The sequence below is a fragment of the uncultured Sunxiuqinia sp. genome, assembly GCF_947495665.1.
In the GTDB taxonomy this organism is placed as follows: domain Bacteria; phylum Bacteroidota; class Bacteroidia; order Bacteroidales; family Prolixibacteraceae; genus Sunxiuqinia; species Sunxiuqinia rutila.
This window is the reverse complement of sequence record NZ_CANLZV010000018.1, coordinates 1-57,671: the sequence shown is the minus strand read 5'-3', so window position 1 is coordinate 57,671 and position 57,671 is coordinate 1. Positions and strand designations below refer to the sequence as shown.

43 protein-coding genes and 1 riboswitch (1 of these 44 running past the window's edge) are annotated in these 57,671 nt (G+C 44.8%); of the genes, 22 read left to right on the top strand and 21 right to left on the bottom strand.

Annotation, left to right across the window (positions count from 1 at the left end):
* Positions 1-528 carry the 5' end (the start) of a biosynthetic-type acetolactate synthase large subunit gene (ilvB, locus tag Q1A18_RS17005; RefSeq protein ID WP_299583469.1) on the bottom strand. The gene continues 1,170 nt to the left of window position 1, outside the view, so the window shows 528 of its 1,698 coding nt (coding positions 1-528); its start codon is at positions 526-528; the stop codon falls past the left edge of the window.
* 22 nt (positions 529-550) lie between these two features.
* Positions 551-2,380, bottom strand: a complete 1,830-nt coding sequence (ilvD, locus tag Q1A18_RS17000) for a dihydroxy-acid dehydratase (protein ID WP_299583465.1) — start codon at positions 2,378-2,380, stop codon at positions 551-553.
* An 877-nt stretch (positions 2,381-3,257) separates the two neighbouring features.
* Between ilvD and Q1A18_RS16995 the strand changes: the two genes are divergently transcribed.
* From Q1A18_RS16995 to Q1A18_RS16980, 4 genes are all read left to right on the top strand, one after another.
* Positions 3,258-5,030, top strand: coding sequence for an Ig-like domain-containing protein (locus tag Q1A18_RS16995; RefSeq protein ID WP_299583462.1), 1,773 nt, complete (start codon positions 3,258-3,260; stop codon positions 5,028-5,030).
* Positions 5,031-5,338: 308 nt separating this feature from the next.
* Positions 5,339-7,669 carry a LamG-like jellyroll fold domain-containing protein gene (locus Q1A18_RS16990; RefSeq protein WP_299583459.1) on the top strand — a complete coding sequence of 777 codons (2,331 nt, stop codon included), beginning with the start codon at positions 5,339-5,341 and terminating at the stop codon, positions 7,667-7,669.
* Positions 7,670-7,776: 107 nt separating this feature from the next.
* Positions 7,777-9,114, top strand: coding sequence for a Gfo/Idh/MocA family oxidoreductase (locus Q1A18_RS16985; protein WP_299583456.1), 1,338 nt, complete (start codon positions 7,777-7,779; stop codon positions 9,112-9,114).
* Positions 9,115-9,216: 102 nt separating this feature from the next.
* Positions 9,217-10,815 (top strand): beta-N-acetylhexosaminidase, encoded by a 1,599-nt coding sequence (locus Q1A18_RS16980; RefSeq protein WP_299583453.1) that lies wholly within the window; start codon positions 9,217-9,219, stop codon positions 10,813-10,815.
* A 135-nt stretch (positions 10,816-10,950) separates the two neighbouring features.
* Here the strand turns inward: Q1A18_RS16980 and Q1A18_RS16975 are convergent, their stop codons facing one another.
* Both Q1A18_RS16975 and Q1A18_RS16970 read right to left on the bottom strand, forming a co-directional pair.
* Positions 10,951-12,255 carry a voltage-gated chloride channel family protein gene (locus Q1A18_RS16975; RefSeq protein ID WP_299583450.1) on the bottom strand — a complete coding sequence of 435 codons (1,305 nt, stop codon included), beginning with the start codon at positions 12,253-12,255 and terminating at the stop codon, positions 10,951-10,953.
* A 38-nt stretch (positions 12,256-12,293) separates the two neighbouring features.
* A riboswitch (Fluoride riboswitch) is annotated at positions 12,294-12,359 on the bottom strand.
* Between the two features lie 89 nt (positions 12,360-12,448).
* A complete protein-coding gene (locus Q1A18_RS16970) occupies positions 12,449-12,586 on the bottom strand; it encodes a hypothetical protein (RefSeq protein WP_299583448.1) in 138 nt (45 codons plus the stop codon).
* Between the two features lie 221 nt (positions 12,587-12,807).
* On the opposite strand from Q1A18_RS16970, the gene Q1A18_RS16965 reads away from it, so the two are divergent.
* Both Q1A18_RS16965 and Q1A18_RS16960 read left to right on the top strand, forming a co-directional pair.
* Positions 12,808-14,037: a prephenate dehydratase domain-containing protein gene (locus tag Q1A18_RS16965; protein ID WP_299583446.1), complete on the top strand. Its 1,230-nt coding sequence runs from the start codon at positions 12,808-12,810 to the stop codon at positions 14,035-14,037.
* A gap of 186 nt (positions 14,038-14,223) precedes the next feature.
* Positions 14,224-15,957: a Na/Pi cotransporter family protein gene (locus Q1A18_RS16960; protein WP_299583443.1), complete on the top strand. Its 1,734-nt coding sequence runs from the start codon at positions 14,224-14,226 to the stop codon at positions 15,955-15,957.
* 120 nt (positions 15,958-16,077) lie between these two features.
* Here Q1A18_RS16960 and lpdA read toward each other — a convergent pair whose 3' ends face one another.
* The 4 genes from lpdA to Q1A18_RS16940 all read right to left on the bottom strand — a co-directional run bounded on the left by lpdA (position 16,078) and on the right by Q1A18_RS16940 (position 21,045).
* Positions 16,078-17,469, bottom strand: coding sequence for a dihydrolipoyl dehydrogenase (lpdA, locus tag Q1A18_RS16955; RefSeq protein ID WP_299583440.1), 1,392 nt, complete (start codon positions 17,467-17,469; stop codon positions 16,078-16,080).
* Positions 17,470-17,631: 162 nt separating this feature from the next.
* Positions 17,632-18,729: a TlpA disulfide reductase family protein gene (locus Q1A18_RS16950; protein ID WP_299583437.1), complete on the bottom strand. Its 1,098-nt coding sequence runs from the start codon at positions 18,727-18,729 to the stop codon at positions 17,632-17,634.
* A 3-nt stretch (positions 18,730-18,732) separates the two neighbouring features.
* Entirely contained in the window at positions 18,733-19,857 is a 1,125-nt protein-coding gene (gene meaB, locus Q1A18_RS16945; protein WP_299583434.1) for a methylmalonyl Co-A mutase-associated GTPase MeaB, read from the bottom strand.
* Positions 19,858-19,953: 96 nt separating this feature from the next.
* Positions 19,954-21,045 (bottom strand): DUF1573 domain-containing protein, encoded by a 1,092-nt coding sequence (locus Q1A18_RS16940; protein WP_299583431.1) that lies wholly within the window; start codon positions 21,043-21,045, stop codon positions 19,954-19,956.
* Positions 21,046-21,243: 198 nt separating this feature from the next.
* On the opposite strand from Q1A18_RS16940, the gene Q1A18_RS16935 reads away from it, so the two are divergent.
* Entirely contained in the window at positions 21,244-22,617 is a 1,374-nt protein-coding gene (locus Q1A18_RS16935; protein ID WP_299583428.1) for a HAMP domain-containing sensor histidine kinase, read from the top strand.
* 73 nt (positions 22,618-22,690) lie between these two features.
* Positions 22,691-23,401, top strand: coding sequence for a response regulator transcription factor (locus Q1A18_RS16930; RefSeq protein WP_299583425.1), 711 nt, complete (start codon positions 22,691-22,693; stop codon positions 23,399-23,401).
* A gap of 87 nt (positions 23,402-23,488) precedes the next feature.
* Here the strand turns inward: Q1A18_RS16930 and Q1A18_RS16925 are convergent, their stop codons facing one another.
* The gene (locus Q1A18_RS16925) at positions 23,489-24,532 is read right to left on the bottom strand and encodes an ATP-dependent 6-phosphofructokinase (protein WP_299583422.1); all 1,044 of its coding nucleotides are present in this window, start codon (positions 24,530-24,532) and stop codon (positions 23,489-23,491) included.
* A gap of 363 nt (positions 24,533-24,895) precedes the next feature.
* On the opposite strand from Q1A18_RS16925, the gene Q1A18_RS16920 reads away from it, so the two are divergent.
* The 3 genes from Q1A18_RS16920 (at position 24,896) to yiaK (ending at position 27,538) form a co-directional block, all read left to right on the top strand.
* Positions 24,896-25,690 (top strand): DUF1080 domain-containing protein, encoded by a 795-nt coding sequence (locus Q1A18_RS16920; RefSeq protein ID WP_299583418.1) that lies wholly within the window; start codon positions 24,896-24,898, stop codon positions 25,688-25,690.
* A gap of 129 nt (positions 25,691-25,819) precedes the next feature.
* On the top strand, positions 25,820-26,506 hold the full coding sequence (locus Q1A18_RS16915) for an amino acid racemase (RefSeq protein WP_299583415.1): 687 nt from the start codon (positions 25,820-25,822) through the stop codon (positions 26,504-26,506).
* A gap of 12 nt (positions 26,507-26,518) precedes the next feature.
* Entirely contained in the window at positions 26,519-27,538 is a 1,020-nt protein-coding gene (gene yiaK / locus Q1A18_RS16910; protein WP_299583412.1) for a 3-dehydro-L-gulonate 2-dehydrogenase, read from the top strand.
* Positions 27,539-27,626: 88 nt separating this feature from the next.
* On the opposite strand, the gene Q1A18_RS16905 is transcribed toward yiaK, so the two are convergent.
* From Q1A18_RS16905 to Q1A18_RS16895, 3 genes are read right to left on the bottom strand one after another with little or no spacing between them, the layout of a single operon-like run.
* Complete coding sequence (locus tag Q1A18_RS16905; RefSeq protein WP_299583409.1) at positions 27,627-28,916, bottom strand: TolC family protein; 1,290 nt, start codon at positions 28,914-28,916, stop codon at positions 27,627-27,629.
* 39 nt (positions 28,917-28,955) lie between these two features.
* Complete coding sequence (locus Q1A18_RS16900) at positions 28,956-32,153, bottom strand: efflux RND transporter permease subunit (RefSeq protein ID WP_299583406.1); 3,198 nt, start codon at positions 32,151-32,153, stop codon at positions 28,956-28,958.
* Positions 32,137-33,315 (bottom strand): HlyD family efflux transporter periplasmic adaptor subunit, encoded by a 1,179-nt coding sequence (locus Q1A18_RS16895; protein WP_299583403.1) that lies wholly within the window; start codon positions 33,313-33,315, stop codon positions 32,137-32,139. Before Q1A18_RS16895 ends, Q1A18_RS16900 begins: the two co-directional genes overlap by 17 nt.
* 725 nt (positions 33,316-34,040) lie before the next feature.
* On the opposite strand from Q1A18_RS16895, the gene Q1A18_RS16890 reads away from it, so the two are divergent.
* Positions 34,041-34,319: a hypothetical protein gene (locus tag Q1A18_RS16890; RefSeq protein WP_299583401.1), complete on the top strand. Its 279-nt coding sequence runs from the start codon at positions 34,041-34,043 to the stop codon at positions 34,317-34,319.
* Positions 34,320-34,354: 35 nt separating this feature from the next.
* Here Q1A18_RS16890 and Q1A18_RS16885 read toward each other — a convergent pair whose 3' ends face one another.
* The 3 genes from Q1A18_RS16885 to Q1A18_RS16875 form a co-directional block, all read right to left on the bottom strand.
* Positions 34,355-34,762: a hypothetical protein gene (locus Q1A18_RS16885; protein WP_299583398.1), complete on the bottom strand. Its 408-nt coding sequence runs from the start codon at positions 34,760-34,762 to the stop codon at positions 34,355-34,357.
* On the bottom strand, positions 34,749-35,108 hold the full coding sequence (locus Q1A18_RS16880; RefSeq protein WP_299583395.1) for a hypothetical protein: 360 nt from the start codon (positions 35,106-35,108) through the stop codon (positions 34,749-34,751). Before Q1A18_RS16880 ends, Q1A18_RS16885 begins: the two co-directional genes overlap by 14 nt.
* A 534-nt stretch (positions 35,109-35,642) precedes the next feature.
* Positions 35,643-36,341 (bottom strand): DNA-binding domain-containing protein, encoded by a 699-nt coding sequence (locus Q1A18_RS16875; RefSeq protein WP_299583392.1) that lies wholly within the window; start codon positions 36,339-36,341, stop codon positions 35,643-35,645.
* A gap of 480 nt (positions 36,342-36,821) precedes the next feature.
* On the opposite strand from Q1A18_RS16875, the gene nadB reads away from it, so the two are divergent.
* The 8 genes from nadB to Q1A18_RS16835 all read left to right on the top strand — a co-directional run bounded on the left by nadB (position 36,822) and on the right by Q1A18_RS16835 (position 46,956).
* Positions 36,822-38,393: an L-aspartate oxidase gene (gene nadB / locus Q1A18_RS16870; RefSeq protein WP_299583389.1), complete on the top strand. Its 1,572-nt coding sequence runs from the start codon at positions 36,822-36,824 to the stop codon at positions 38,391-38,393.
* The gene (nadC, locus tag Q1A18_RS16865) at positions 38,390-39,235 is read left to right on the top strand and encodes a carboxylating nicotinate-nucleotide diphosphorylase (RefSeq protein WP_299583386.1); all 846 of its coding nucleotides are present in this window, start codon (positions 38,390-38,392) and stop codon (positions 39,233-39,235) included. Before nadB ends, nadC begins: the two co-directional genes overlap by 4 nt.
* Positions 39,232-39,966 carry a type III pantothenate kinase gene (locus Q1A18_RS16860; RefSeq protein ID WP_299583383.1) on the top strand — a complete coding sequence of 245 codons (735 nt, stop codon included), beginning with the start codon at positions 39,232-39,234 and terminating at the stop codon, positions 39,964-39,966. Before nadC ends, Q1A18_RS16860 begins: the two co-directional genes overlap by 4 nt.
* Positions 39,950-41,230 carry a hypothetical protein gene (locus Q1A18_RS16855; RefSeq protein ID WP_299583380.1) on the top strand — a complete coding sequence of 427 codons (1,281 nt, stop codon included), beginning with the start codon at positions 39,950-39,952 and terminating at the stop codon, positions 41,228-41,230. The genes Q1A18_RS16860 and Q1A18_RS16855 overlap by 17 nt, the downstream gene beginning before the upstream one ends.
* Before the next feature lie 34 nt (positions 41,231-41,264).
* A complete protein-coding gene (locus tag Q1A18_RS16850) occupies positions 41,265-42,899 on the top strand; it encodes a hypothetical protein (protein WP_299583377.1) in 1,635 nt (544 codons plus the stop codon).
* Positions 42,871-43,467 carry an LPS export ABC transporter periplasmic protein LptC gene (gene lptC, locus Q1A18_RS16845; RefSeq protein ID WP_299583374.1) on the top strand — a complete coding sequence of 199 codons (597 nt, stop codon included), beginning with the start codon at positions 42,871-42,873 and terminating at the stop codon, positions 43,465-43,467. The genes Q1A18_RS16850 and lptC overlap by 29 nt, the downstream gene beginning before the upstream one ends.
* Positions 43,468-43,473: 6 nt before the next feature.
* The gene (locus tag Q1A18_RS16840) at positions 43,474-44,745 is read left to right on the top strand and encodes a hemolysin family protein (RefSeq protein WP_299583371.1); all 1,272 of its coding nucleotides are present in this window, start codon (positions 43,474-43,476) and stop codon (positions 44,743-44,745) included.
* A gap of 96 nt (positions 44,746-44,841) precedes the next feature.
* Positions 44,842-46,956: a SurA N-terminal domain-containing protein gene (locus Q1A18_RS16835; protein WP_299583368.1), complete on the top strand. Its 2,115-nt coding sequence runs from the start codon at positions 44,842-44,844 to the stop codon at positions 46,954-46,956.
* Positions 46,957-47,347: 391 nt separating this feature from the next.
* Here Q1A18_RS16835 and Q1A18_RS16830 read toward each other — a convergent pair whose 3' ends face one another.
* Positions 47,348-48,067 (bottom strand): DUF1080 domain-containing protein, encoded by a 720-nt coding sequence (locus Q1A18_RS16830; protein WP_299583365.1) that lies wholly within the window; start codon positions 48,065-48,067, stop codon positions 47,348-47,350.
* 219 nt (positions 48,068-48,286) lie between these two features.
* Between Q1A18_RS16830 and Q1A18_RS16825 the strand changes: the two genes are divergently transcribed.
* Positions 48,287-49,291 (top strand): aldo/keto reductase, encoded by a 1,005-nt coding sequence (locus Q1A18_RS16825; protein ID WP_299583362.1) that lies wholly within the window; start codon positions 48,287-48,289, stop codon positions 49,289-49,291.
* 38 nt (positions 49,292-49,329) lie between these two features.
* Positions 49,330-49,809: a putative molybdenum carrier protein gene (locus Q1A18_RS16820; RefSeq protein WP_299583359.1), complete on the top strand. Its 480-nt coding sequence runs from the start codon at positions 49,330-49,332 to the stop codon at positions 49,807-49,809.
* A 69-nt stretch (positions 49,810-49,878) separates the two neighbouring features.
* Here the strand turns inward: Q1A18_RS16820 and Q1A18_RS16815 are convergent, their stop codons facing one another.
* The 5 genes from Q1A18_RS16815 to Q1A18_RS16795 form a co-directional block, all read right to left on the bottom strand.
* Positions 49,879-51,291, bottom strand: a complete 1,413-nt coding sequence (locus tag Q1A18_RS16815) for a putative oxidoreductase C-terminal domain-containing protein (protein WP_299583356.1) — start codon at positions 51,289-51,291, stop codon at positions 49,879-49,881.
* An 82-nt stretch (positions 51,292-51,373) separates the two neighbouring features.
* Entirely contained in the window at positions 51,374-53,428 is a 2,055-nt protein-coding gene (locus Q1A18_RS16810) for a DUF2264 domain-containing protein (RefSeq protein WP_299583353.1), read from the bottom strand.
* 212 nt (positions 53,429-53,640) lie between these two features.
* A complete protein-coding gene (locus Q1A18_RS16805; RefSeq protein WP_299583350.1) occupies positions 53,641-55,014 on the bottom strand; it encodes a Gfo/Idh/MocA family oxidoreductase in 1,374 nt (457 codons plus the stop codon).
* A 32-nt stretch (positions 55,015-55,046) separates the two neighbouring features.
* Complete coding sequence (locus tag Q1A18_RS16800) at positions 55,047-55,964, bottom strand: ThuA domain-containing protein (RefSeq protein ID WP_299583347.1); 918 nt, start codon at positions 55,962-55,964, stop codon at positions 55,047-55,049.
* 43 nt (positions 55,965-56,007) lie between these two features.
* On the bottom strand, positions 56,008-57,285 hold the full coding sequence (locus tag Q1A18_RS16795; RefSeq protein ID WP_299583344.1) for a PmoA family protein: 1,278 nt from the start codon (positions 57,283-57,285) through the stop codon (positions 56,008-56,010).
* Positions 57,286-57,671 lie beyond the last annotated feature (386 nt).

Here is a 57,671-nt window from a genome sequence, read left to right as displayed (position 1 = left end):
GCTAAAATCAATTTCCTGGAATTGAGCATCCTTGGCAATATCCAACAACACAGGACCAGGTCTTCCGGACTGGGCAATGAAGAAGGCCCGGGCAATGGCTTCCGGAATTTCCTCGGCCTTCGTGACCTGGTAGTTCCACTTGGTAATTGGCATGGAAATACCGACCACATCCGACTCCTGGAAAGCATCGGTTCCCAACAAAGGAGAAGCCACCTGGCCGGTAATGCAAACCAGCGGAATGGAATCAATCATGGCATCAGCAATCCCGGTAATCAAATTCGTTGCACCAGGACCTGAAGTGGCAAAGCAAACGCCTGCTTTTCCGGTCACTTTAGCATAACCTTCAGCCGCATGTACTGCCCCCTGCTCATGGCGGGTCAGGATATGAGAAACTTGTTTGTCAAAATCATACAAAGCATCATAAATGGGCATGATAGCCCCGCCCGGATAGCCAAAAATGGTATCAACGCCTTCTTCCAAAAGTGACAGAATAACGGCTTGCGAACCTGTAATTCTCTTTGTAGCCATATGAATGAGTTTTTATTAGTTACTAATCAATTAATCGAATTGCACCTTTATCGGCTGATGAAACAAGGCTGGCATATGCTTTCAGCGCTTTGCTCACCACCCGGTTACGTCCTACTGGTGTGTAAGCGTCTTTGCCTTTGGCTTCTTCGGCTGCTTTTCGTTTCGCCATTTCTTCATCCGAAATCAGCAGATTGATTTTTCGTTCGGGAATGCTGATTTCAATCAAATCACCATCCTCAATCAGCGCAATTTCCCCACCTGCAGCCGCCTCGGGCGATACGTGTCCGATAGACAAGCCCGAAGTACCGCCTGAAAAACGTCCATCGGTGATCAAGGCGCAAGCCTTATCCAGTTTCATGGATTTGATATAAGACGTGGGGTAAAGCATTTCCTGCATGCCTGGCCCGCCTTTCGGTCCTTCGTAGCGGATAACCACCACATCGCCGGCCTGTACAGCATCGCCTAAAATTCCATTGACTGCTGTGTCCTGCGAGTGAAACACCCGGGCAGTTCCTTTAAAGGTGTACACCGAAGGGTCAACCCCGGCTGTTTTGATGATACATCCGTTGCGGGCAATGTTTCCGAACAATACCGCCAGCCCGCCATCTTTACTGTAAGCGTGCTCCATATCCCGGATACATCCTTCGGCACGATCCGCATCCAGCTCTTTGTAATAACTTTCCTGCGAGCCCATCACATTATTGCGCACACCCGCCGGTGCCGATTTGTATTTTTGAACAGCCACTTCCGATACCCCTTCCTTCGTGATATCAAACTGCTCAATGGCTTCGGCCAGGGTATACCCGTCCACCCGCGAAACGGAGGTGTCCAGCAAGCCACCCCGGTTCATTTCGGCCAAAATGCCCAGAATTCCTCCTGCGCGGTTCACATCTTCAATATGATAGTCCGAATTGGGTGCCACCTTACACAGGTTAGGCGTATTGCGCGAAAGCTGGTCAATATCTTCCATCGTAAAATCAACCCCGGCCTCCTGCGCGATGGCCAAAATGTGCAGCACCGTGTTGGTTGATCCGCCCATGGCAATATCCAGTTTCATGGCATTTTCAAACACAGCCCGGGTGGCAATTCCACGCGGCGTTACTTTTTCATTGCCATTCTGATAATGATCGTAAGTAATGTCAACAATGCGGTCGGCCGCCTCAGCAAACAGTTTTTTACGGTTGGCATGCGTAGCCACAATGGTTCCGTTACCGGGCAAAGCCAGTCCCAGTGCTTCCGCCAGGCAGTTCATCGAATTGGCCGTAAACATGCCCGAGCACGAGCCACAGGTAGGACATGCTTCCTGCTCCACGCGCAATATGGTTTCATCAGAAACCGAGTCGTCGGCAGCCATCACCATGGCATCCACCAGGTCATAAGCTTTATCGTCAATTTTACCGGCTTCCATCGGCCCCCCGGAAACAAAAATGGCCGGGATGTTCAAACGCATCGCAGCCATCATCATACCAGGAGTAATCTTATCGCAGTTTGAAATGCAAACCATCGCATCTACCTTGTGCCCGTTGCACATGTATTCCACACTATCGGCAATCACATCGCGCGAGGGTAAGGAGTAAAGCATGCCATCGTGCCCCATCGCAATGCCATCGTCAATGGCAATGGTGTTGAATTCGGCGGCAAAACATCCTCGTTTTTCAATCAGTGCTTTTATTTCCTGACCGATGTGATGCAAATGCACATGCCCCGGCACAAACTGGGTGAAGGAATTGACAATGGCAATCATCGGTTTGCCAAATTGTTCCTCTTTCACTCCATTGGCCCTCCAAAGACTTCGGGCCCCGGCCATTTTCCGTCCTTCGGTAGTTGTGGCTGATCTTAACTTTTTCTGCATTTCAATCCTCTTTTATATTTTTAAAAAAGCCCTTCTCCTATAGAGAAAGGCTTTCGAATTTTATTTGTTCAACAATCCCAGGCCTTTCTTAGTGAAATACTAGAATGACGAGTAGAATGACCAGGTAAATTGCTGTAAAATGTCTCATAACTATAAGTCCTAATAAATGAAAAAAGCCATTCCCCCTATTGAGAATGGCTATCGGTTATACCAACGTACGACATCCTCACTTCGCTTGCGAAATGACCACGAGAAGAATAATGACGTTAAGTATGATAGCCGGAATTTTCATTTTTTTAATTGTTGATGGAGCAAATGTAAAAATTAATCCCCAACACACAAAATTAATTTGTAAGCAAAAAGCAGTTTTTTTCTAGAATTTCGCAGTTTAAACACATTCGCACAAATAAACTAGAAGAAGCCCGAGAAGGAAAACCAAGAATAAAGAGCCAAAAAACGTGAGCGAAGGGCAGAGGGCCTGGAGGGAAGCGCAAAGGGCATGGGGCGAAGAGCAGAGTGCCTTTGCCTTTGCCTTTGCCTTTGCCTTACCAGAAAACGAACAAATGATCTTTCTTTTTTCTTAATTTGAAATATTTATTTATTTTTATCTCATTCTCATCCTGCTCGTACAGAGCCCTTTGAAAAGAGCGACGCGATAAGCGCCACGAATCTCCAATGCTTATCACAGGTTATATTCTCTGGTCGTTCCAGCACCACCCCCAGGCAATAGCTGTCAGCAGAATGAATAAGCGAAAAGGAGCAGACATGCTTCAGCCCATGATCATGTGAGTCAGTCCGAACCATTCCGCAAAGGCTTGATCAGACTGACAGAACAGTCACGAAAATAAATAACCATAACAAACCAAAAACGTCACCTATGTTAATTCAAAACCGAAGCCTTAAACTTTTAGTTCTTCTCCTGCTGGCCGGCTTCCTATGGACCTGCAAAGAAGATGAGAAGAAACCCGAAAAAGAACCGACTCCTCCTGAAGTTACCATCACTTCTCCCGTTGACCAGTCCGAGAAAGCTCTTGGCGAGGTCATTACCATCAGCGCTACGGCCACAGATGACGAAGGCGTTCGCTTTGTCCGTTTCTACATTAACAACTTAGAAGTAGCCTATCTGGAAAATCCGCCCTATTCCTACCAATGGGATACTTCGGAAGAAGCTTTGGGTGAACACATCATCCGGGCCGAAGCTGTGGACCAGGACAACCAAACAGCCTTGGAGCAGGTGCGGGTGAAACTGGCCGAGCCCAAGCTAAATGTATCGGTTAGCGGTACCTTAAAGAACCGGCTCACCCAGGAAGCCTTGAGCAACATGACTATCGCTTTAGAGAACACCACTGTTCAAACCAACGAGCAAGGAGCCTATCAATTCAGCAATTACCAAACACTGGGGCCCGTATGCACCATCACCAGCGAAGTGGGTTCAGGCTACATCCCTTTTAGCTATGGATTCGACCTGATGGACGATGCCGAACTCACGATTCCCCTTTATGCCTATCCAACGCCTCAAAACGTAAACCCCAAACCGGACGATTTTATCAAAGGAATCAGCTTGTTTGACGCGGGTCCTTGGATGGGAGAAGACCTCTACCCCGATGCCTTTGAAAGCACCTTTGCCCGCTTGAACAGCATGAAGGTCAATGCGGCAACCGTTTTCGATCCGGTATTTGTAACCGTTGTTGGTACCGACTCCGTGAAAATGAGTACGCAGGCTGCCACCACACATTCCTGGGACATGCTTAGCTACTCCCAATATACCAACCTCACCGAAAAAGCCAACGCGCAAGGTCTGGACTTAATTTATTGGTTTGGGGTATGGCCGCAGGACGAAGAACAGCTGGACGGGAAGTCATTTAATGAGCTGGTTTTCTCAGGGACGACACTAAGCGATGAATTCTGGAACGACTGGTTCTCCGAATACACCCGGGTGTTAACCGATTATGCTGCCGTAGCACAAACCAACAACGTTCCTTACATTTCCTTAGGGCACGGCCTAAATTATGCCACATCGCCCGCACTTTTCTCTTCCGAAGCCCGCTATCACGAATTGTGGACCAAGCTAATTGCTGACCTGCGCGCAGTTTTTTCTGGCGAAATCCTCTACTTTGGTACTGCCCGGCCATTTGAAGCCCCCAACTACCATGGAGGCCGCGAGGTGGCATACTTTGAAGATTCCGGATACACCAAAACCTTCATAAACCTATTTGATGCCTTTGGCCTGGTTATTTCAAACAATACGGAGACGGTCAACCCAACTCCCAGCCAAGTCAAAGAGGCCGTTGCCACCACACTGAATCGCTATGCCGATTTTGACAAGCCGATAATCTTATGGATCTGGGCACCATCGGCTGATGGAGCAGCCAATCACTACGGTCATCTGGAGCCGGTTTTGGCGGTAGGCCGCGAAGCCGACAATTTTGAGAAGGATTATTATGAGCAGGCCGATATCTATCAGGGAATCATGGAAGCTGTCAATGAAACAAGCACTAATGTAAAAGGAATACTGTCGCACGGCTACATGTATTATGACCAACTGGAGAAATATGCACCACGTGACATGGAAACCGCCTTTCAAAAATCAGCTTCAGTCAGAAACAAGCCGGCTGAAAAGCTATTGCAATACTGGTTTACCAACTGGTAGCCCTCCATCTTTCTAAAAAGCAAAAGTCCGTTGGCTCATAGATTTATTCCCCTCAGAGCCAGCGGACTTCTTTTCATCCATACCGTCCGGATAAACATCCGATAGATATTACATAGAACAAAGAGCTAAGCATATGGGTGGTGCCTTTGCCTTTGCCTCTCCCGGCTCCACCAATGAAATTAGATGTCAGGCAGTGTTGTCCGGCTTGCTTACAAGCCTGTTCATAAACTCTGGCAGCAAATCGTCAAATTCGCTCCATTCGCTCCGACTTTATTTTATCTTTGTGTCTTGCCAAAAAGGGAAATAACGTGAACAAACCACTTTTTTTGTCTTTCATTGCCTGTCTGTTTTTTGTGCTATCGGTAAAAGCGCAAAGAATGCCGCTATTGGTTGATGATTTTGCATTCCCTTGTACGTCCTACAACCATGCAGACCAAGCCAGAATCGGCAACAGCTCACAGGCTTTTCTTTTTGAACTGAAGCAAACACAACTACCGGCCGACATTGAGCAATTTTTAAAAACACTTCCTGGAAAAACGAAGCATGATCAAGTTATCTGCCTGGCATTTTCAGGCACCTACAACCAAAGCGAGCTTCAAACAGCCCTGCAAACAATTCTGGGCAAGCAGCTCTTCATGCCCAACAACTGCGACAACTGGCCTGCCATCGACTCGTTGCGTCAAACCAACAAAAACATCATTGCACTATTCAACGAAGACCTGAGCTTTACCACGCCGGCGCAAATTCAGGAGAATATTGCTTACGCTGATCGGTTCTCCAACGATCCCTTAAATCGAATAGTTGTCTTTCAAACTGAGGCAACCGACAGTTTATACAACGAATGCCTGCGCGTGTGGCAACTCACCGGAAAGGTTCCTAACCTAATCGTGGCACCGGCCGAAAAACAGGAAGCTGTCGCCCAGGTTAGTAGCAAGCTCAATAAGAAGCGACGTTTTAAGGCCATCTTCCGACACGAAGACCAATACCTAAGCGAGATATTCTGGAAAAACCGACCGGGCATGATCACCCCTGCCAGGTTTTCATCTCCCCTGTTGAAAACTCAGGAAATTTTTTCACCCTATAAAAACGGATTTAAGATTACACCCGGCGAAGTTATTCATCACAGCGGGCTAAGTGACAGCCCCCGGGAATTCATCGCTTACAATAGTTCCATCGAAGATCAACTGAGCATGCACTTCCCCTTTGACAAGGAAGTGAAGAATAAGATTGATCCGGACTGGGATCGAATTATTTCGCACAATGCGACCATTGAGAAAGATGCCGAGAGAGGTCGCGTCCTGCATCTAACAAAAAACAATTCCTTCGTGGATTATGCCAAAGCCAATGAACTGAATTTTGACACGCCCATAAGCATCTCCACCTGGATAAAGCCCGACAGTTTGCGCCCATTCATGGGGATTATCGGACTGGGAACCTCTCTCTCCTTAAAGCTCAACAGAGGGTTTCCTGATTTTACTACGCCCACCATCAAAGACCACCTGCTGGATGAACCGCTGGACTTAAACCGGTGGTACCACATTGCAGTTGTTTTCAACCCCAGTACCAACGTGGAGTTTTACATTAACGGTGAAAAGAAATCAACCATGAATGCTTCGGAAATAGTCGCTTCGGAGCAGTCTGTTATTATTGGCAACAACATTTGGGGCGAACAATTTTATGGTTCGATTGATGAATTGAAAATATGGGATCGCGGGCTTTCGGATGATGAAATCATGAGCATTTACCGAACTCAAAGGGAAGTCTCCTCCTCTTCATCGATTGGCTATTTCCTCTTGTTGGGGCTCCTTGTGCTGGCACTGGTTCTTTTCTGGCTCAGACAGGAGAAAAAGCAAAAAATACGGGTAAAGTCTACTCCGGAACCCAAGGCAAAAGCAACGGCACTGCCAGCTTTCCAAATCCAGCTTTTCGGAAGCTTTCAGTTTTGCACCCAGCCCACCGGAGACATTACCGAGCGTTTCTCCCCCTTGCTCAGGCAGCTGCTGGCATTTTGCATTCTGAATATGCCGGAGTCACCCGAAGGCATCAGTGTTAAAAAGATCACAGACACCTTTTGGCCCGGCATGAATAAAGATAAAGCCAAAGAAAACCGGGGAGCAAACATTAAGAAACTGCGCAAGCTGCTGGAACCGGTTGACGGCATTGAAATTTTATACAAAAACAAACGCTGGCACCTTCAGGTCGATGATAAACTTAAAGTGGATTACTTCCATTTTAAGCAAATCACCGAACAGCTGCAAGAGCAACTACAGCAAAAGACCTTCGATACCGGCTTGCTTCAGCAGCTGCTCTACATTCTCCGGAATGGAAATATTCTTCCGAACATTGAACAGGAGTGGCTGGACTCGCACAAAAGCAAACTGGCTGATGAGACGATAAAAATCATTCAGGAAATACTGCCCTTAATTGAAGAGCAACCCGATTTGACTGTTCAGGCGGCCAAAACCATTTTTCAGTTTGACCCGCTTCATGAGGACGCCTTAAAGTATATTTTGCAAGCCTTATCTGCCCAGGGAAACCACGGACAAGCTCAACAGATTTATGAAGAATTCTGCAAAAAATACAGCGCACTTTACGATGAAGAATATCCCGCCGGCTATGCGGAAACCTTAAAAAAATAGCCTGTTTCCGCATTTTTTTTCGTTGTTCCCCCTTTTATTCCTCCCCTTGTTCCCCTGTAGTAGCGTACATTGCAGCACTTTAAAACAATTTTTAAAACCTGACATAGATGACAACGGACAGAAGGAATTTTCTCCGCACAGTAGGTGCTGCCGGAGCAGGCATGTTTATCGCTCCTCATATTTCAAAAGGAAGTACGCTCTCCAGAAAAAAACAAGGTGAAGTTAATATTGCTTTCATTGGTTGTGGAGGCCGTGGACGCGGACACGTAAAACGCGCAGCCATGACTGAGGGTGTAAAAGTAACCGCTTTTTGCGACATCGATCCGGAAGCAGTGACACGCACTCAAAAGCTCCTTCGCGATGTTGGCGTTCCTGAAGCGGATGTTTATTCCGATGGCGAATACGCTTACCTTGAAATGTTGAAACGTGACGACATTGATGGCGTGATTATTTCAACGCCTTGGCTATGGCACACACGAATGGCTGTGGCAACCATGAAAGCAGGGAAGTATGCCGGTCTTGAAGTTTCTGCTGCCAATACCATCGAAGAATGCTGGGACCTTGTCAACACTTCGGAGGAAACCGGAATGCCATGTATGATTCTTGAAAATGTGAACTACCGCCGCGATGCCATGGCCGTATTGAACATGGTGAAACAAGGCGTATTTGGTGAAGTGGTACACGCTCGTTGCGGCTATCGTCACAGCTTATTGAATGTGAAATTCAACAACGGCCTTCAATTTGGCGAAGAAGCCAAAGGTGAAGCACGCTGGAGAACGCAACACTCCTTAATGCGCAATGCCGATGTTTACCCCACACATGGTCTCGGCCCTATTGCTGCCATGCTGGACATCAACCGCGGAAACCGCTTCCTGTATCTGACCTCCACAGCATCAAAAGCAGTTGGTTTGAAAGATTACATTGAAGAAAAAGGTGGAAAAGATCACCCCAATGCCCAACTTCCCTGGAAACAAGGCGATATTATTACCTCAACTATTAAAACTACCAATGGGGAAACCATCATTGTTACCCACGACTGTAACCTGCCTCGCCCCTACTCCCTGAACTTTCATGTAGCCGGCACCGATGGTGTAACCGACTTTGACTACGGCCACCGCCGCATTCACATTGAGGGGCAGAGCAAAGACCACGCATGGGACGAGTTTCAGGCATGGCAAGACAAGTATGATCACCCACTTTGGAAAAAATATGGTGAAATAGCCAATGGTTCTGGTCATGGCGGCATTGACTATTTTGTTACCCGCGAATTTATTAATGCCGTTAAAGAACAGCGCCAGCCGGTTATGGATGTGTATGATGCTGCAGCCTGGAGTGCCGTAACACCGCTTTCAGAAGCATCAATTGCACAAAACAGTGCTCCACAATACTTCCCCGACTTTACACGCGGACAGTGGATCAAACGCAAACCGGTAGAATTTGTATAACCGATCGTTTTTTTCATAGATTTACATGAGACTGTTTCTTTTCGCAAAGAGACAGTCTCCTAATTAAAAACAAAGCGTCTTACAAACACAAAACACGAACGAATGAAACGATCAACCATCTTATTGGCCTTGTGCCTCATTACGGGCATTACGCTGGCACAACCCCTGAATATTATTCCTCGCCCTCAGGAAATCAAGCAGCAGAATGGGCATTTTGCCATCAACCCGCAAACCAAAATTATCACTGGTGTAGCTGGCTATGAGTCGGCTAAAACCTTACAGCAACAGCTTCAAACAGCTTTCGGACTGGAAAACCAGTTGGAAGAAAACAATAAGCAGAAAGAAAACTACATCCTGTTTAAGCAAAACGGCAAACTCAGCAAAGAAGCTTACGAACTAAATATTTCACCCAAGTCTATTGAAATAAGTGCATCCACTGCAACCGGATGGTTTTATGGCGTGCAAACCTTGCTTCAGCTTATGGATGAAAACCCAAGTGAAATTCCGGCAGTAGCCATCAGCGATTCTCCCCGCTTTCCCTGGCGGGCTTTCATGCTCGACGAATCACGCTATTTCAAAGGAGCAGAACAGGTAAAACTGTTGCTGGATGAGATGGCTCGTTTGAAAATGAATGTTTTCCATTGGCACCTGGTAGACGATCAGGGCTGGCGAATTGAAATCAAAAAATACCCGCTTCTGACACAAATTGGCTCCAAGCGAAGCAGCACCCAGGTTGGTCCGCTAAAATGGGATAGCCCAATCCAGTCGGCCGAGCCTCACGAAGGGTTCTACACCCAGGAACAAATCAAAGAAATTATTGCCTACGCCAAGGCAAGGCACATTACCATTGTTCCGGAAATTGAAATGCCGGGGCACTCCAGTGCTGCCATTGCCGCTTACCCCTGGTTGGGCACGGCCAAAAAAGAAATTGAAGTCCCAACAAAATTTGGAGTTGGTACCGATGTCTATGATGTAAGCGATCCGAAAGTTTACCAGTTCCTGACCGATGTGCTGGACGAAGTGATGGAACTGTTCCCTTCAGAAGTAATCCATATTGGTGGAGACGAGGTGAAATACGACCACTGGAAATCGTCAGAAACCGTTCAGGCATACATGAAAAAGAATGGTATTGCTTCACCGGCAGGCTTACAGGTTTTCTTCACCAACCGAATTTCAAATTACCTGGAATCGAAAGGAAGAAGGATGATGGGCTGGAACGAAATTATGGGGCATAACCTGCATCATTTTCAGGATGACTCGGACACCAAGGTTGATCAGCAACTGGCCCAGCAAACGTTGATTCATTTTTGGAAAGGTGATTTAAACCTGGCCACAACCGCTGCCAGCAATGGTTACGAGATTGTCAACTCACTTCATTCTCTAACCTACCTGGATTACGATTACCAATCCATCCCCTTGTCCAAAGCTTACCATTTCGATCCGATTCCGGAAGGACTGGCCAAAGAATACCACAGCAAGGTGATTGGAACCGGTTCGCAAATGTGGGGAGAGTGGATTCCGACCAACGGGCACATGCATTTTATGGTTTTTCCACGATTGGCAGCCTATGCCGAGGTCGGCTGGACTGAGCTGGCGAACAAAGATTTCGACTCATTCAAAACAGCGCTGAAAAAGCTACAAGCCATCTGGCAAGAAAAAGGCATTTACTATGCCCCCGATGACTTTGTAGAGAAAAAATAAAACACTACACTCAATTACTACTACTTACTAATGAAACTCCTTCCGGACGAAAGTCTTGAGGGAGTTTTCTTTTCAAGGAAACAGAGAAGCTTCAAGCAGGGCAAAGTGATCGCGTAAGCGGAAAGCATCAACAGCCTATTTCTTCTTTCTTTTCTTCTTAATTTCAGAAAGCTGCAAACCTTTTTCGCGAATGAAAAAGTTGTGTTTGGGGCTTCCGATAATCTGCGACGAATACACGCCCGAATGTCCGGAAAATAAATACGAAGTGCTGCAGGCAAGCGCAATGAACATTCCTGCTTCAATTCCAAACAGCTCAATTCCCATCACCGTACAGGCAATGGGCGTGTTGGTAGCGCCGGCAAAAACAGCAACAAAACCCATTCCGGCCAACAGCCCCATAGGCAAGGGAATGAACCACACCAAAGCATTTCCCAAGGCCGCTCCAATGTAAAACAGTGGCGTTACTTCTCCCCCCTTAAAACCAGCCCCCAGAGTAAAGGATGTAAACAGTATTTTCAGCAGAAAATCATACGAGTTCAACTTAATTTCAAACGCATCAACAATGGTTGGAATACCCAACCCGATGTACTTGGTGGTACCAATCAAGTAGATAGCGACAGCCAAAACAACTCCGCCAATCACGGGGCGCAAAGGCGAATACCTGATGGTGCGGTTAAACAGGTCGCTCCAGAAATGAGTTGACTTTGAAAACAGCATGGCCACAAGGCCAAAAATAATTCCGGCCAATAAGGCCCATAGCAAGTTAACCGGATTCATTTCAGCCACCGAAGCAATGTGATAGTGGGTGTGAGACACATTCCAGATCTCGCAAAAGTAATTGGCAAAAACTGCCGCCAAAAAACTGGGGATAATGGCATCGAGCCGTATTCGACCCAAGATCAAAACTTCAAGGGCAAAAATACCTCCGGCCAAAGGAGTTCCAAATACCGAGGCAAACCCGGCGCTAATTCCGGCAATCAGCATAATTTTCCGATCGCGTTTCGACAAGTTGAAAACCTTGGTAAACCGGTCGGCAATGGCTCCTCCAATTTGAACAGCTGTTCCCTCTCGCCCGGCTGACCCACCAAAAAAGTGCGTTAAAATGGTTCCAAACAACACCAATGGAGCCATCCGGAAGGGAATGATTTTCTCCGGCGTATGAAATTCTTCAAGCAACAGGTTGTTTCCTTTCACCACGCTGTTGCCGTACAAATGGTAGGACAAGCCAATAATAAATCCGCCAACAGGAAGCAAGGCGATAATCCACAGGTGCGACTCCCGCCAATTGGTTACCCACTCCAGACTCAACAGAAAAAAGGCCGAAATGCTCCCCACAATCACGCCCAGGACAAGACAAATAAAAATCCATTTCAAAAGATAAATAAGGGAAGGGATTTGCTCGAAAGTGAATAGGAAGTCTCGGATTCTTTTTATGTTCATAGTACCTTAAATAGATGATTCTACATTGGCTTCAGCCATTACACGTAGAAGTCATTAGTTCCGAAACGAAACGGTTTAAGGCAGACCTCATTGCCAATGTCCTGCAAATTTAAGTTAAAAACTTAAATTCACTCTCCGATTCCTGAAAAACGTTTTAAAACAGCAACAGGAATTTACCAATTCGGAGGTAATGCTATGTGACCAAGTCAATGGGGTCCAGGTTTGTAAACGCATGACTGCGCAACTCGGTTAAGATAAATCCGAGCCTGGAGCTCCACGGCTTACTTACCAACAACACCCCACCGGCAAAAGCCAGCTGAAGATCAATCAATCAATCAATCAATCAATCAATCAATCAATCAATCAATCAATCAATCAATCAATCAATCAATCAATCAATCACAAAAAGGATTCAGGAATGATCCGCTTTCAAACTAATTTTTTACTACTTTGCATAAAAAACGAACGAAGAGCAGCCAGCTAACCCTAAACTGAATTTACTCCCTTTTTGATACTGACTGCCATTAATTGAATTTATAAACTAGTTGAACCATGATTAAGATTGGCTACCAAGGAATGGCTGGCAGTAACTCTGAAAGAGCAGCTAAAAAAATTGCCGAAAAACTAAACCTAACCGATGTCGAACTCATTCCGCTCATCTCGTCAAAAAGTGTTATTGGCATGCTTAAACGCAATGAAATTACCTATGGCGTTGTAGCTGTAAAGAACAGCATTGGCGGAATTGTTGAAGAAACCTACAATGCAATTAAAACCGAATTTATTGATTTAGTGGCCACTGAATTGCTGGACATCCATCACTGCTTATTCACTAAAAGCAGTGACATTCCGTTAACACAAATCAACCAGATTGCTTCGCACCCGCAAGCTCTCAAACAATGCAAAAACAACATCCAGGAAAAATTTGGCGATATTAAACTGAAAGAAGTTGAAGACACAGCCATTTCAGCCAAATACCTGGAAAAAGGAAAACTAGGCCTGGAAACAGCTATCCTATGCAGTAAAGAAGCCGGTGAAAATCACCACCTGTACTTGGTTGCCGAAAACTTTGAAGACAACCGTGACAATGTAACGGAATTCAGGATGTTTAAAAACTCCGAAGACCCTGAAAAAGAAGACATCTCCCTGATTGATCAAATGCTTCACTACTCCTTCACCGATAAAGGCCTTGGAACCTTAAGCAAAGCATTAATGATGGGCGCCATCTTTATCACCCTGTATTTTCAGAAAGACTTTGGCATGTCGAATTTTGAAACGGCCAGTACCATCGGCGGCTTGCTTTCCGGGGTATTCTTGTTCTTAACTTCCTCAAAACTAAAAAACAAGGTTCGGTATCGCTCCATCATCGGACATTGGAAATACAATTCCATTCCGCAAAACAAATCCATCAATGATCTGGATCAAAAATATGAAGTTCCGAGAATTGTCAAAATTGAAGAGATTGACGGCGAATTACTATTCAGTGGCTGGATGTGCGACAATGAAAATGCCCAGCTGTTCTCGAGCCAACGGGTACTAATCTCCGAGTTAGGCAAACGAAACGGGAAATTGATTTACTGGTACAACACCCCATCTGTTATGAGTCGGGAATATGATTTGAACGGCATTGTCACCCTGGGATGGAACATCAACAACCCGGCGTCAAAAATCAATAAGATGTCGGGGTGGTATTTGGGGAAATCAACCAATGAAATCGGATCATTGCACTACACCCGAATTTCAAAAGAAGACTTCAACATTATGAAGAAAAGTGATTACCTCTAAACCGAAACATTCAGCATTAAATACAACACATTTCAGCCTGTGGATAGAGCTAAAAAGGAAGAACGATTCAGGATACTTTACCGATCCCCCGAATGATTCTTTTCAGCTTTTCCGTTTTCTGTGGTCGAATATTTTGTCCGGAGGTTCGATAAGTAATATATTTAGCGCAAAATTTTTCAACGCATTATGAACTACTCCATATTTGACCTCCTCAAACTGCTGGGGTCACTGGGATTCTTCCTGTTTGGCATGAAACTGATGAGCGAATCCCTACAAAAAGTTGCCGGCGATCGCTTGCGAGGAATCCTGTCGGCAATGACTTCGAACCGATTTAAAGGCATATTTACCGGTTTCCTGGTTACGGCCATCATCCAATCATCGTCGGCCACAACGGTGATGCTCGTCAGCTTTGTTAATGCCGGGCTGGTCACTTTTGCCGAATCCATCGGGGTAATCATGGGGTCCAACATTGGAACCACAGTAACCGCCTGGCTCATATCTATTCTAGGCTTTAAAGTTGAAATCAGCATGTTGGTGTTACCGCTAATCGGCATAACCTTCCCACTGCTTTTTTCTAAAAACACCAACCGCAACAACTGGGGAAGCGTCATCATTGGCTTTGCCATTATTTTCATTGGTCTTGATTTTTTAAATCACTCCACACCAGATATCAATAGCAATCCGGAAATACTGCGCTTTTTAACCAACTTCTCCAATTATGGTTATGGCTCTGTTCTAATCTTCCTGTTTATTGGTGTCATCCTGACCATGTTAATCCAGTCATCCAGTGCGGTAATGGCCTTAACCCTGGTGATGTGCTTTAACGGATGGATTGCTTTTGACATGGCAGCAGCTATGGTGCTTGGACAAAACATAGGTACGACCATTACCGCTAACCTGGCCGCTTTGGTAGCCAACACCTCTGCCAAACGAACCGCCACAGCGCACTTATTTTTCAACATGCTTGGTGTATTGTTGCTCTTGCCGGTATTTTTCCCGTTTCTCGACCTGATTAGTTCCATTACCGTGCACAATGGGTTCGATTCCCCTCTGGCAACGGCAGGGCAAACAACCCAGCAAACAGCAGCAGCCATCCCGATCGCCCTTTCCATCTTTCACACCATATTCAACCTGCTGAATACCTTTATTCTTATTTGGTTTGTTAAGCCGCTGGAAAAACTGATTGTGAAAATTGTCAAACAAAAAGAGGACGATGAAGAGTTCCGCCTCCAGTTTATCAGCACCGGGCTTCTGTCTACCATTGATTTATCGATTTTGCAAGCCCGAAAGGAACTGATGGTGTACACCGAGCGAGTTGAAAAAATGTTTTTCCACACCCGGGAACTGCTGCAGACCCATTCGGACAAAAAAATTACGCACTACCAACACAAGATCAAAAAGTACGAAGAAATATCGGATCAGCTTGAAGTTGAAATTGCTGCCTATTTAGCGGAAGTCTCCAAGCAAGAGCTCAGCCACCAGGCCGCAGAAAACATCAACAAAATGCTGCAAATAACCACCCATATTGAAAGTATTGCCGACTCATGTTACTCCATTTCGAAGGCCATCAGCCGTAAAACATCGGGCAAGCTTCAGTTTAACGAAGAAATGTATGGAAACCTGCTCCGCTTTTCCGATCGCATTTCAGAGCTGTTTTGCCTCATGATTGGGGTTGTAAAAGATGCCGAACTCTCCATCGATATTCACGAGGTGAGGACCTTAATGCAGAACATCAAAAAAGATCATGACAAGCTGCAACAGGAGCATTTTAAAAATCTGCGAAAAGGAGGCTACAAAACAAAAGTGGGTGTTATCTACGCCGATATTTACACCGAGCTTTTAAAAATGGGCGTACTGGCCGACGAAGTAGTCAGCCTATTGGTGTATCAGGAAAAACCGGTCGTTGAAAAGATTTACTGATCCGGTAAAGACCCAATCAGTTCTGGAGTCAAACAACAAAATCCAAACTAAAGAGGCAAAGAAAAGCCGTTTCAATGAAACTGAAACGGCTTTTTTTTATAGCATAAATGAAATCTGTTGTTACAAGTGAATGACTTCATCGTAAGCAGCAGCTGCCGCCTCCATAACCGCTTCACTCATGGTTGGGTGCGGATGGATGGTCTTGATGAGTTCATGTCCGGTTATCTCCAGTTTTTTGGCCACAACCAGCTCGGCAATCATCTCGGTAACATTGCCGCCAATCATGTGAGCACCTAACAATTCGCCGTACTTCGCATCAAAAATCAGTTTCACAAAACCATCTTTCTGACCCGCTGCACTGGCTTTTCCACTGGCTGAGTAAGGGAATTTACCAACCTTAATTTCATAACCCGCTTCTTTGGCTTTTTGCTCCGTCATTCCTACCGATGATACTTCGGGGTTGGTGTAGGTACATCCCGGAATGTTTCCGTAATCCACCGGATCCGGATTTTGACCGGCAATCTTTTCTACACAGGTAATTCCCTCGGCTGAGGCTACGTGAGCCAAAGCAGGCCCGTGTACAATATCGCCAATGGCGTAAACACCTTCTACATTGGTGCGGTAATAATCATCAACCTTAATCTTGCCATTTTCGAGCTCAACGCCCAGTTCCTCAAGGCCTATGTTTTCAATATTTGGAGCAATACCCACGGCACTCAAAACGATTTCCGCTTCCAGGCTTTCTTCACCTTTTTTGGTTTTCACCACTACTTTGCAAAGTTTTCCTTTCGTATCAACCGACTCAACCGAAGCATTGGTCATCACCTTCATTTTACTTTTCTTGAAGGAACGCTCTAGAGTTTTGGCAACCTCTTCGTCTTCATTCGGAACCACGGTAGGCATATATTCCACCAAGGTCACTTTGGTACCAATTGTATGGTAGAAATTGGCAAACTCGCTACCAATGGCGCCAGAGCCAACCACAACCATCGACTCGGGTTGCTTCTCTAAAGTCATGGCTTCGCGATAGCCAATAATTTTTTTACCGTCCTGAGTCAGGTTAGGTAACTGACGTGAGCGAGCTCCGGTAGCCAAAATGATGTGCTTGGCCGAAACCGTCGTTTTCGCTCCTTTTTCGTCTTCAACCTCAACCGTGCCTTTTGCTTTCAGGCGGCCGTATCCATTAATTGTTTCAATTTTATTCTTCTTGAAAAGAAACTGAATTCCTTTGCTCATTCCACCAGCCACTTCGCGGCTGCGGTTGACCATAGCTTTAAAATCAGCCTTTACTTCGCCAGAAATACTAACGCCATAATCTGCGGCATGCTTGGCATATTCAAACGCCTGCATACTTTTCAACAAGGATTTAGTAGGGATACATCCCCAGTTGAGGCATACTCCTCCAATATTTTCTTTTTCAACAACACCTACTTTAAAACCTAGCTGGGCAGCCCGGATTGCAGCAACATAACCGCCAGGACCACTTCCTATAACTAATACATCGTAACTCATAATAATTGATTAACTGAATTTGATTGATCGCTAAAAAAAACAGCTCAACGACCAAAAAGTTCTTAAATAAGTGAATACTGTACAACAGTTCCGGCAGTTCCGTCTAATTCGACAGCACGACCATTATTAAAACAAAAAACCGGCACTTGGCCGGTTTCTATTTTAGTTCAGTAATTCATTCAGTTTATCGTGCAGGTCTTTCCCACGCAGGTTCTTGGCAACAATCTTCCCTTCAGGATCAAGCAACACCGAATGAGGAATGGATTGAACGCCATACAGCTGGGCGGCTTCATTTTGCCAGTATTTCAAATCCGAAACATGGGTCCAGCTCAGCTGGTCATCTTCAATCGCTTTCAGCCAAGCCTCTTTTTCACGATCAAGCGAAACGCCCAAAATATCGAATCCTTTATCCTTGAAGTTATTGTAAGCGCTTACCACATTGGGGTTTTCCTGACGACAAGGGCCACACCAGGCAGCCCAAAAATCAATCAAGAGGTATTTTCCACGGAAAGAAGACAAGCTTACCGGATTGCCATCCACATCATTCATCGTAAATTCCGGAGCCTGAACGCCTATGGCCGTCCGGCCTTTTTCTGCCACAAACTCCTTCAGTTGTTTGGTGTAAACCGATGAATCCAGCTCAGCAGGAAATAAATCAACCAACTCCTTTAATTCGGTGTAATCCAGCTGCTGAGCCAGCTGTGTCAACGTAACGAAAGGACCTACAATGGAAGTACTATTCTCTTTAACAAAATTTTTAGCGTAAACCTGCATGTTGTCGTTCGCTGCTTCTGCATCAATTCGGATACGGTCCACCTCGTCTTGGTTACCGGAAGCCATCGCTGCAGAATACTGCTGCTGGTACTCACTCATTTTTTCCTGCATCCGCTGCACTTCATCCAGGTACTCGTTAAACAGATCGGTAATTGGAGAACCGGTAACTTGTGTTCCACGCAAACTATCCGCATTGGCTTCAACAGTAATCGTTTCATTTTCCAGAAAGAACTGAGCAAAATAATCACGCTCTCCTAAACGCAGGTAGTGCAACTCAGGAACGGCAATCGTTCCTTCAAAGGAAAATTTTCCTTCAACAGCGTGGGTGGTATCGGTTGTTACTGGCCGGCCATTTTCGGCCTTAACAAGATAAACAACAGCCGAGTCGAGCCCGGCAACCGTACCATTAACCTGATATTTTGCTGAATTACTTTGACAACCAGCAATAAAAAGCAATAAAAGAACAACTACACCTAAATTTCTCATCCGTTAATATTTTTTTGTTTGATAATATTTATTCAGTAACTCAAAGGCTGCGACAAATGAACTCATTTCCTGCCCCAGCACTTTGTTTTCAAAGCTTGAAGTCAGTTCTTTTAGCTCCTCATTCTGGTAGAAATCAGACTTTAAGTGATCATTAATCGTTTCGTACATCCAAAACTTGGCCTGCTCATTTCTCTTGTGCTGAAAATAGCCATTTTTTTCTACTAAACTGATATATTCCTGAATGGTTTCCCAAATTTTGTCAATTCCGATATGATGAAAGGCGGAACAAGTCAACACTTTAGGCTTCCAACCCGAATCAGTGGGCGGAAACAAATGCAAGGCATTCAAATACTGAATCCGGGCCATTTCGGCTTTATCAACATTATTTCCATCCGCTTTATTAATGGTGATGGCATCGGCCATTTCCATAATTCCCCGCTTGATACCCTGCAATTCATCACCAGCTCCGGCAAGCATCAACAACAAGAAAAAATCGACCATCGAATGCACCATGGTTTCGCTTTGGCCTACGCCCACCGTCTCAATAAAAATGGTATCGAAACCAGCGGCTTCGCACAAAATAATTGTTTCGCGGGTTTTGCGGGCTACGCCCCCCAAAGAGCCTGCCGATGGTGAAGGCCTGATGTAAGCATTGGGATCGGACGACAACTGCTCCATCCGGGTTTTATCGCCCAAAATACTTCCTTTGGAACGCTCACTGCTGGGGTCAATCGCCAACACAGCCAGTTTTCCCCCTTGCTTGGTAATAAATTTCCCCATCGATTCGATAAAGGTACTTTTCCCAACTCCGGGCACGCCGGTAATTCCAATGCGCAAGGACTTTCCGCTATAGGGCAAACATTTGGTGATGATTTCCCGGGCTACTTCCTGGTGTTCTTTTTTGGAACTCTCAACCAAAGTAACCGCCTGACTCAAAGTGGTAATATTTCCGGCTAAAATTCCTTCAACATAATCATCTGCAGTCTTTATTCGTTTGCGTTTATTCTTTAAAAAACGCTGAATAGAATCCTCGTTAAAGGTTTCGGGATGATCAATTCCTTTATTGACTTTCAAGCCTTTATATTCCTTATCGTTTTCAATATGATCGTAATTCTTTTTTATGCTCATGAGAAAAAATTTCTACGAAGGTAAAACTTAGCGTACGAACAAAAAAATAAGCCGCTCCAAAAAATGAAGCGGCTTTCTAATCTTCTTATTTGGCTCTTATCCGGTTACTTTGATGTTGGTGGAAACCCGTAAAATCGTTGTTGGATTTTTCGGGTCATTCGTAATTACGGTTATTGACTTATTCTGCCGTCCCCGTTTTCCTTTCGAACTAAACTTCACCTTCAATGGGACAACTTCATTCTTCGAAATAATTTTTTTCTCAGGAGTAACGGCCGTACAGCCACAAGAGGTTTTCACCCGACGGATGATCAGGTCGCGCTGCCCTTCATTCTTAATATTGAAGGTGTATTCCACTTCATCGCCCTGGTTGATATCGCCAAAATCATGCACTTTTTCGTTGAACGCAACAACTGGAGCATTGGCCAGTTCTTCAGCAGTCAAGGCCGAAAAATCCTCTTCGATAGTCGCCGAAATACCAATAGAATTGCGATAGTTGGACTCCCCGTTGATATTGAGGTAAATGCGGTGCATCATAAAGCCATAAGTATTCAGTTCCTTGGCATCATAAGTAACCACCACTTTCCCTTTGCCTTTGGCCGGAATCGTCTCAGGAACAGCCTTTACTGTCAGGTGTTTTGGAGGAGTTTTAAACGCGAGGCTGACCGGCTCATCGGTATCGTTAATCAGCTCGAGCTCTTCCGTCCTTACTTCATTCTCGGTAATTTTCACAATTGAAATATGGTTGTTTTTGGCACGCAATGGCCCAATTTGACGCGGATACTGCTCTGCCAGCGTTTTCTCACGCTGTTCAACCACTCCTTTAATTCTTAAGATCGTATTGGGTTTTTCGGAATTGGAGGTTACCGATACTGTTTTATTGAAAGGTCCCGGTCTGTTACGAGGGTTATAGCTCACTTTAATAAATCCTTCCTGTCCCGGAGCCACTGGGGCTTTGGTCCACTGGGGCGTGGTGCATCCGCATGCCGCACGGACATTATTTAAAATAAGGGGTGATGCACCATTGTTCACAAATTTAAAATTATAGGTTTGTGAACCATCTTCTTCTTTGAAGGTACCAAAATCATGCTCCAAGGTTTCAAAATCAATTTTAGCCTTTACAGTTTGAGCTTCGCCGGAAGTGCCTGCTACAAATGAGATTAGTACTAAAAAAATGAAAAAATTCTTCATAACCAATTTTTTATATGAGGTGTTTAAATCCAGATCAAAGATAATAATCACGCGCTAACTACGCACAAACAAAGCTATAAAAGCTTCATCCCCAAAGGTGTTAATGCATCACTAACTTTTGTTAATAAGTTGTTAACAGCAAGTTGCTTTTCAAAAGAATAAGTAGTTTCGTAGTAGTCAATTGAGTATGTTACAACCATGGGAAGAAACACCTTAAGATACGTCATCATTTTAGCCACTTTTTCCGTTTTGGGAATTATCCTGATTCAGTTTTTTTTCTTACGAAACACGGTCAACCTGAATGAAAAAAAGTTTCACGAAGCAACCACCAAAGCCTTGAATGTGGTGGCTCAAAAACTGGTTTCCTACAACCAGCAGGTTCATGGATCAACCCAAAAAGTAGACCTCCCCAATGCGGTGGACCAAATTTCCAACAACTATTACGTGGTGAATGTCAACGAAGATATTCATCCGGGATTGCTGGAGCATTTCCTTGTTCAGGAGTTTAAGAACCACAACCTGAATGTGGATTTTGAATATGCCATTTACGATTGCGAAAACGAGAAGATGGTGTATGGCAAGCACCTCACCGAAAATAATGATACGTTGACTCAAATCTACCCGACCAGCAAGCAATCAGACGATTGTCTGGCGGAAGAACGGCTGTTTGAACAACATTATAAAGCGCAGACAGCCAAGCTTGATTGTGGTCTGCCGGTTTGCGAAAAATACACCTACTACTTTGGGGTATACTTTCCCAGCCGGTCAAAATACTACAGCAGCCAGGTACATGCATGGTATGTCGTCAACGGCTTTTTGCTCATCATCATTTTGTTTTTTGGCTACACCTTGTACGTCATTTTTAAGCAGCGGCAGTTAAGCGAAATTCAGAAAAACTTCATCAATAACCTGACGCACGAGTTTCGAACCCCCATTGCTTCGATTGACCTTTCGTCCAAGGTTCTTGCTGATCCTAAAATTATTGAGCACCCCCAACGGCTAAAGGACTACAGCCAGATTATAGCCGAACAAACCCAACGCTTATCAGCACAGGTTGACAAGGTATTGCAAATGGCCAGTATCGAAAAGCAACAGCTTCAGCTGGACCTGGAGTCAGTTGAATTAAACCATTTCATTCAGAAAAGCATTGCTGATTTTAAAACCAGTCAAAACGGGAATCAGTATCGCATTACTTTCCGCAGCGAATTGGAGGAGGCCACGGTAGAAGCCGACCCCTTGCATTTTTCAAATGTTATTTTCAACATTCTGGACAATGCAATTAAGTATTGCGACGAGGATCCCAAAATTGAGGTCCGAATCAGTCAATCCAAAAAAGGGTTTCAAATTGAAATTGCCGATAACGGAATTGGAATCGCCAAGGAATACCGCAAAGAGATCTTCAATCGGTTCTATCGGATTCCAACAGGCGACATCCACAACGTAAAGGGATTTGGGCTGGGACTTGATTATGTCAATAAAATCACCACCCGCCATCACTGGCGCATTGAAGTCTCTGATAATTCACCAAAAGGAAGTATATTTACCATTACGATTCCGAAAAAGAAAGCTTAAAACATGCCTTTTCTCCGGAAATCAGGTATTCAAAATTAAACACAGAACACTAATTATTTCACCGTATTGTACTATGGAACTTACCGGGAAAAAAATTCTGTTGGTTGAAGACGACAAAACCCTCAACTTTATCATACGCGACAACCTGGAAGAAGCGGGTTACGAAGTAACTTCAGCCGAAAATGGCGAAGAAGCCTTTGCAACCTATGCACAAAACTCCTTCGACCTATGTCTGCTGGATGTCATGTTACCCAAACTGGATGGATTCTCGCTGGCGAAAAAAATTCGGGAAAAGGATCAGTCCATTCCCATTTTGTTTTTGACTGCCAAAGCCATGACTGAGGATAAAATTAACGGGTTTAACATTGGTGGCGATGACTACATTACCAAGCCTTTTAGCATGGAAGAACTCTTGCTGCGCATCAAAGTTTTTCTAAAACGAAGCCATACCGACACCCTCGAATCTGAAGAACAAAACAACTACCAGGTCGGCCACTTCAACTTTTTGTTTGATCACCTGACCCTTCAGTACGGCAACGAAAAACGCACCCTGACTTATAAGGAAGCAGAATTGCTGAAGTATTTCTGCGAGCATGCCAACTCGGTCCTAAGCCGATCAGACATTCTCAAAAATGTATGGGGATCGGATGATTACTACCTGGGCCGAAGCCTGGACGTGTTTATTTCGCGCTTACGCAAGTACCTTAAAAGTGATTCCAACATTAAAATCATCAACCTGCACGGCATTGGCTTTCGCTTCAATGCACCGGTTGAAAAGAAATAAGCAGACCTTTACCAAATAAGAATGGGCTGCAAACAAAAAATCCCGGCTAAAAAGCCGGGATTCCTGTTTTATATCAGTCACTTATTTTTACATCAATTCGTATTCATCGCCAAAAGCAACTCCCATTTTCCGGGCTTTCATAATTAGCGGATTATCCGCTTCAACCAGGCTCAGCTTACCCCCAACTTCTTCCAGCGGAACTGTAGTCAGCAAGTTATTGCGCACGGCAACCATCGAACCAAAGTTCCCCTCGGCGATGCACTGGGCCGCAAACGAACCATAGCGGGTAGCCAATATCCGGTCCATCGGGCTGGGGCTTCCTCCGCGCTGCACGTAGCCTAGCACTGTTTCGCGGGTTTCAATCCCAGTAAAAGTATGAATGGCCTCGCCAACATGCGCTGCGGCTGATACTTTTTTGGGATGATCGATCCCTTCAGCAACAACCACAATGGAGTAAGGCTTATTGCTTTGGTAGCGCTGTTCTATTTTTTTACAAATCGAACGGATATTATACTCCACTTCCGGAATCAGAATGATGTCGCCTCCGCCAGCCATTCCGGCATACAAGGCAATCCATCCGGCATGGTGTCCCATCACTTCAATAATCATAACCCGTTGGTGCGAGTTGGCCGTGGTATGCAGTCGGTCGATGGCCTCGGTGGCAATCTGCACAGCCGAGTCAAAACCGAAAGTTACATCTGTCCCCCACACATCGTTGTCAATGGTTTTGGGGATACCTACTACATTCAGACCTTCTTGCTGCAGGCGCGCAGCGGTTTTCATCGTTCCATTGCCCCCAATACAAACAACAGCATCCAAACCCAATTCCTGGTAATGCTGTTTGATTAATTCCGGCTTATCATTTTCACCATCTTTCACCACTTTGTAAGGTTTCTCGCGGGATGTTCCCAAAATGGTTCCTCCCAAAGTAAGAATACCGGAAAGATGCGACTCTTTAAGTTCAACAAAATCCTTTTCAATCAGACCCGAAAATCCAGCGGTAAATCCAATGACCTCCATGCCGTAGTCGACAATTGCTGTTTTCCCAACTCCTCTAATAGCAGCATTTAGTCCCGGGCAATCTCCCCCGGCTGTTAAAATTCCTATTCGCTTTGGCTTTTGAGTACTCATATGCTATCTAATTTTGAATATTACCACAAGGATGTGGCCGGTTTAAATATCAATCTAAATTACTAAAAGAAATTCGCTTTTTTTCAAAAAAATTCACTTTCATTCCTTCGGCTAAGCTGGAAAGCCTGACCGTCAGGAATGAATGCCAACTCCGGGACAGGCTCATTTTTCCATGCCTACCCAACATCAAAACACCGTCACTAAAAATCGGTTCACTCATCCTTTTCCGGTATCCTTTTATTCCGATAAAATCCACGAATCCAGCCTGCAGCCCCCACGGAATTTGCCAAGTTTTTTATTAAATTCGTAGCATCATTTTAATTCTTTATAATTTAAATCGATAACCTAAAATTTAATTTACCTATGAGACGAGTTTATTTGCTACTATTTGCCACTGTACTTGCATTTGCGACCGCTTGCAACACAGGAACTAAAAAAGCAGAAGATGCGAAAGAAGAAAAATCGGTCCAAGTGGAAGAGCCTGCCGCCGATAATACCTTAACAGCTGCTGAAAAAGAAGCCGGCTGGGTGCTTCTTTTTGACGGAAAAACATCCGAAGGCTGGCGTGGAGTCAACAAAGACCACTTCCCTACCGGATGGCAAATTGTTGATGGCACCCTGATGTGCAAAGGTTCAGGAGAAGGTGAAGCTGGAGCTGAGGATGGTGGTGACATCCTTTTCGACAAAAAATTCAAAAACTTTCAACTGAAACTGGACTGGAAAATTTCAGAAGGTGGAAACTCCGGAATTTTCTACCTAGGCGAAGAAGTTGAAGATTGGCCAATTTATAAAACAGCTCCTGAAATGCAGATTCTGGACAACGAACGTCATCCGGACGCCATGCTGGGAAAAGATGGTAACCGCCAGGCAGGTTCATTGTACGACCTGATTCCCGCCAAACCACAGAACGCCAAGCCTGCCGGAGGGTGGAACAGTGTTGAAATCATTTGCTACCAAGGCACAGTTGTTCACAAGCAAAACGGCGAAGTGGTTGTTGAATATCACTTGTGGACCGATGACTGGAAAGCCCTGGTTGCTGACAGTAAATTTCCAGGCCTGAACGAAAACTGGGCGGATGTGCCTAAAGAAGGTTACATTGCTTTGCAAGACCACGGAAACGATGTTTGGTTTAAAAACATCAAAATCAAAGAATTGTAAAATTGCTTCTCGAAGCAGATACCAGAGGGTTGCAGTTGCAACCCTCTTTTGTTTTTCATACATTCATCCACAGCTTTCGCCACGAACGAATGCGTTAATATTATTCAAAACAAATACAGAACAAGCTATATGAAGACCATCGGACTTGTTGGAGGAATCAATTGGGCATCAAGCATGGAATACTACCGCCTGATTAACCTTTTCATGAATGAAAAAAAGGGCGGCTTGCACGCAGCTCGTGTCATTATCTATTCGTTGAACTTTGGAGAAATTGATGCCATGCGCCAAAAAAAAGACCAGCTATCCATCATGCTGACTCTAAAACATGCCGCGCTAAAACTGGAAGCCAGTGGTGCCGACTGCATCCTAATAGCGTCTAACACGATGCACCAATTTGCAGAAGATATTCAGCAAGCCCTTCGGATTCCGCTGCTTCACATCGGCGAGGCAACTGCCACTCAGGCCAGCCAGTCAGCCTATAAAAAAGTTGGCTTGCTGGGCACCAAATCAATCATGGAGCTTCCTTTTTACAAAGAGAAACTCACCGAACAAGCCATTGAGACACTGGTTCCGGAAGAGGACGATCAGAATTTCATCCAGCAGTGCATTAGTTCCGAATTGGTTTTTAATCAAATCAATTCCGAGAGTAAAAACCGTTTTCTACAAATCATTCGGCAACTGCAGGAAAAAGGCGCTGAAGCCATTATTTTAGGGTGTACTGAAATTCCACTTCTTGTTCAACAGGAAGACTGCGACATTCCATTATTGAACACCATTGAAATTCATGCACGCACAGCCGTTGAGTTTGCCCTTTAATCCGACACACCCATGTCTTCTGAACAGTTTACCCGAATTGCTTTTGAAACCATGCAGGCCCGCTTTCTGGAAGTACTGCTCAACTTAGGCTTTCCGGAACAAAAAGCAGCAAACTGTGCTTCCATTTTTGCCAACAACAGCCTTGATGGCATTTACTCCCATGGAGTCAACCGGTTTCCTCGTTTTGTGGAATACACCCGGAAGGGCTACATCAAACCAGAAATGGAAGCCAAATGCAAAAACCGGCTTGGAGCCATTGAACAGTGGGACGGCCAATTGGGGCCGGGACCGAGTAACGCGCTTCAGGCTACCGAACGAGCCATGGAACTAGCCCAGGAGCAAGGCCTGGGGCTCGTAGCTCTGGCCAACACCAACCACTGGATGCGCGGTGGATACTATGGCTGGCAAGCGGCCCGCCAAGGGTTCGCCTTTATGGGCTGGGCCAACACCATCGCCAACCTTCCGGCCTGGGGAGCCCGCGAATGCAAACTGGGCAACAATCCATTGGTCTTTGCCCTTCCCTATCAAGACGAAGCAATCGTGCTGGACATGGCGATGTCGCAATTTTCATACGGCAAATTGGAAAACATGCAACAGTTGGGACATCAGCTCTCTGTTCCCGGCGGATTCAATCGCAACAATGAACTCAGCACCCAGCCGCAGGAGATTATTGAAACGGGCCGGCCATTGCCCATTGGCTATTGGAAAGGCGCGGGCTTATCGCTCATGCTGGACTTATTTGCAAGCATCCTTTCTGCGGGTTTATCAACTTCCGCACTCACCCAACAACACCAGGAAGAATATGGGGTGTCGCAGGTTTTTATCGCCATAAACCTAAAACAGCTGTCTAACTTTCCGGCCATTCAACAAAGCCTGCAAGCGGTGCTGGATGATTTTCATTCCGCCGAAAAAGTGGCCCCGGAAATGACCTTACGCTATCCCGGACAACGGGTCATTCAAACGCGTGCTGAGAACCGCAGGCTGGGCATACCGGTACATGCTGATGTTTGGCAACAAATTCTTGACTTCTAAACCAGTCTCAAGGGCAAGCAAAAAAAAGCCCGGAGCATTCGCTGTCCGGGCCTAAAAATATTATTGATTATTCTGAGGAGCAGCCCAACTATTCATATTGCTGAACAATGGTACCCACCATACGAAGCAAAGCGGTATGCGTATCAATAAAATTGTAAATCGCTTGCAGCTCCTGCAGCGAAGTATTCAGATAAATCAGCTGCACATCGCGAAAATTGAACGAATTAATGGCACCGCTTTCAAACTTCTCCCGGGCAATCTGAAAGTTCAGCTTAGCCGCTTCCATATTTTCACGGGCCACAGAAAGCAACTCCTGCCGAACCAGGTAAAACTCGTACAGATTTGCCAGTTTGTTATCCAGTTCATGCTTCATTTGCTCCAGCTCAACCAAGCCGTTTTCCTCCTCCAGCCGGGCTATCTGAAGAGCCCTTTTCCGGTTGCCTCCGCTAAACAAGTTGTAGCTCAGCGTAAAGTTGCCATACATGTTATTGACATTGTTCCATGAAATTCCACTGTTCTCAAAGTCATTGCCGGTACGGGTATGCGTAGCGCCCCCCGCAAAAGACAGCGTTGGGTAGTATGAACTTTTAGCCGATAAAATAGCATTCTCCAAGAGGTTTTGATTGATGTATTGATTTTTCAAACTTTTATTATTGGCCACCATTTGAGCCTGCAAGTCAGCCAACACATAAGATACCGGCATCGCCTGAAACTCATCATTCAACTCGTACGAAGCCCCACTGTCATCAGCCATTAAAAAAGCCAGATCGCGCAAGGCATTCTTGTAAAATACCTGCTGAGAGAGGTAACTTGTTTTATCCGTCAGGTAGGCATTTTGGGCCTGAAGCACCTCAAAAGTCACTGCCGAACCAAGTTCTTTTCGCTGCTGAATCCGCTGATATCGGTCTTCCGACAACAACATCACTTCGTTCAGCACATTCAGCCGCTCTTTTTCGAGCAAGGCAGCATAGTACGCCAGCACCACCGACTGGATCGTCCCCTCCACCATGATCGCGGTATTCTGCTTCGACAGCTCCTCCAGTTCGGCGAACCGTTGTTTTGTAATCTTCACAGCAAAACCATCAAAAAGCGTCCAGTTCAGGTTCACCCCACCTGAAAACCGATTTTGAATAAAGTCTTCATTGGCATTATCATTCAAGGCATAATCCGCCCCTAACGACACGCCAATATAAGGATAGCGGCCGGCTGCTCCCCAACTGTTATTGATCGATGCAATCTGCTGTTGTTGCTTCACCAAAGTGATATCGTAATTATTTTCAAGCGATCGTTTGATGGCTTCTTCCAGACTCAGGCTTGGTTGAGCCTTTAAACTCAGGCTTGCCAGTATTAGTAAGAAAAAAACTTTTAGTTGTTTCATAAACACATTCCTATCGTTAACGCAACTTACAAAGTGCTTTTAGTTTGATTTTTTGTCATTCACTCCTTGCCCATCTTCCAGTTTTCTTAAACTGTGGAGGTAAGCAATTTCAACTTCTTCGGGTTCAAATTTACGCCCCTGCCATAACTGCCGGACAACACGCCGAACGTCATTCAAGATCATGATCAGCGCCGGGAAGAACAACAGGATGAACAAGGTTCCGAAGGCAACACCATACACCAGCGAAATAGCCATGGGAATCAGAAATTGCGCCTGAAAACTCTTTTCCAGAACCAATGGAAATAATCCGAATGAAGTGGTCAGCGTTGTTAAAATGATGGGACGAAGACGATTTTTACCGGACTCAACAATTGCCTCGCGCACTTTCTTGCCCGATTCAATAAGCGAATTGTACTTGGCCAGAAATACAACGGCATCGTTCACAATCACCCCGGTAAGTGCAACGATTCCCCACAAACTCAAAATTGAAACAGGCTTTCCATGAATACCGTGGCCCCAAATAGATCCGAGTACCGCCAAAGGAATCATAATTAAAATCAACAAGGGTTGTTCAAACGACTTGAAGTTGATCATCAGAATAAAGACAATCATCAAAAAGGCCAAGGGGAAATAAATAACCATGTCCGACATGTTTCGCTGACTTTCTTTTTGCTGCCCCTGATACTCCACCCGAATACCTGAATGCAGGGCCAGCAATTCCGGCATGATGCCCTGCTCAATTTGCGCCAGAATTTCGGTTACGGAGGCATCCGGATCAACCAATTCAGCACTAACCCGGATTTCGCGTTTTCCATTGAAACGTTGAATGTTAACCGGACCACGTTCCAGGTTATAATCAACCAGCTCGGCCAAAGGATAATCGCCCGCAACCGTTTTTATTTTCATGCGTTCCATTTGGCCCAGGGTTGTCCGGTCTTCCCTTGGGTAACGCACCCAAATCCGCAATTCATCGCGCCCTTCCTGAATCCGCTGAGCCTGCCCACCGTAAAACCCTTGGCGCACCTGACTGGCAATGGAAGACTCGGTCAGGCCAAGCATGTAAGCAATCGGCTTCAGTTTTAACCGAACCTCTTGTTTTCCCAAGGCATTGTTATCCACCACATCTTTCAGTTGGGGCATCTCCTCGAGTTTCTCCATCAGGAAATCGCGCCCCGATTCCAACTCTTCAATGTTGCGCGAAAGCAAACTTATGGAAACCGGATCGCCAAACCGTCCGCGAGCACCAATGGTAAATTTCTCTGCCTCCAAGACAGACCCGACCTTCTCGTTCACCCGGTTGATTATTTCATAGGTACTGATACCGGTTTCTTCCGAGTTCCGTGGGAAAACATTGATATTTCCGGCATGTGCCCCCGATTCCTGCCCATCAAAAGCAACTCCCATATTCACAAAGGCATTGTCAATAATATCAACGGTATCGTTGTATTCTTTTTTCAACTCCTCGTTCACTTCCCAAACAGCTTGTTCAAAGCGCGTCAGGTAAGCCATCGTTTGCGCTTCTCCCTGCCCGGGGGTGAAGGCGATATTAATGTTGAATGAATCGAACTCCATGCGTGGGAAGAAGGTGGTTTTAATAATTTGCCCACCAATCAGTCCGGCCGTTATTAAAACCATGGCCAGCGGAACACCAATAACGACATACCGCCACTGCACAATCAGCTTCAATACGCGATCATAGGCATAGTCGCGCAACCAATTAAACATTCTCTCGGTATACTTCCGGAATCCCTTTGTTCGCGAATCCATGCTTCGTTTACTCAAAACATGCTCATTTCCCAAGTGAGCCGGCAGCACCAGAAAAGCTTCAAAAAGCGAAAAGAACAAACTGGCGCACACAATGAAAGCCATTTCATGCATCATTTCCATCCTTCCGGTAATGAAAAACAAAGGAGAAAACGCAATAATGGTTGTGGTAATCGAAGTAAGCACAGCAGGAATCACCTCCACTGTTCCATCAATGGCTGCACGCATGGGGCTTTTCCCCATCTCGAAATGCTGGAAAATATTTTCACCGATCACAATCCCGTCATCCACCAAAATTCCGATTACCAGAATCATTCCAAAAAGCGAGATCATATTGATGGTTACTCCCATCAGGTTGGCCACAATAAACATGGCCAGAAAAGAAGCCGGAATTCCCCAGGCTACCCACAAGGCCAGTCGTGTACTGAGCATAAATGCCAGCGCCAAAACTACCAGAAACAGCCCCTGCAAACCATTGGTGTATAGCAAGTCCAAACGACTATGCAGCAACTCGAGGAACGAAAATGTCACCCCTACTTCGACTCCCGGATGCCTGGCGTTAAATTCTTCCACGTATTGATGGACATACTCATCAATATCTTCCAGGTCTTCTACAATCAATTTTGAGATACTGATGGTCACCACCGGTTTTCCCTTACGCAAACTTTTGGTGGGCACATCGGCAAATTTCTTTTTCACCTCAGCCACATCGCGAATCCGGATGATGCTTCCATCCATATTCGCCCGCAGGACGATGTCTCCAATTTTATTGGGGTCAGCACTTCGGGATCGCAGACGAATGATCAATTCTTCCTGCATGGACCGGATCTCTCCCCCTGAAACATCCCGGTTATTTTGCGAAATGGCATTTTCCAGGTCGGTAAAAGTAATGCCATAACGCAGCAGATCATGTTCGGTCGCTTCCACGGAAATTTCCAACTGCGGAAATCCATAAATATCCACCTGACTCACTCTTCCTGAAGCCAGCAACTCTTCTTCAACCTGTTGCGCGTATTCCTTCAGAGTCATCAGGTCCACCTCGCCACTCATGCGCAGAAACAGGGCCCGCGAGGTAGTTCGTTGTTTGAAAACAATGGGGCGCTCGGCAGCCGAAGGAAATGAAGAAATTCCATCCACCGCATTCTTCACCTCAATTAAGGTTTCATCAATGTCGATGTCACCCGTAATTTCAATTTGCACCCGTGCCGAATTTTCCGAAGAAGTTGAAGTGATTTCATAAATTCCGGGAATTCCTCTTACAGCTTCTTCAATACGCGAAGTAACCCCTTCTTCCATTTCCACCGGAGAAGCCCCCGGATAAAAAACCGATACGTAGATATTTTTAGAAGGCCTTTCCGGGAAGAAAGACTTTTTCATCGTATACATGCTTAACCCGCCAATTACCAGCAAGAAAACCAAAATCAGGTTCGCATAGAACGGAAATCGCACAAACGTTTCAACTGCCTTTCTCATCCTTGTTCTTTTTCGTTGGTGTATTTCCACTTACCTGTGCTTCGAGTATTTCTACCGGCGTGCGCTCTTTAACATTGATCAAGGCCTCCTGAACCACGTAGGTTCCTTCGTCCAGTCCATCAAAAATTAAGGTCGAGGTATTTACTTTAATGATATTAATTTGCTGTTTCTGCAAATAACCGTCAACAACGGTAAACACTGTATTGGTATTGAACACCGCACTGCGGGGAATCTCCATGGCCCCCTCAATTAAATACCCCGGAAACTCAACCGACAAAAACTCGCCGGCAAGCAATTCAACATCGGGTTGGGGAGTAACTTTAACAAACACACTGCGCGACTGCGAATTCTGATCGACAAACGCCGCCTTACGCACAACTGTTCCTTCCAAATTTTTGTGCTGTCCGGTAATCACCTTCACCCGGTCGCCCAGTTTTATCCATTTCGAAAAGCCATTTTCAACAGGAACTTCCAGCTCCAGCATATCGGTGCGAATCATTTTAGCAATTTGCCCCCCAGTGTTCACATACGCTCCTACTTCGTGGTTCACCTGTGTAAATGTGCCGTTAAAAGGAGCATACATGGAGTGACGTTCCAAACGTTTTTCATCCTGACGGATGCTGTAGAAATCATTCAGAATCCCCTGACTCGCCAAAAAAACCTTCAGTTTCTCGTCGTCATAAGCCGGCATGTCCGGTAGCTCCTTATTCAAATCAATCCGATTGAAGAAATCCTGAAAGGCTTGGTAACTGTCCGGAAAGTCAATTTTTAGATCGGGCAAAATATTGGTCAGGCTTTTCAAAAAAACACTTTTTTTACTTTTCAGGGCCAGCTCCATTTCATCTTTGTAAATACTGGCCAAATGCTGCCCTTTTTTAAACGAAGCCCCTTTTTTCAGGCTAACTGCTCCGGCTTCAATTTTCCCGGCTGCTTCAGCTACCAGCAACACCTCATTGCCGGCAATCACCCCACCCAAGGCAGTAACTCCCGAAACGATATCCTCATAAACAACCTGCTTGGCTGAAACATAGCGCTTCACATCAGCTGCGGGCCCTTGTTTGGGTTCGGGTTTCATCGAAATAAATAGTTTTGACAAAGCCGCCGATCCTCCCAGGAGAACAATCAGGGCAATGACAACAAACGTTATTTTTCTCCAATTCATGCGATTTTATTGATAGGTTAATGTTAGTATGATATCCGTAATACAAAGAATCTATTTGGTCCGACAGAAAATTATATGTGCAAAGCCAGCCCAACGAGCGAAAACTCGTCCAAAACAAAACGTCCCGCACAAGGCATCAAGCTATGTACCAGCACAAATCCGCTGCAAAATATAAAATCATGAATTAAAGTCTGTACTTTAAAAAGACTTTATTTTCAGAAAACGGGATCTTTTGTCATATAATAACCTAAGACCTGATTTTTTGTTGATCGTTTAATTGGGTTAACAAAATCGTATTGTTCTCCAAACGAGCTACAATATCCGATGATAATCCCAATGCCTCACCCAATTAAATGTAAATATTTCTAAACAGAAGAAAAAAGTTGATGGCCTTGCACATTCACTTACGAAATTTAAAAACAACGAATATTTCACTCCCGCTCTTCGGGATTTGTGCTAATGTAATACAAAGCAGCTGGATCGGATTTGCAATCCGATCCCTTATAATCCAGGATTTGTAATCCTGTTAACCCAACAGTCCTTCTCATACAAATTCAATTTTGACCACCCCTTCCTCACCTGCATCATCCCTTGCTGAACTGTGCAAATAATCTTCCGGCCTCCCAACAATTATTCCGGGCACGTAAACAAATCAATCCACTCTACAACCGTTAACGTCAGGTAGTAAGTATATCCCAGTGATATTTTATTGTGGATTCCCATGAATGGATGAAAGTACAATTTTTTGGGTTTATATGGATTGCAAATCGATTGTTAAAAAAGGACCGGATTGCAAATCCGGTCCAGCCAATGAGAGCTTCCGATATATCCTGAAGAGCAGGGTTTCTTTAGATTATTTGGCAAGAGCTTCAGAAAAGCAACTAAACAAAGAGATGGTTAAACGGATTGAAGATGTTGATAAAATGAAGCCTGACGACAAAAAAATGATTTACACCTTTCTGGATGCATTCATCACTAAAACTAAATTGCAAACATTATTATAAAGAAAAAGCCCGAGCAATCGGGCTTTAATTTTATACTATCCAAGAAAACTTTTACCTCCCATTATATTTTGCATAATCAACCCATACAATATAGGTATAAGCAACGAAATCACAAGATACAGAACTATTAAAAATCCGTTTTTCCCCCTTTGCTTAAGATTTTCATCTTTCCATATCTTTCTATATTCACGATATTTCTTTGACTTTACATATTTGCTCCAGTTTATTATTGGAATTAAAATGATAATAGGTAAGAACCAATACTTATTGAAATTTTCGGGAATCGGGTATTCCCAAACAATTCTAACTAAAAGGAAAAAATCAAGTATCGTAAAAAATTGAATAAGAGAAACTATTAAAGAACTTGTTACCTCGGCTGCGGAATCTTTTTTTCTCTTATAAAAATCACACACTCTATAGAATATATAATCAAACAACTTCATTATTAATAAATTTACCATGGTTTATAAGAATCATTTGGGTCTGTAAAATTACTTTGAATCGACTCACCAATAGTTCTGCCGCTATGTGCTTGCCAACCAATATTTCCCACAAAATATAATCCAGAGACAGCCCACCAAACCCAGAGATAAAAGCGACTCCCCCCATCACTAGGTCTAAGCTATTACTCACGTTAACTCCATTCACAGCCATATCAACTCCAGACAATGCAACACCCCGCTCTTCGGGATTTGTGCTAATGTAATACAAAGCAGCTGGATTGGATTTGCAATCCGATCTCTTATAATCCAGGATTTGTAATCCTGTTAACCCAACAGTCCTTCTCATACAAATTCAATTTTGACCACCCCTTCCTCACCTGCATCATCCCTTGCTGAACTGTGCAAATAATCTTCCGGCCTCCCAACAATTATTCCGGGCACGTAAACAAATCAATCCACTCTACAACCGTTAACGTCAGGTAGTAAGTATATCCCAGTGATATTTTATTGTGGATTCCCATGAATGGATGAAAGTACAATTTTTTAGGTTTATATGGGTTGTAAATCGATTGTTAAAAAGGACCGGATTTGCAATCCGGTCCAGCCAATAAGAGCTTCCGATATATCCTGAAGGCACGGGTTGAAAAACCGCACCCGAGAGGGCTGTAGTTACCGTTTCTTATTGCTGGTAGCTACTACTCCTTATGGCTGGTAGTTACCGAGTCTTGTTGCTGGTAGTTAGTACTCCTTATGGTTGGTAGTTACTGGTACTTGTTTTGGCTTTGCCAAAATAAAAAGGGCGGTAGCCACTTGAAGCTACCAGCCCTTTTCGAAAACGAACCTCTTCCTGGCATGTATTGCTGAAGAGGATTTCTTCGCGTTAGCTGGCCAGGCTAAGCATGGGTTCAAGCCTTCCGGAAGAGATTTCCTTGTGCCCTTTAAGGATTGTACGAACCTCTACCTGGTACTCGCCAGGCGCAAGTTGAGTTACCAGGAAGTGGAGTTCGCCGGGTTTGTTTAAGGAAACAACCGTAACCCTGGTTTCATTGTTGGTGGCGTCAATAAAGAAGATGCCCTGTGCGGGATCAGCCGGATCGTACTTCAGGTAGCTTCCTCTTAAGCGGGCCAGCCCACCGGAACTGACTTGCTCATTGACACTGTTTAGCGATACATCGACAAACTGTTCAATAACTGGGCGTACTTTTTCTGCTTTAACCTTTTGGGGGCTGATTGACGAGGCTGTTTGCCGTAATTCAAGACCTGGTGCCAGGTTTAGCCGAACCATATGCCGCCCCGGATCGTACGAATCATCCAATCCGTGAAAGACTCCTTTGATGCTTAACCCGATATTAAACAGGGGGGTGGTGATGTGATTCCCCATGGCCGCTTGTTCACAAACCACTTCGCGTTCCATTTTCAGTACGGCCAGAATATCGGTTTCCGTTAGTGTAGAGCCACGTACCAACATCAGTTTTACCAGGTCGTCCTGGTTCAGGCTTGTTCCATTGGTAGTCACCGCCATGTAATCGCCCGGATCACTGGTCAGGTGATTTTCGAATAAGGCATAATTTAAAGCCATAGTATTCTATTTTTTGAGTGTGAAAGGAAAAGGTGCATCAGAATAAGCCGAGCCTGCGAAGTTTCCGGTTGCGTAGCCTCGCTTATAAGTGTGACAGAGAGTCCTGGCATGAATGTGTGGTCGTCAGGAATATGAGCGACAGGGAATATTTTAAATGCCAAAGGACTAAAAGGTAAATCTTGTGATTATTTATTGCTGAAATTCGAAGAAGGTAACCCGAAAGTGCCCATGTTATTGAACATTATTTTTATGAAAAGAAAATAAAAGCGCTTTCAAAACAGGCCGGACAAGGATTCCGCCATAGCTTACAATTATTACAATCCTTCTTTCGTAAAATTGCCAATAACCCTAAACGGACACGATAAAAGAAAAATAGTTTAGCCTGCCCGGCTAAAATTTAAAAACAACGAATATTTCTCCATGCATAAAACAGATTTATATACCTTTGCCTTTCTGACTTATTGAGAACTTTCAAAGTAAATGCAAGTATTAAATTTTGATACCATTGTTATTGGCAGTGGCTTAGCAGGCTTAGCAGCAGCCTATCATGCGTCGAAACACGGAACCGTTGCTATCCTTTCAAAATCACAGTTGGACACCAGCAACTCCTACTATGCACAGGGAGGCATTGCCGGTGCAATAGCCGAGGAAGATTCCCCCGAATTACATTATCACGACACGGTTGTTGCCGGGCGTGGGCTCTGTGAAAAGGAGGCCGTTCAACTGTTGGTAAACGAAGGCCGTGACCGAATTCTGGAGCTGATTGAGCTGGGAATGCAGTTTGACAAAAAAGACGGCGACTACGTTTTAGGACTGGAGGGCGGCCACAGCAAGCGTCGGATTTTGCACGCCGGCGGCGATGCGACCGGAAAAGCGCTGACCTGCTTCCTGCTGCAGGTTGTGCAAGAACAGCCCAACATTACGTCATTCGAATATACGGCAGTAACCAGGCTGCTCATGGAGGACGGACAGTGTACCGGCGTTCAGGCCATTGACTTTATCACAGGCAAAAGCATGCTTGTAACCGCCAAAGCCAGTATTCTGGCCACGGGCGGGCTTTCGCGCCTGTTCAGCCGAACCACCAACCCACATACGGCAACAGGCGACGGAATTGCTTTAGCTTATGAGGCCGGCGCCGAACTGGCTGACATGGAATTCATTCAATTTCACCCGTCAGCCCTTTACCTGAAAGACAAAGACGCCTTTTTAATCAGCGAAGCAGTCCGCGGAGAAGGAGCCTGGCTGCTCAACGCCAATGGTGAACGCTTTATGAAAGAAGTACACCCGTTGGCCGAACTGGCTCCGCGCGACATTGTGGCCTTCTCCATTTACCGGCAGATGCAAAAGCTGAAAAGCCCACACATCTACCTGAGCTTAAAACACCTGAACCCGGAAAAAATAAAAACACGTTTTTCAACCATCTACAATAAACTGAAAGAGTACGGCTACGACATGACCTCCGACCTGCTACCGATTGCTCCGGCAGCACATTACATGGTTGGCGGCATCAGAACCGACCTAAACGGAGAAACCAACATCCCCGGGCTATTTGCCTGCGGCGAGGTTGCTTCAACCGGAGTAATGGGTGCCAACCGGCTTGCCAGCAACTCTTTGCTCGAGTGTCTGGTATTTGGAAAACGGGCTAGTGAGCAAGCCGCAAAACGCAACCCCCTGTCGCCAAAGCAAACAGCACCAGCTGCACTTTCCAACGATCCGAGAAACGAAGAAGCATTCCTTCTTCTCAAAAACAAGGTTGCTGATTTAATGTCGGAGAAAGTTGGTATTGTACGCAACGGGAAACAACTGGAGGAGACGATAATCCAACTGGAGGCCATGCTCAAGCAGCTTCCGGCTGAAATAACCGACTACAATGAATTAAAAGCCAAACAGATTATACAGATCTGCCTGTTGATTAGCCGGTCGGCCTTGCTACGAGAGGAAAGCCGTGGCGGTCATATCCGGGAAGATTTCCAACACGAGTCTCCCGACTTCAGGCTACATATCATTCAACAAAAAAATAAAGAACCACTATTTATCCCCATTCAAAAATGATGAACGCACAAGAACTTGAAGCAGCTAAAACATTAATTCAGCTGGCACTGGACGAAGATGTTGCAACAGGCGACATAACCACCGATAACCTCATTCCGGCAGAAACCCGCCGCAAAGCCTACATGGTAGCCAAAGCCGATGGTGTAATTGCCGGCTTGCCCATTGCCGAAATGGTTTTTCGCCACTTTGATGAAAGCCTTGTTTGGGAACCTCAGGTGGAAGAAGGTGCTCGCGTTACCAACGGAACCGTATTGGTGCGTTTCGAAGCATCCTACCGGGCTTTGCTGACAGCCGAACGTACAGCACTGAACTTTTTCCAACGCCTGTCGGGCATTGCCACCATGTCGGCCAAATATGCCGATGCGGTAAAAGACACGAAAACGGTGATTCTGGACACGCGCAAAACCCTGCCCGGATTCCGCATGCTGGATAAATACGCTGTCAAAACCGGAGGAGCCAGCAATCATCGTATTGGATTGTACGACATGGTGATGATTAAAGATAACCACATTGAAGTGGCTGGCGGAATTACTCCGGCCGTGGAGCAAATCAAAAGTAAAATTCCGGCAGATATCAAAATCGAAGTGGAAACCACTACTCTTGAGCAGGTGCAAGAAGCCGTAGATGCCAAAGCAGACATTATTATGCTCGATAATATGGATAACGAAACCATGACAAAAGCCGTGCAACTGATTGACGGAAGAGCCAAGGTGGAAGCTTCGGGCAACATGACTATCGAACGCTTAAAAGGCGTGGCTGCCACCGGGGTTGACTACATTTCAATTGGAGCCTTGACCCATTCGGTACAAGCCATGGACATCAGTCAGCGATTGGAAGAATGAACTTGGTTATTGACATAGGAAACAGCCGCATCAAGCTGGCTTTATTCAACGAACGCGACCTCATGTTCAACGTTCCTCTCGACGAGCTAAAGCCTGATCACATTCAGGTCTTACTGGATGAACATGATGATTTAAAGCATGCAATCGTTTCCTCGGTGCGCGATTACCCGCAGGAGCTAAACGATTTCCTGAAGCGTTCGTTTGAAACCTTCATTGAGCTGGATGCCAATACGCCTGCGCCAATTACCAACCGGTACCAGACGCCGGAAACATTGGGGAAAGATCGGCTGGCAGCTGCCGTAGGTGCCACCGAGCTTTTTCCACATCAAAATGTGCTCGTCATTGATGCGGGAACAGCAATCACCTATGAAATAATAACCGCCAATCAGGAGTATTTAGGCGGAAATATCTCACCCGGGCTGGAAACCCGTTTCAAATCGCTGCATCAGTTCACCGGTAAGCTCCCACTTCTACATGCCACCGATGACTTCAAAATGCTTGGCACTGACACCGATTCAGCCATCCGCGCTGGCGTGCAAGTCGGCCTCCTGTTTGAAGTTGAACAGTATTTAGACTACTTTAACACTATTTACGAAAATTTACAAGTCATTATTACCGGGGGCGATGCTAAATTCTTTGATAAGAAATTAAAAAATTCCATCTTTGTAAACTTTAATTTAACACTCATCGGTTTAAACAGAATTCTGGAATACAATGTTAAAAACACTTAGAGGAATCTTCATCAGCGGATTATTCATTCTACTCGGACTGACTTCATTCGCACAGAACAATAACACCTCATCACCATTTTCCCGCTTCGGTTTAGGAGACCTTCATCCATACTCCTACGGACGTTTTGCCGGAATGGGTGGTGCATCATTAGGTAGCAGACATCAAGTACAGATTAACTCCTCCAATCCAGCGTCCTATGCTGCGATCGACAGTTTATCGTTCATTTTTGAATTTGGTGCCGATGGCCGGATTTCAGAATATAAATCAGCCAACTCGAAATGGACAACCAATGATTTCAATTTCAGGTACTTTTCCTTCAGCTTTCCAGTAACTCGCTGGGCCGCTGCCACCGTTGGAATTAGTCCTTATGCCGATAAAGGGTATGAAGTTTATGTAGAAGAAGATAATCCGAATATTGGCCGGATTGGAAAAAGCTATTTCGGAACAGGAACAATTTCAAAAGCCTACTTCGGAGCAGGTTTTAACCTCACCGAATCCCTTTCAGTGGGAGCTAATCTTTACTACCTGTTTGGAACACTGAACCAAAACAACTCCATTTATTTCATTGATGATCCGATACAATACGGATTTAATGAAACGGAACAAACCCGCCTTCGCGACTTCGCTTACTTGCTGGGTGCCCAGTACGATATCAAATTGAAAACCGATGAGTTCCTGACCATTGGAGCCACCTTTGAGAAAAAAGCCAAATTCACGGCTTTCCACTCCTTAACACAGGACAAAATATTGAATTCCGGAGGAGGCTTGCTAACCGACTCGATTAAGCACATTCAGGATGAGCCAGGAAAAATTCAGTTGCCCACAAGTATGGGCATTGGGCTTAGCTACACCAAGCTAAACAAACTGGAGGTAAATGCGGATTACTACCGATCTCAATGGAGCGAAGCTAAATTTTACGGAAGCACCATTCCGGAGCTTACCAACCAAACACGCTACAGCCTGGGAGCGGAATACATTCCGGAAGCCACATCCATCCGAAGCTATTTCAAACGTGTTCAATACCGGGCTGGAATCCACTTGGATAAATCATACTTAAAAATTAACAACCAGCAACTTAATGAGACTGGCATGAGTTTTGGTGTAGGATTACCAGTCGGACGTTCGAAATCCACCATTAACTTAGCGGTGGAATTAGGTCGCCGGGGAACCGTAAAAGACAACTTGATTCGTGAGAACTATACCAAAGTAAGTTTATATTTAAAAATGTTCGATCGCTGGTTTGTACAACGAAAATTCGACTAATTTTTAAAAAAGTGTAATTTAATAATACTTGATCATGAAACCTTTATTTTCCAAAACAATCTTGCTCACCATCGCACTCGTTGCAATGACAGGATTTTCCGTTATTGCCCAAAGAGTCATCAAGGGCACCGTTTACAGAGAAGGAGAGCCAGCAGCTGGGGTAACTGTTGAAGCTCACAAATCCTCAGACTCTTATATGACTAGCTTTGATGGTAAATATGAAATCGAAGTCAGTGAGAAAACAAAATACCTGGAGTTTACCTTTATTGACGACAGACGTAAACTGGACATTGAAACAAACCCCAGCAATGTTATCGACTTTAGTTTTGACGGAGAAATTCCGGCTAAAGGAGCTGGTGCTGACGCAGCCGGAGGTCTTGACCTGAGAACAATGGAAGAATTGGTGAAAGCCAAAGATCGTGATTTCATGGCCAACTTGTCTATGTATGATCAATTCTACAAACAAGACGATTACAAATCAGCCATGGCTCCTTGGGAAAAAGTATACTACAAATATCCCAAGTCAACGCTGAACTTGTACATCCATGGAGCGAATATGTATGATGCATTCATCAACAAGGAAAACGATTGGAGCAAAAAAGATGCACTCATCGATTCATTGATGTCTGTTTACAATCGCAGGATAAAATACTTCAACCAGGAAGGTTATGTTTTGGGTCGCAAAGGAACCGATTATCTTAAGTACAAACTGGATAACGAGAACCTGACTGACGATGAACTGAAATCCATCCTTAAAGAAGGATATGGGTACCTGGAAGAAGCCATTAAACTGGAACAAGAGCAAACAGAAGCTGCCGTTTTGGTGGTATTCATGCAAGCTACAAAGCGTTTGTTCCTGATGGGCGAATTCCCAAAAGATAAAGTGGCTTCCAACTATCAAACGGCATCCGAAATCATCAACAATTACTTGAAAGAAGAACCAAACAGCGAAAAATACACCACTTCAAAAGAATTGGTTGACCGCTTGTTCCAAACCAGTGGTGCAGCCGATTGTGAAGCGTTGATTGCGCTATATGAACCTCAATTTGAGACTATCTCTCAAGATTCTGAAGAATTGAAAAAAATGCTTCGGATTTTAGAGCGTCAAGACTGTACCGACAGCCAGCTGTTTGCTCAAGGATCAGATAAACTTTATCAGTTAGACCCTTCAGCTGAAGCAGCTTTCAACATGGCTCGTTTGTTTGTAAAACGTGACCAGTTTGAGCGTGCCAAAGAATATTACAACAACGCCATTGAAGCTGAAACAGACAAAGAATTACTGTCGAAGTACTACTACGAGCTGGGTTCTTTTGTTTTTGCCAAAGAGAATAACTTCCAACGCTCTCGTGACCTGGCCCGTAAAGCCATTCAAAACAATCCAAGCTCAGGCCGTGCCTACATCTTGTTGGGAGACATTTATGCTTACTACAGTAAAAACTATGGCGAAAGCGACTTGGAACACCAATCATTATACTGGTTAGCAACAGACTACTACCAGAAAGCCAAACGTGTAGATCCTGAAGTATTTGGAACTGCAAATGAAAAAATCAACCTCTACAAACAATATTTCCCTGACAAGGAAAGCTTGTTCTTTGAGGGATACCAGGAAGGTCAAACCTTTAAAATTGGTAGTTGGATCAATGAAACAACAAAAGTACGTGCCAAGTAAACAAGCACACATTAATTATTCTAAAGTGAGCATTGCAATTCTCCTAGGGGGAATTGCAATGCTTTTCTTTTCCTGTGCCAACAAAATTGAAAAGATAAAAGAACTGTCAGCCGGAGAAAATACGGCTGGGATGGAAGCGGAAAACTATGAAATGATTCATTCCGATTCAACCATCATCCGGTTCAAATTAATTACTCCCAAGTTAATTCGCTACGATAAAAGCGAAGATCCGTTTGTTGAATTTCCCCAAGGTGTAGAAATCGAACGCTACAATGAAAAGATGGAGCAAATTGCTGGCATTACAGCCAACTTTGCCCGCTTTTATGAGAAAGAATCCAAATGGGAAGCCAAAAACAATGTGGTGGCAGTAAACCCTTCCGGCGACACCCTAAAAACAGAACATCTGATTTGGGAAGAAAAAAAAGGAATCATCTATTCGGAACAGTTTGTCAAAATTATACGTAAAGATCAGGTAATTACCGGCATGGGGTTTGAATCCGATCAAAATCTTTCCAACTGGATGATAAAAAAACCCAAAGGCCCGGTTTATATTGAAGTTGACGAATAACAGCACATGGAAACCCTGATTATTACTATCCTAATCACCATCTTGTTTTCCGCCTTCTTCTCCGGAATGGAGATTGCCTTTCTTTCGGCCAATAAGCTAAGGCTGGAACTCGATAAACAACAAAATTTTATCAGTGCCCGTATTCTGGGCCTTTTCACCCGAAACCCGGGGCAGTACATTGCGACCATGCTGGTGGGAAACAACATTGCGCTGGTTATTTATGGTATTGCATTCGCCAAGCTCTTAGGCCCGTTTTTCGACCGCTTCATTCCACAGGACAGCATTGTACTGTTGCTTCAGACCATCAGCTCCACCCTGCTGATTTTGTTTACGGCCGAGTTTTTACCTAAAACACTTTTTCGCATCAATCCCAATTCCTTTTTGCGTTTCTTTTCGCTGCCACTAGGCTTTTTCTTTTTACTGTTCTTCCCCATCACCCGGCTTACCATGTGGATGTCGAAAGTTCTGCTGAATACCTTTTTCAAATCATCGTTTAATCACAAAGCCCGGAAGAATGTTTTCAACCGAATTGACCTGGACCATTTTGTGAATGAATCGGATGAAGCCCAGCAACGTCGCGAGCACGAATTAGAAAATGAAGTCAAACTGTTTCGAAATGCCCTCGACTTTTCCAAAGTTAAGCTTCGCGAAGTGATGGTACCACGCACCGAGATGGAGATCATGGATCTCAATTCCAACGTGGACGACCTAATTCAACGCTTTATTGAAACCGGCTATTCCCGAATCCTTTTTTACCAAGACAACATCGACAACATTGTTGGGTACATTCACCATTCCTCCATTTTCTCAAACCCGGGTTCTATCCGTTCAAACCTGAAAAAAGTATTGATTGTACCCGAAACCATGCCAGCCAGCAAACTGCTTAGCAAGTTCATTTCGCAACACCGGAGCATCGCCATTGTTGTTGACGAGTTTGGCGGCACTTCCGGTATGGTTACCAGCGAAGATATTTTGGAAGAAATTTTTGGCGAAATTGAAGATGAGCATGATACTTCTGATTTTGTCGAACGGCAAATCAGCGAAAACGAATACATCCTTTCGGCCCGGATTGAGCTGGATGATTTGAACGAAAAATACGACCTCGGATTTCCTGTCAAAGAACATTTTGAAACCCTGGCCGGCTTCATCCTGTTTCACCACGAAAGTATTCCCAAAATCAATACGGTAATTGACATTGATAACTACCGCTTTAAGATATTAAAAGCCACACATACCAAGATCGAATTGGTCAACCTTAAGATATTGGACAACACCTAAAATAAAAAATGATTCTTAAGGTTTAATTCTCAAAATTGCTATCTTCGTACCTCGTAAAAAAAATAAGTAAATCTATAATTCAATAATTATTAGTCAATGGCTACATTACAGAAAATAAGAAATCGTGCCGGCTTGTTGGTAGCGATCATTATTGGACTTGCATTGGTTGCCTTCATTTTAGGTGACATTTTTCGCTCAGGTAGTTCATTATTGAGACCTCAGCAGTTGGAAGTCGCTGAAATCAATGGAGAATCGATTCAATATCCTGATTTCCAAAGGCAGGTTGAAGAAATGGCAGAAATCTATAAAATGAACACAGGTTCGACTCAGCTTGATGAGAATACTTGGGTTCAGGTGAGAGAGCAAGCCTGGCAAAACTTAGTGCGTCAGATCGTGATGAGCGAAGTTTATGAAGAATTGGGCTTAACGGTAACAGCCGATGAACTGTTTGACATGGTTCAGGGAAAAAACCTACACCCCATTATTCAACAGCTATTTCGCAATCCACAAACCGGACAAGTTGATAAAACTGCAGTACTTCAATTCCTAAAGTCATTGGAACTGAATGCAACTGCTCAGCAAAAAGCATATTGGCTATACATTGAAGAACAAATAAAGGAAGAGCGTATTCAAACCAAATACAACAACCTGGTTCGTCAGGGATTGTATGTAACATCTGCTGAAGCGCAAAAAAGCCTGAATGCCAAAAACAAGCAGGTCAATATTCAATACATCCGTCTTCCTTACATTTCTATGTCCGACAGTGCTGTTTCAGTTTCTGATAGCGAACTGAAAGATTACTACAAAAAGCATCAGGACAACTACAAGCAAGATGAAAGCCGCACCATTGAATACATTACGTTTGATGTGAAAGCAACCGAAACCGATGATGCCAATACCTTGAAGTGGGTGGAAGACATCAAGGCAGAATTTGCTAACATAACTGAAAACCAGCAATACGTGAACATCAACTCGGATGTGCCTTTCGAGAATGTTTATCAAAAGAAAGAAGAGCTTTCTGATGACATCGCAGACTTCGCTTTCAGCAGTAAAGTCGGAGATGTTTACGGTCCCATCAAAGAAGGCAATGCTTACTCTTTGGTTAAAATTGATGATATCAAAGACCTGCCTGACTCTGTTCAAGCACGCCACATCCTGATCAATCCCGAAAAACTTGGAAGCTACGAAGCTGCACTGGCCTTAGCCGACAGTCTGAAAGGCTTGATTGAAAACGGAACAAGCTTTGCCAAATTAGCTGAGCAATATTCGGAAGATACTGGTTCGGCTCGTGAAGGTGGAGACTTAGGCTGGTTCAGAAAAAACCAGATGGTAAAACCTTTTGAAGAAGCTGCATTTAATGGTGAGGTCAATAAGTTGTACACGGTAACTACGCAATTCGGCGTTCACCTGCTTCAACCAACCCGCAAAGGAAAATTGACCAAGCAAGTTCGCTTGGCTAAACTTTCGCGCAACATCGAACCTAGCACGCAAACTTACCAAAGCGTTTATGCTCTAGCCAGCAAGTTCGTTTCTGAAAACCAGGATTACAAATCATTTGATGAAGCCATTGCAAACGAGAAGCTGACCAAAAGATTTGCAACTATTGGAGAAAATGACCGCGAAGTAAGAGGTCTTGCCGATTCTCGTCCACTGATCCGCTCAGCTTACGAAGCCGATGTAAAAGATATTTTGCACAACAACGAAGGCTCTGCAATTTTCGAACTGGGTGACAGCTTTGTTGTAGCCGCTTTAGTGAGTGAAACCGAAGAAGGAATTGCCTCTTTTGAAGAAGTAAGACCTCGGGTTGAACTGGCTGTAAAAAAACAAAACAAAGGAAAAGCCTTGGCTCAGAAAATCAAAGATGCTGCCAATGGTAAATCGTTGGAAGCTGCTGCTGAAGCACTGAATACTGAAGTACAAACTGCCAATGGATTGACTTTTAATTCAACGTCAATTCCTGCAGTAGGCATGGAACCAGCTGTCATTGGAACACTAGCCAGTCTGAACCAAGATGAGCTGTCAACTCCAGTCATTGGCAACAACGGTGTTTACCTTGTAAAAGTGGTATCAACAACTGAAGGCAACGACACTGATTTGATGGCCGAGCAAATGCGTTTAAACCAAACAATGGGTTCTCGCGCTCTCTATCAGGCTTATGAAGCCCAGCGCAATGCTGTAGAAATTGAAGACAACCGGGCCAAGTTCTATTAATTGAACGGCTCCAACAACATATAAAAAAGCAGGCTTTGAGGCCTGCTTTTTTTATGCGCTCTATTTTAGTTAATCTTTGATCGCCTATCCCAAGTTCACAATCATTAGCGGATGCTAATAACACGAAAACTGCCGCCCCACAGATAATTGCAAGCAACTCCCTCAAACTGCCTTACAGCACCAAAAACGTCCTTTTTACAGCCGATACAGAAGTTGGTGAATGCAGAACAAGAGTTCGGAGCAAAGTCCGGCTACTGCCAGCAATTAAGCTTAATCAAACCAGCCCCAATGACAGGCGCCGCTGCACCGTTCCAAAATCCAATATCGTCTACAATTTTAGTGTATCAAAATTCTTCGGTAAGAATCGGAGTGAATGAAAGGTTATGAACACTTACAGTTCCTGAATATAAATCTCTTTAAACTGCATAATCAGTGCATCCTTTTCATGAATCTGAAAAGCAATATGCCCTTTCATGCCCACATTCAACGCGCGATGGGTTTCATCATTTAACGTGCCCGCCCCTTTGTAGTTGGTAATTTTAATGCCGTTCAGCCAGGCTTCAATTGACGTGCCGACACAGCGAATGCGCATCACATTCCACTGGTTGGTTTCTTCGGCATAATAGAACAATATCTTCTTCGATTGCATCGATTCATTCACCCAGGCATTGCGGGGTAGGTTCGGAAAAATCCAACGCTGATTTCCGTCCGTTTCATCCCAAACCATGCCGGTGCGCCAGGGTTGCGGCGCATGAATTTCCACTTCCGGACCATCCATCGAATAGGTTTCGTCATTGTAACGCGACCGCACCTGGACACCACTGTTTCCACTGCTTGTTCTAAAAGCCCTGAATTTAAACTTCAACTCAAAATCCCCATATTCTTTTTCCGAATACAACCAGGCACTTTCGTGCTCCGGATTGTTTAACGAGTTGGCCATAATGGTTCCGTCAATCACCCGATAAAAAATATAGTAACGATCCCTATTGGCTTTTTTCTCCACCCAACCGTCCAGGTTCTCTCCATTAAATAGCGAAACAAAATTATCTTGAGCAATCGCATTGGACAATACCAGAAAAGATAAAAGGATAAAAGTTAGCTTCAGGTTCATAGAAATTCGACTTGGTTCAAGTTTGTTTTTTTTCATTTAAGAACAAGCCTTAAAGTTCGAATTTTCATTGCTGAAATGCAAGTGCTTTATTTGCCCTGTCAGCCTTCCGGATTCATCCCAAAAACATAACCTTCGCACACACTTATTACGTAAACGCCACTGTAATCACCTGAACAAAAGCACCATTCAATTGTCTAAACTATTTAAAATCACAAAACAATGACAGACCGACGCGAATTCCTGAAAACCATGGCTGCCATGACAGCTGCCATTTCTTTGCCTTCCACCCTTTATGCCAACGGCCCGCAACGCGATAAGCTTGGCGAAATACTTCCTCTGCGCAAACTCGGAAACACCGGTGTAAACATTACCATGCTTGGCGTTGGAGGATACCACATTGGCTGGACCACCGAGCGCAATGCGCAAGAGGTGATTGAAGCGGCGCTGGAAGGAGGAATCCGATTTTTCGACACTGCCGAACAATACGGTCCCGGCACCAGCGAAGAGCGCTACGGCAAATATTTAACCCCAAAATACCGCGAACTGGTCTTCTTAATGACCAAAACCCTGGGACGCACAGCTAAGGAAACGCAACAACACCTGGATGATTCGCTTCGCCGCCTGAATACTGACTATCTGGATCTTTGGCAAATGCATTCGTTAACCACTCCGGAAGATGTTAACAGCCGAATGCAGGAAAAAGTGCTGGATGTATTGATTCGGGCCAAGGAAAGTGGAAAGGTAAAACACATAGGATTTACCGGCCACCAAAACCCATTTGCACACAAACGCATGCTGGAACTCACGCGCGATACAAACCTGATTGACACCGTTCAGATGCCCGTCAATGTATTGGATCAGTCGTATTTCAGCTTCACGCAAAATGTGATGCCCGAACTGATGGAGCGCAATATTGGTGTGTTGGCTATGAAAACCCTGGCTGACGGCCGATTTTTTGCGACCAAAGAGCGCGCCAACTGGCACACTGATGACCCTGTAATCCCCAATTACATCAGCATGGAAGAAGCCCTGCACTTTGTTTGGTCGCTTCCGGTGAGCACACTGATTACCGGAGCGGAGAAAGCCGACTACATTCGGGATAAAGTAAAGATGGCCAAATCATTCATCAAACTTAGTGAGGACGAACGCCTTGCTCTGGTCGAAAAAGTAAAGGACAAAGCGCTGGCCGGTACAATCGAATATTTCAAACAGAAGCCAGCTTAATACGGCCTTGCTTGAAATCACAAGCCAAGTTTTCGACAATGAAACTTCAACGAATCCTGAGTGGAGGGCAAACCGGAGTGGATCGTGCAGCACTGGATGCCTGCTTGGAAGCCGGTTTTCCCTGTGGCGGGTGGTGCCCGGCTGGCAGAAAAGCAGAGGACGGGCGCATTTCCTTGCGTTATCCGCTGCAGGAAAGCATGAGCGGCACATACGACGAGCGTACCCGGTTAAACGTATATGATTCCGATGCCACCTTAATTATCTTTAGCAGGGAACTTACCGGTGGAACCTTACTGACCTACAATTATTGCAGATCAACCAACAAACCCGTTTTTCTGTTTGAAGTATCGCCTTTTTTCATTGAAGAAACTATGAATCAACTAATTCAGTTCCTGAGCATTCACTCCATTCGCACACTCAACATTGCCGGTCCGCGCGCCAGTCAATGGCCCCAGGCTTATGAAGCCGGGCGACTGATTACAACTCAACTAATCAGCCAACTTAAAGCTTCCTTTTAGCTTTTCTCACCAAAACAAAAAAGGTCTGACGATTTTCGTCAGACCTTTTCGTATTCTTTTCAATAGTTTTTACTTCTTAGCCATCTCCAACGCTTGGGTGGTGGTGTAGTACTTGGTAATCATGTTTGGTACTTCCCACTCCGGCAATTTCCCCCACTCCAGGTAGCGCAGGTATTTTTCAGTAACTTGGGCAAAATGTGCCTCATGCCCCACTTTGTATGTATCCGGAATTTCAACAGTCCATAGTTTGTCTTCCAGCTTAACCAGTTTCAGTCCGGGATATTTCGTCGCGATATCCTGATTCACGGCTTTCTGCAAACCGCCCTCAAAAGTTTCCAGGCCTTCATCAATTTTTGCCTGAATGTACACGGTTGGTTTGTAATTCTGTTCAGCTCCTTGTTTGATAATAACATCACACAACGAACCGCGCATAATGCTGTAATGGGTATCACCGGTTCCTTCTGGAGCCTGAAAGTTCCAAATAACCGATACCTTGGCGTATTTGCCTTTCAGCTTGTAAGTAAATTCGCCATTGGTGTAGACCTGCAATTTTCCATCCACCACATCTTTCTGAAGAAAATCAGGGAACGCATCTTTCTGCGTAACTTTCTGAAACTGATCCAGAGTCAGTCCTGTCGTCCAGCGGCTGGCATTCACCATTTCCACATCAGACTTCTGAAGGATTTGCTCCGGAAAAGCTTCCCACTGAATCATGTCAACCAGGTGGGTAGTCACATCAACCATTCCTTCACCTTGTTGCTCGGTATCAAAAAACCAGTCCGGACGCTTGATTGGATTTCCAGCTACATACTTGAAAATATGGTGTACACTTTCCTTTGTAATTGCCGGCTCCTCGGCCGTTCCGTCCTGCAATTGTCCAAACACTTCCGGAATTTTAGATAATTCACGCTGAATGATGGTCGTAATCTCATACCGTTCAGTCATGATATCATACAGCAACACGCCATTGGCTTCGGCAGCCTTAAAAGCCTCTTCCAGCATGGCAAAACCTTCTGAATTGATGGCCATTGGTTTATCAGCATAGATGTTAATTCCGGCATCGGCCGCTGCTTTGATGTAATCTATTTTTTTTGCATTATTGCCCGAAACCATCATGACGTTTCCTGGCTTTTCAGTCAGCATTCGTTCCAGGTAATCGTCACCGGTATATACTTTTTCAACCCAGTTGGTGGGATTTTCGGCACGTGTGTTAAATCCTTCAATTCGGTTCAGATGATCCTGCACATCTTCTCCTTCAGGAGCATAAACATAAACCGTTGGGTCGACCTGCTCATACATTTCTTTCTGAACCAGAGCCGCATGAAAGTGACCGGGATCCAAGGTCATAATTTTAACTTCGCCTTTAGCTCCTGTGAAGGCAGACTTTGGTTCTTCCGAGGTCGCTTTCTTTTGCCCTCCGCCCGAGCATGCTGCGAAAAGTACGACCGATAACAACATAAAAGTATAAGATTGATTTTTCATTTTGCTAAATAATTCTAGATGATTTAGTTCGTTTGTACCACAAAAATAAGATTTTCCGCCAACCAACAGCAGTTAGGAACACTTAACAGGTTCTTTTTCCGTCAATATCTTTAAAATCGATTTCGTAGGTTTCCCCGTTGTGCAAGCTTATTGTTGCCCCCAAAGCTGAGTAGTTTTCTGTGATATCCTTAATTTTTATATCCTTAATTGGAGACAACTCTTCTTCCGTCCATTCACCATCATCCATTTTATGCAGCATTACGGTAATCATCAATTCCATGGCCGGATTTTTGGCCATCCGTTTTTTACGGGCATAAATCACCGTACTTTCATCCGCCTCAGCGTTTCGGTTTTTATGAACCAGATGCTCCAGTTTATCCCATCCGCGATAGGCAATCAATGCAAGTTGCCGCCCCGGAATAGCTGCTGTTATAACCTGCTTGTCCTTCGATTCAAACTGATTTACCACTGCCTTTCCCCCATTCAGATGAGGCAGTCCAAAGTGCCCAAGAGTCAGTTCATATTCAAAGGCCAGACGCGAACGATCAACCCGAATCACCCCACCGGGAATCGTAATTTCAGCCAAATCGATCATATAGCCAACGCCGTTGTTAGGCGGCTTACGCATAATAGCCTGCCGGTACAGCACGCCCTTGCGTACGCCATTGTACAACATACTCTGAGAAATGGTATAGGAGCGGTTTTTCTCCGAATCATTATCAACCGTTAATCCCGTAAGGTAGAAGTTCACATCGTCGCCCCGCACATCACGCGGATCATGGCTGCGATAACAGTATTCCATGGCGGTTCCGCCTTGCGGGTTGTGATCTTCCCAAGGGAAATGCGTATTGTAAACCAGCTTCGAATAGTTCGGATCATCGTAGTAAACTTTTCCGGGCACAATTTCAGATGTACCTGTTTTTCCATGGTTAACCAGAACCAATCCGGGGCTATCCAAAATGGTACGAAGCGATTGCTTGCCCAGAGTTCCCCACATACCTTCATTTTCACGGGTAGTCCAGAAAGGAGAATCCTCAGGCAATGCCAGGCAAATGAATGGCAAAAACATCAGAAAAGGGCTGCCCGCACAACTGTAATTTTGAACCATGTATTCCTTTTGTCCATAAAACCCGAGACTTGGAATGTCGTTGCAGAAAAATTCTTCGCGGGTTACAAACTGCAACAAAGAACCTGAGCACAATCTTCTGGCCCATCCGCCATCCAGCTGCGTTTTTTCTTTCAGCATAAAAGCTACCGGAAAGGCGCCCGACACCCAGGTGCGGTAACAAATACTTCGTGACCACATGTTGATGTATCCGTCGCGCCCAAAAAATCCGGTAAGTGATTCCATCAACTTCTGAGCCGATTTTTCAATAATCTCAGCAATCTCCGGATAGTACTCATCCCCAAATGTTCGGTTCCAGATGGTAGTATAAACAATGAACAGACTGATGGAGTAGTAGTTGTAGGTCTGCTCGAGGTACCAGCCATCTCCCGAGTGGTAAGAAGCTACCCACAGCAAATGACTCTTGAGCAGTTCATCATCAATTTCATAACCGTATTTTTTCAGAAATGAAAGGGTAACAATGTTGAATATTCGCCAGTTGTTTTGAGTGGTGCGGTGGTGGGCCCATTTTGAAATGGTAACAACCATCTCATTCTTTTGCGCTTCGGAAAACTGCGACCAAATGGTATCGGGCATTAGCAGCAAGGTCTTAAACAAACCGCCAAATTCGCAGGTAAACTGGTAATTTGAATCGGGTAAATCTTCGGGTAAAGGCAACGAATTGGCATGTCCCGGAGTAAAGGTATTGTATAGCTGCCGGCAGTAATAATCGCGCAGATTGATGCCATTTATGGTGGTTTCCGGATCAACATGAATGAGTGGTCCGGCCAGGGTAAAGGTCCGTTCCAATGCCTCGAACTCAGCCGAGCGGTAGCGCCAATCGGGGGCATTGGGTTGCGGATAGGTTTTTCCCGGAACAATGGGAAAAGTGAGTGGCGTATCAATGGAGTCGATGTGCTTAAACGCACGTTCCAGCAAGTACTTTGCCAGCTCAATGTAATGTTTCCTGGTCATCCCCGTATGCGGACTCAGGTCAAAATCGGGATTCTCTACTTCAAAGGCCTTTTTCATTTCATCTGATTAAATGATGCTCCTCCCACTATCCAAAGCAGGCTAAGCATACACACGTTGTTTTAAGGTTGTTTTTTTTAATTAAGAACAATGGTTTCCCTGCCGCAGCACATCCTCCCCTTCTCTTCTCCGATAAAAATTCGATTGAATACGCCAAAGCAGACAAACCAGGTTCTTAACGCTTTTTTTAATCTCGTATTAATGTCCTGAATTTACTTCAGCACATAATTGGTTCCGTAGGGGAAACGCTGCGGACGACGGAGGTATGCGTTGGCTTCATCGTCGTTTCTGAACCGCTCTGCTGTCGGATCCCAGTGCAGCTTTCGTCCCAGTTTCATGGCAATATGGCTTACCAGACAAACCGTACAGGCGCGGTGTCCGATTTCAACCGGAGAGATGGGCTCCTGACGGCTTTGAATACAATCCAGCCAATTGCCGTGTTGCTCATTGCTTCGGTACAAATGAATTTCATCTTCACCTATTTTCGACTCCAGAATCTTACGATCACTGGCATCCAGCGCCTTGGCACTCTTTTCTTTATCCACCGGATCGCTGGCCGAAGCCACATAGCTTCCGCGCGAAACGAAAATCCAGCCATCGGTTCCTTCATAACGAATTCCGTTGGTATATCCTCCGGAAGTATACATGGTAATGCCATTGGCATATTCGGCTTTCACCATAAAATCGCCATGTACATTCCACAAACCTGATTTCGGGAATTCAGCCACTGCCTCAACAGAAACAGGGCCGGTATATTCGGTATCCATCCCCCAGGCTGCCGAGTCAAAATGGTGTTGTCCCCATCCGGTAATCATTCCTGCTCCATATTGTTCCACGCGTAGCCAGCCCGGACGTCCATAGCCTTTCTGCGGGTGGACGCCAATTTCGGTGTAGGGCACCTCCGGGGTCGACCCGAGCCACATGTCGTAATTCAATCCTTCAGGTACAGGCATTTCAGCAGCTTCAGGTCCGGAGGGATCGCCCGGCAAACCAACTTTTACCGTATGCAATTTCCCAATACGGCCGTTGCGAACCAACTCGGCAGCAATGCGAAACTGGGGTGACGAACGCTGCTGTGTTCCAACCTGCAAAATCACGCCCTGCCGATGAACGATATCACTCAGTTGGCGGCCTTCTTCAACCGTTAAAGAGGTTGGCTTTTGCAGGTAAATATCCTTGCCGGCCAGGGCGGCTTCAATGGCTGGTTGCGAATGCCAGTGATCCGGTGTACTAATCATGACCGCATCGATGTCCTTATTTAAAAGTAATTCCCGGTAATCTTCATACATCTTCACATCCATGTACTTCTCGCCCAACTTCTTGTTGTAAAAATCCTCGACTAGTTGCTTGCCATCCGCCATCCGATTTCGGTCAACATCACACACCGCAACTACGCGGGCAATATCGTACTTCATAGTTTCAGCCAAATCATGGCTTCGGGCAATACGGCCACAACCGATTTGGGCAATATTGATTTTGTTGCTTGGCGCATTTTTCCCCAATACCGAAGAAGGAATAATGGTAGGAAGAATGATGGTGCCAGCTGCTCCGGCCACCGTATTTTTCAGGAAATGACGTCGTTTCATAAGTTTATTGTTTTGTAGGTTAAATAATCGTTTTAAAGATTTGCAGGTGAGTCGTCGCATTTCAGATCGCCTAATACATATTGCGCACCATCCAGGTAAAACTTCAGCAATCGGCTATCCTCAAAGCTCTGTGCATTGTGCGAAGGCGACACATAAAACACGCGTCCTTTTCCATGTCTTTTAATCCATGACACGTATTTAATCTGCTCATCAATAGGTTTCTTTTTCTTGGTCAGCTTTGAACTGTCCATATAAAGCAAGGGGCGAAAATTCTTTTTCGTATAGGCTTTATTAAAAAGATATGGTTCATCAACATGCACAAAGCCTTTGCCGTCAAAAGCCTTAACCAACGGATGATTGGGCTCGGCCAACTCCAAGGTAAGCTCCTGCTGGGCGGGATGATAATCGAAACTTCCCCCCACCATTTCACTAAACGCCATCGAGTTATTTTGCATGACAATGGCGCCATGCACCACCATCAGACCACCTCCTTTTTCCACGTACTTAATCAGGTTTTCCTCCAGCTCGGCCGCTTTTGCAGTCCTTTCCTCCTCAGTCAGATTTTCGTCCTGATCCAGCACATCCATAAATAAATCTCTTCGTGGGCCAACCGAGCAATTATTGTTTAAAACCACGGCATCATATTGTTTCAGGCTTTTCTTTTCAAACTTGAAAATGTCGTTGCTAATCTCCACCTCAAAGGCTCCGGACTTTTCTCCCAGCACTTTTATCACGGCATTGGTATGCGGAATAACCCAGTGATTGAAGCCCGTAAATAAACTAAAAACAAGCACTTTTCGTTTTTTAGCCGGTTGAACTTCGGCCTGATCCGGGGCCAACTTGATAATCTGTTGAATCCACTCTTTGTCACATTCAAATTCCTTATGCTGCGCACTGGCAAGCATAATTGAGAAAATGAATAAAATACTAATCAAAATTTGTTTAGGCATGATTTATCTGTTTTATACAATTCTTACATTTCATGAAACCAAGCTAGTTCTTAACCTCAATTTGGGGAGGATAGGCAAATGCCTGCCAATAACGCTCCGCTTTTTCCCGGCTAAGTTCTCCATCAAAAATCAACATTCGGTACTTTTGTGAGTAATTTGTTCCCCGTTCAATTTTCCAGTCATTGTGCCGTATGGGACAAAACTGAAAATAAACATCACCTCTTCCGCCGTTGGCATCAACCGGCCAAACACGCATGGGTTCCGGGTATTCCCGGTTTGAAGGATGGCTCATAAATAAAATGCCACTTCTACCCGAAGCAGCTTCCCCTTCCACAATGCACCAGCGCGCTTTGGTTCCGTCTGCCGTCAGTCGGTCATTCCCCTCCGAAGTCAGTACCGAGCTGTTTTCCCTGGTCCATTTTTCGGTAGCACGAAAGCCAATTCCACCACCGTAGCGGTATGCATCGAGCAGTATGCCCGAATCCAACGGACTATTTAAACGACTAGTGTAATCAATCAACCACACTTCTCCTTTGGGATCAATATTCCAGGCAGTTACATCCAGCATTTCATTCAGCGCCACCTGATCGGCTCCTTTGGATCCAAAATCAATATGTTGCTGCAGCGCGCTAAATCCGCTAAAAACAGATCCTTCTACTTCTGAAATAAAATCAGCAAACCGAACTGTTCCCTGCCCTTTAAAAAGGTTCCAGAAATCGACTTCACGCCCGTTGATATGTGTTTTGGTCCAGGGGCCCCAAATGCCATAGTGATGATAATGATCCGGCGCCTGAATACGCGTTAATTCTTCGCCGCCCGGCGACCAGAGAGGATGTATAAAACCGGAGCGCTTAAACAGCGGGTTCACCCCTTCGGGCGGATAGACTTCGGCATATTGGTAGTTTAGAATAGGCTTTTCATTGAAGATCAGTTTTAGCCCCTGCTGATTTTTCTTCAGTAGAATTTTGGAATCCGTAACCACCTCTTCAGTGGCTTTATAAATATACTCCCGGCTTTTGCCCTTGGGGAGCTTATCATTCAACACAAACCACAGTCTGTCGCTTTTCCCGGACTCCAGCTGGCTTGACACCGGAATCTCATTCTTGCCATCCAATAGAAAAAGCTGAAAATGATGGTTATTCAACTCCAGCTTAGCCGATGAAAGATCAACACTCACCGGACAATTGAATCGATCGTAGTCGCCTGCCAGAACCTGAAACCGAAATTCCTGCTGGGACCTGACCAACATGGCTGCTAAAAGCAAACCACAAATGAGTGAAAATTTTAAACGCATAGCCTTCAAGTTACAAAGTTCAGTCATGTAAAAATAGCTTAAGCAAACAGATCCGACCAGTACTATTATTGCACTTACCTATATTATTATTGCAGAATAATTCTATCTGTAAATACCTATCTCTATCTTGGAGTGGTTAGGCAAGCTAGAAATCTTTTCAGATAAAACGAAAAAGGCCTGCTCGTTTTGAGCAGGCCTCCATTGGTTGTCAGGTGAATTAAGTTGTGGTATGAATGATCAGTTTCGGAAAAGGAAAAAATATTGATTATTCATTAACTCTTTATTAATCGAATCACTTAAACGGAAGCTTCGCCGGGAACAGGCACCTGGGCTGTATCAACAATACCCACATCACCCATGATGTACGTATCAGGACCCAGTTTGATGTCTGAGTTCATCAGCTCTTCAAAAGT

What these genes read in the sequence shown, in the direction of transcription:
- Q1A18_RS16830 (WP_299583365.1), bottom strand. Translation starts at nt 48,067, where the DNA reads ATGAACCTGAAGCTAACTTTTATCCTTTTATCTTTTCTGGTATTGTCC.
- yiaK (WP_299583412.1), top strand. Translation starts at nt 26,519, where the DNA reads ATGTCTTCTGAACAGTTTACCCGAATTGCTTTTGAAACCATGCAGGCC.
- Q1A18_RS16950 (WP_299583437.1), bottom strand. Translation starts at nt 18,729, where the DNA reads ATGAGAAATTTAGGTGTAGTTGTTCTTTTATTGCTTTTTATTGCTGGT.
- Q1A18_RS16885 (WP_299583398.1), bottom strand. Translation starts at nt 34,762, where the DNA reads ATGAAGTTGTTTGATTATATATTCTATAGAGTGTGTGATTTTTATAAG.
- Q1A18_RS16875 (WP_299583392.1), bottom strand. Translation starts at nt 36,341, where the DNA reads ATGGCTTTAAATTATGCCTTATTCGAAAATCACCTGACCAGTGATCCG.
- Q1A18_RS16825 (WP_299583362.1), top strand. Translation starts at nt 48,287, where the DNA reads ATGACAGACCGACGCGAATTCCTGAAAACCATGGCTGCCATGACAGCT.
- Q1A18_RS16840 (WP_299583371.1), top strand. Translation starts at nt 43,474, where the DNA reads ATGGAAACCCTGATTATTACTATCCTAATCACCATCTTGTTTTCCGCC.
- nadC (WP_299583386.1), top strand. Translation starts at nt 38,390, where the DNA reads ATGATGAACGCACAAGAACTTGAAGCAGCTAAAACATTAATTCAGCTG.
- Q1A18_RS16810 (WP_299583353.1), bottom strand. Translation starts at nt 53,428, where the DNA reads ATGAAAAAGGCCTTTGAAGTAGAGAATCCCGATTTTGACCTGAGTCCG.
- Q1A18_RS16985 (WP_299583456.1), top strand. Translation starts at nt 7,777, where the DNA reads ATGACAACGGACAGAAGGAATTTTCTCCGCACAGTAGGTGCTGCCGGA.
- Q1A18_RS16855 (WP_299583380.1), top strand. Translation starts at nt 39,950, where the DNA reads ATGTTAAAAACACTTAGAGGAATCTTCATCAGCGGATTATTCATTCTA.
- Q1A18_RS16940 (WP_299583431.1), bottom strand. Translation starts at nt 21,045, where the DNA reads ATGAAGAATTTTTTCATTTTTTTAGTACTAATCTCATTTGTAGCAGGC.
- Q1A18_RS16860 (WP_299583383.1), top strand. Translation starts at nt 39,232, where the DNA reads ATGAACTTGGTTATTGACATAGGAAACAGCCGCATCAAGCTGGCTTTA.
- Q1A18_RS16925 (WP_299583422.1), bottom strand. Translation starts at nt 24,532, where the DNA reads ATGAGTACTCAAAAGCCAAAGCGAATAGGAATTTTAACAGCCGGGGGA.
- Q1A18_RS16795 (WP_299583344.1), bottom strand. Translation starts at nt 57,285, where the DNA reads ATGACTGAACTTTGTAACTTGAAGGCTATGCGTTTAAAATTTTCACTC.
- Q1A18_RS16820 (WP_299583359.1), top strand. Translation starts at nt 49,330, where the DNA reads ATGAAACTTCAACGAATCCTGAGTGGAGGGCAAACCGGAGTGGATCGT.
- lpdA (WP_299583440.1), bottom strand. Translation starts at nt 17,469, where the DNA reads ATGAGTTACGATGTATTAGTTATAGGAAGTGGTCCTGGCGGTTATGTT.
- nadB (WP_299583389.1), top strand. Translation starts at nt 36,822, where the DNA reads ATGCAAGTATTAAATTTTGATACCATTGTTATTGGCAGTGGCTTAGCA.
- Q1A18_RS16995 (WP_299583462.1), top strand. Translation starts at nt 3,258, where the DNA reads ATGTTAATTCAAAACCGAAGCCTTAAACTTTTAGTTCTTCTCCTGCTG.
- Q1A18_RS16920 (WP_299583418.1), top strand. Translation starts at nt 24,896, where the DNA reads ATGAGACGAGTTTATTTGCTACTATTTGCCACTGTACTTGCATTTGCG.
- Q1A18_RS16975 (WP_299583450.1), bottom strand. Translation starts at nt 12,255, where the DNA reads ATGAACATAAAAAGAATCCGAGACTTCCTATTCACTTTCGAGCAAATC.
- Q1A18_RS16930 (WP_299583425.1), top strand. Translation starts at nt 22,691, where the DNA reads ATGGAACTTACCGGGAAAAAAATTCTGTTGGTTGAAGACGACAAAACC.
- Q1A18_RS16805 (WP_299583350.1), bottom strand. Translation starts at nt 55,014, where the DNA reads ATGAAACGACGTCATTTCCTGAAAAATACGGTGGCCGGAGCAGCTGGC.
- lptC (WP_299583374.1), top strand. Translation starts at nt 42,871, where the DNA reads ATGAAACAACAAAAGTACGTGCCAAGTAAACAAGCACACATTAATTAT.
- Q1A18_RS16915 (WP_299583415.1), top strand. Translation starts at nt 25,820, where the DNA reads ATGAAGACCATCGGACTTGTTGGAGGAATCAATTGGGCATCAAGCATG.
- Q1A18_RS16800 (WP_299583347.1), bottom strand. Translation starts at nt 55,964, where the DNA reads ATGCCTAAACAAATTTTGATTAGTATTTTATTCATTTTCTCAATTATG.
- Q1A18_RS16880 (WP_299583395.1), bottom strand. Translation starts at nt 35,108, where the DNA reads ATGAGAAGGACTGTTGGGTTAACAGGATTACAAATCCTGGATTATAAG.
- Q1A18_RS16815 (WP_299583356.1), bottom strand. Translation starts at nt 51,291, where the DNA reads ATGAAAAATCAATCTTATACTTTTATGTTGTTATCGGTCGTACTTTTC.
- Q1A18_RS16850 (WP_299583377.1), top strand. Translation starts at nt 41,265, where the DNA reads ATGAAACCTTTATTTTCCAAAACAATCTTGCTCACCATCGCACTCGTT.
- Q1A18_RS16960 (WP_299583443.1), top strand. Translation starts at nt 14,224, where the DNA reads ATGAACTACTCCATATTTGACCTCCTCAAACTGCTGGGGTCACTGGGA.
- Q1A18_RS16900 (WP_299583406.1), bottom strand. Translation starts at nt 32,153, where the DNA reads ATGAGAAAGGCAGTTGAAACGTTTGTGCGATTTCCGTTCTATGCGAAC.
- Q1A18_RS16935 (WP_299583428.1), top strand. Translation starts at nt 21,244, where the DNA reads ATGGGAAGAAACACCTTAAGATACGTCATCATTTTAGCCACTTTTTCC.
- meaB (WP_299583434.1), bottom strand. Translation starts at nt 19,857, where the DNA reads ATGAGCATAAAAAAGAATTACGATCATATTGAAAACGATAAGGAATAT.
- Q1A18_RS16835 (WP_299583368.1), top strand. Translation starts at nt 44,842, where the DNA reads ATGGCTACATTACAGAAAATAAGAAATCGTGCCGGCTTGTTGGTAGCG.
- Q1A18_RS16890 (WP_299583401.1), top strand. Translation starts at nt 34,041, where the DNA reads ATGGATGAAAGTACAATTTTTTGGGTTTATATGGATTGCAAATCGATT.
- Q1A18_RS16895 (WP_299583403.1), bottom strand. Translation starts at nt 33,315, where the DNA reads ATGAATTGGAGAAAAATAACGTTTGTTGTCATTGCCCTGATTGTTCTC.
- Q1A18_RS16980 (WP_299583453.1), top strand. Translation starts at nt 9,217, where the DNA reads ATGAAACGATCAACCATCTTATTGGCCTTGTGCCTCATTACGGGCATT.
- Q1A18_RS16905 (WP_299583409.1), bottom strand. Translation starts at nt 28,916, where the DNA reads ATGAAACAACTAAAAGTTTTTTTCTTACTAATACTGGCAAGCCTGAGT.
- Q1A18_RS16965 (WP_299583446.1), top strand. Translation starts at nt 12,808, where the DNA reads ATGATTAAGATTGGCTACCAAGGAATGGCTGGCAGTAACTCTGAAAGA.
- ilvD (WP_299583465.1), bottom strand. Translation starts at nt 2,380, where the DNA reads ATGCAGAAAAAGTTAAGATCAGCCACAACTACCGAAGGACGGAAAATG.